Source organism: Streptomyces sp. NPDC054770 (genome assembly GCF_053611985.1).
The window spans coordinates 55,860-110,129 of sequence record NZ_JBSHBL010000039.1; the positions used below are offsets into that span (position 1 = coordinate 55,860).

47 protein-coding genes (1 of these 47 cut by a window edge) are annotated in these 54,270 nt (G+C 70.9%); 17 read left to right on the forward strand and 30 right to left on the reverse strand.

Annotated elements, in window-relative coordinates; genetic code table 11:
* A protein-coding gene (locus ACWGKQ_RS29715; RefSeq protein WP_453295066.1) for a zinc-binding alcohol dehydrogenase family protein crosses the window boundary here: on the reverse strand, nt 1-698 show its 5' portion. The gene continues 343 nt to the left of window position 1, outside the view; only the first 698 of its 1,041 coding nucleotides appear in the window; its start codon is at nt 696-698; its stop codon lies off the left edge, out of view.
* A gap of 198 nt (nt 699-896) precedes the next feature.
* On the opposite strand from ACWGKQ_RS29715, the gene ACWGKQ_RS29720 reads away from it, so the two are divergent.
* From ACWGKQ_RS29720 to ACWGKQ_RS29730, 3 genes are all read left to right on the forward strand, one after another.
* The gene (locus ACWGKQ_RS29720) at nt 897-1,259 is read left to right on the forward strand and encodes a winged helix-turn-helix transcriptional regulator (RefSeq protein WP_453295067.1); all 363 of its coding nucleotides are present in this window, start codon (nt 897-899) and stop codon (nt 1,257-1,259) included.
* A 569-nt stretch (nt 1,260-1,828) separates the two neighbouring features.
* A complete protein-coding gene (locus tag ACWGKQ_RS29725) occupies nt 1,829-2,431 on the forward strand; it encodes a hypothetical protein (RefSeq protein WP_453295068.1) in 603 nt (200 codons plus the stop codon).
* 159 nt (nt 2,432-2,590) lie between these two features.
* Nucleotides 2,591-3,574, forward strand: coding sequence for an aldo/keto reductase (locus ACWGKQ_RS29730; RefSeq protein ID WP_453295069.1), 984 nt, complete (start codon nt 2,591-2,593; stop codon nt 3,572-3,574).
* A gap of 77 nt (nt 3,575-3,651) precedes the next feature.
* Here the strand turns inward: ACWGKQ_RS29730 and ACWGKQ_RS29735 are convergent, their stop codons facing one another.
* The 6 genes from ACWGKQ_RS29735 to add all read right to left on the reverse strand — a co-directional run bounded on the left by ACWGKQ_RS29735 (nt 3,652) and on the right by add (nt 10,602).
* On the reverse strand, nt 3,652-4,416 hold the full coding sequence (locus ACWGKQ_RS29735) for an SDR family oxidoreductase (protein ID WP_453295070.1): 765 nt from the start codon (nt 4,414-4,416) through the stop codon (nt 3,652-3,654).
* Nucleotides 4,417-4,563: 147 nt separating this feature from the next.
* Entirely contained in the window at nt 4,564-5,505 is a 942-nt protein-coding gene (locus tag ACWGKQ_RS29740) for an ABC transporter permease (RefSeq protein WP_453295071.1), read from the reverse strand.
* Nucleotides 5,502-6,683, reverse strand: coding sequence for an ABC transporter permease (locus ACWGKQ_RS29745; protein WP_453295072.1), 1,182 nt, complete (start codon nt 6,681-6,683; stop codon nt 5,502-5,504). The genes ACWGKQ_RS29740 and ACWGKQ_RS29745 overlap by 4 nt, the downstream gene beginning before the upstream one ends.
* Entirely contained in the window at nt 6,680-8,320 is a 1,641-nt protein-coding gene (locus ACWGKQ_RS29750) for an ABC transporter ATP-binding protein (RefSeq protein ID WP_453295073.1), read from the reverse strand. The genes ACWGKQ_RS29745 and ACWGKQ_RS29750 overlap by 4 nt, the downstream gene beginning before the upstream one ends.
* A 5-nt stretch (nt 8,321-8,325) precedes the next feature.
* The gene (locus ACWGKQ_RS29755; protein ID WP_453295074.1) at nt 8,326-9,480 is read right to left on the reverse strand and encodes a BMP family ABC transporter substrate-binding protein; all 1,155 of its coding nucleotides are present in this window, start codon (nt 9,478-9,480) and stop codon (nt 8,326-8,328) included.
* A gap of 84 nt (nt 9,481-9,564) precedes the next feature.
* Nucleotides 9,565-10,602 (reverse strand): adenosine deaminase, encoded by a 1,038-nt coding sequence (gene add / locus ACWGKQ_RS29760; RefSeq protein WP_453295075.1) that lies wholly within the window; start codon nt 10,600-10,602, stop codon nt 9,565-9,567.
* A gap of 415 nt (nt 10,603-11,017) precedes the next feature.
* On the opposite strand from add, the gene ACWGKQ_RS29765 reads away from it, so the two are divergent.
* A complete protein-coding gene (locus ACWGKQ_RS29765) occupies nt 11,018-11,662 on the forward strand; it encodes a GntR family transcriptional regulator (RefSeq protein ID WP_453295076.1) in 645 nt (214 codons plus the stop codon).
* Between the two features lie 24 nt (nt 11,663-11,686).
* On the opposite strand, the gene ACWGKQ_RS29770 is transcribed toward ACWGKQ_RS29765, so the two are convergent.
* The 8 genes from ACWGKQ_RS29770 to ACWGKQ_RS29805 all read right to left on the reverse strand — a co-directional run bounded on the left by ACWGKQ_RS29770 (nt 11,687) and on the right by ACWGKQ_RS29805 (nt 20,939).
* Complete coding sequence (locus tag ACWGKQ_RS29770) at nt 11,687-12,973, reverse strand: aminotransferase family protein (RefSeq protein WP_453295077.1); 1,287 nt, start codon at nt 12,971-12,973, stop codon at nt 11,687-11,689.
* Between the two features lie 59 nt (nt 12,974-13,032).
* Nucleotides 13,033-14,472 carry an NAD-dependent succinate-semialdehyde dehydrogenase gene (locus ACWGKQ_RS29775; RefSeq protein ID WP_453295078.1) on the reverse strand — a complete coding sequence of 480 codons (1,440 nt, stop codon included), beginning with the start codon at nt 14,470-14,472 and terminating at the stop codon, nt 13,033-13,035.
* Nucleotides 14,469-15,680: a CaiB/BaiF CoA transferase family protein gene (locus ACWGKQ_RS29780; RefSeq protein ID WP_453295079.1), complete on the reverse strand. Its 1,212-nt coding sequence runs from the start codon at nt 15,678-15,680 to the stop codon at nt 14,469-14,471. The genes ACWGKQ_RS29775 and ACWGKQ_RS29780 overlap by 4 nt, the downstream gene beginning before the upstream one ends.
* Nucleotides 15,673-16,698 carry a hypothetical protein gene (locus ACWGKQ_RS29785; RefSeq protein ID WP_453295080.1) on the reverse strand — a complete coding sequence of 342 codons (1,026 nt, stop codon included), beginning with the start codon at nt 16,696-16,698 and terminating at the stop codon, nt 15,673-15,675. The genes ACWGKQ_RS29780 and ACWGKQ_RS29785 overlap by 8 nt, the downstream gene beginning before the upstream one ends.
* Nucleotides 16,695-17,519, reverse strand: coding sequence for an HpcH/HpaI aldolase/citrate lyase family protein (locus tag ACWGKQ_RS29790; RefSeq protein ID WP_453295081.1), 825 nt, complete (start codon nt 17,517-17,519; stop codon nt 16,695-16,697). The genes ACWGKQ_RS29785 and ACWGKQ_RS29790 overlap by 4 nt, the downstream gene beginning before the upstream one ends.
* Nucleotides 17,516-18,529, reverse strand: a complete 1,014-nt coding sequence (locus ACWGKQ_RS29795; protein WP_453295082.1) for a PDR/VanB family oxidoreductase — start codon at nt 18,527-18,529, stop codon at nt 17,516-17,518. Before ACWGKQ_RS29795 ends, ACWGKQ_RS29790 begins: the two co-directional genes overlap by 4 nt.
* A gap of 144 nt (nt 18,530-18,673) precedes the next feature.
* Complete coding sequence (locus ACWGKQ_RS29800; RefSeq protein ID WP_453295083.1) at nt 18,674-19,438, reverse strand: gamma-glutamyl-gamma-aminobutyrate hydrolase family protein; 765 nt, start codon at nt 19,436-19,438, stop codon at nt 18,674-18,676.
* A 31-nt stretch (nt 19,439-19,469) separates the two neighbouring features.
* On the reverse strand, nt 19,470-20,939 hold the full coding sequence (locus ACWGKQ_RS29805) for an APC family permease (protein ID WP_453295084.1): 1,470 nt from the start codon (nt 20,937-20,939) through the stop codon (nt 19,470-19,472).
* A gap of 311 nt (nt 20,940-21,250) precedes the next feature.
* Between ACWGKQ_RS29805 and ACWGKQ_RS29810 the strand changes: the two genes are divergently transcribed.
* The 3 genes from ACWGKQ_RS29810 to ACWGKQ_RS29820 are packed head-to-tail and all read left to right on the forward strand — an operon-like array spanning nt 21,251 to nt 25,282.
* Nucleotides 21,251-22,555, forward strand: coding sequence for a glutamine synthetase family protein (locus ACWGKQ_RS29810; RefSeq protein ID WP_453295085.1), 1,305 nt, complete (start codon nt 21,251-21,253; stop codon nt 22,553-22,555).
* On the forward strand, nt 22,555-23,814 hold the full coding sequence (locus ACWGKQ_RS29815) for a cytochrome P450 (RefSeq protein ID WP_453295086.1): 1,260 nt from the start codon (nt 22,555-22,557) through the stop codon (nt 23,812-23,814). Before ACWGKQ_RS29810 ends, ACWGKQ_RS29815 begins: the two co-directional genes overlap by 1 nt.
* Entirely contained in the window at nt 23,807-25,282 is a 1,476-nt protein-coding gene (locus ACWGKQ_RS29820; protein WP_453295087.1) for an aldehyde dehydrogenase family protein, read from the forward strand. Before ACWGKQ_RS29815 ends, ACWGKQ_RS29820 begins: the two co-directional genes overlap by 8 nt.
* Here the strand turns inward: ACWGKQ_RS29820 and ACWGKQ_RS29825 are convergent.
* The gene (locus tag ACWGKQ_RS29825) at nt 25,266-26,240 is read right to left on the reverse strand and encodes a LysR family transcriptional regulator (protein ID WP_453295088.1); all 975 of its coding nucleotides are present in this window, start codon (nt 26,238-26,240) and stop codon (nt 25,266-25,268) included. The two genes, ACWGKQ_RS29820 and ACWGKQ_RS29825, sit on opposite strands and share 17 nt — an antisense overlap.
* Nucleotides 26,241-26,365: 125 nt before the next feature.
* On the opposite strand from ACWGKQ_RS29825, the gene ACWGKQ_RS29830 reads away from it, so the two are divergent.
* A complete protein-coding gene (locus ACWGKQ_RS29830; RefSeq protein WP_453295089.1) occupies nt 26,366-27,532 on the forward strand; it encodes an acyl-CoA dehydrogenase family protein in 1,167 nt (388 codons plus the stop codon).
* Nucleotides 27,533-27,630: 98 nt separating this feature from the next.
* On the opposite strand, the gene ACWGKQ_RS29835 is transcribed toward ACWGKQ_RS29830, so the two are convergent.
* Together ACWGKQ_RS29835 and ACWGKQ_RS29840 are read right to left on the reverse strand one after the other, a co-directional pair.
* The gene (locus tag ACWGKQ_RS29835; RefSeq protein ID WP_453295090.1) at nt 27,631-28,050 is read right to left on the reverse strand and encodes a carboxymuconolactone decarboxylase family protein; all 420 of its coding nucleotides are present in this window, start codon (nt 28,048-28,050) and stop codon (nt 27,631-27,633) included.
* The gene (locus tag ACWGKQ_RS29840; RefSeq protein ID WP_453295091.1) at nt 28,047-28,745 is read right to left on the reverse strand and encodes a GntR family transcriptional regulator; all 699 of its coding nucleotides are present in this window, start codon (nt 28,743-28,745) and stop codon (nt 28,047-28,049) included. The genes ACWGKQ_RS29835 and ACWGKQ_RS29840 overlap by 4 nt, the downstream gene beginning before the upstream one ends.
* A 276-nt stretch (nt 28,746-29,021) precedes the next feature.
* Between ACWGKQ_RS29840 and ACWGKQ_RS29845 the strand changes: the two genes are divergently transcribed.
* Nucleotides 29,022-29,423, forward strand: coding sequence for a hypothetical protein (locus tag ACWGKQ_RS29845; RefSeq protein ID WP_453295092.1), 402 nt, complete (start codon nt 29,022-29,024; stop codon nt 29,421-29,423).
* Entirely contained in the window at nt 29,420-30,283 is an 864-nt protein-coding gene (locus ACWGKQ_RS29850) for an alpha/beta fold hydrolase (RefSeq protein WP_453295093.1), read from the forward strand. Before ACWGKQ_RS29845 ends, ACWGKQ_RS29850 begins: the two co-directional genes overlap by 4 nt.
* Before the next feature lie 26 nt (nt 30,284-30,309).
* On the opposite strand, the gene ACWGKQ_RS29855 is transcribed toward ACWGKQ_RS29850, so the two are convergent.
* From ACWGKQ_RS29855 to ACWGKQ_RS29865, 3 genes are all read right to left on the reverse strand, one after another.
* Nucleotides 30,310-31,290 carry a LacI family DNA-binding transcriptional regulator gene (locus tag ACWGKQ_RS29855; protein ID WP_453295094.1) on the reverse strand — a complete coding sequence of 327 codons (981 nt, stop codon included), beginning with the start codon at nt 31,288-31,290 and terminating at the stop codon, nt 30,310-30,312.
* A gap of 126 nt (nt 31,291-31,416) precedes the next feature.
* A complete protein-coding gene (locus ACWGKQ_RS29860) occupies nt 31,417-32,382 on the reverse strand; it encodes an ROK family protein (protein ID WP_453295095.1) in 966 nt (321 codons plus the stop codon).
* A gap of 183 nt (nt 32,383-32,565) precedes the next feature.
* A complete protein-coding gene (locus tag ACWGKQ_RS29865; protein ID WP_453295096.1) occupies nt 32,566-34,290 on the reverse strand; it encodes a class I mannose-6-phosphate isomerase in 1,725 nt (574 codons plus the stop codon).
* A 222-nt stretch (nt 34,291-34,512) separates the two neighbouring features.
* Between ACWGKQ_RS29865 and ACWGKQ_RS29870 the strand changes: the two genes are divergently transcribed.
* A complete protein-coding gene (locus ACWGKQ_RS29870) occupies nt 34,513-34,950 on the forward strand; it encodes a glutaredoxin domain-containing protein (protein WP_453295097.1) in 438 nt (145 codons plus the stop codon).
* Between the two features lie 29 nt (nt 34,951-34,979).
* Here ACWGKQ_RS29870 and ACWGKQ_RS29875 read toward each other — a convergent pair whose 3' ends face one another.
* On the reverse strand, nt 34,980-35,267 hold the full coding sequence (locus ACWGKQ_RS29875) for an Atu4866 domain-containing protein (protein ID WP_453295098.1): 288 nt from the start codon (nt 35,265-35,267) through the stop codon (nt 34,980-34,982).
* Between the two features lie 232 nt (nt 35,268-35,499).
* Here ACWGKQ_RS29875 and ACWGKQ_RS29880 point away from each other — a divergent pair, with 232 nt between their 5' ends.
* From ACWGKQ_RS29880 to ACWGKQ_RS29895, 4 genes are all read left to right on the forward strand, one after another.
* Nucleotides 35,500-36,255, forward strand: a complete 756-nt coding sequence (locus ACWGKQ_RS29880; protein WP_453295099.1) for an Atu4866 domain-containing protein — start codon at nt 35,500-35,502, stop codon at nt 36,253-36,255.
* A gap of 64 nt (nt 36,256-36,319) precedes the next feature.
* Complete coding sequence (locus ACWGKQ_RS29885; RefSeq protein WP_453295100.1) at nt 36,320-37,711, forward strand: amidohydrolase family protein; 1,392 nt, start codon at nt 36,320-36,322, stop codon at nt 37,709-37,711.
* Nucleotides 37,712-37,794: 83 nt separating this feature from the next.
* The gene (locus ACWGKQ_RS29890; protein WP_453295101.1) at nt 37,795-39,036 is read left to right on the forward strand and encodes an MFS transporter; all 1,242 of its coding nucleotides are present in this window, start codon (nt 37,795-37,797) and stop codon (nt 39,034-39,036) included.
* Between the two features lie 48 nt (nt 39,037-39,084).
* A complete protein-coding gene (locus ACWGKQ_RS29895; protein ID WP_453295102.1) occupies nt 39,085-40,689 on the forward strand; it encodes a Na+/H+ antiporter in 1,605 nt (534 codons plus the stop codon).
* Here ACWGKQ_RS29895 and ACWGKQ_RS29900 read toward each other — a convergent pair.
* Nucleotides 40,663-42,282: a glycoside hydrolase family 76 protein gene (locus ACWGKQ_RS29900; RefSeq protein WP_453295114.1), complete on the reverse strand. Its 1,620-nt coding sequence runs from the start codon at nt 42,280-42,282 to the stop codon at nt 40,663-40,665. The genes ACWGKQ_RS29895 and ACWGKQ_RS29900 overlap by 27 nt on opposite strands.
* A 594-nt stretch (nt 42,283-42,876) precedes the next feature.
* Here ACWGKQ_RS29900 and ACWGKQ_RS29905 point away from each other — a divergent pair.
* Entirely contained in the window at nt 42,877-45,777 is a 2,901-nt protein-coding gene (locus ACWGKQ_RS29905) for an alpha-L-rhamnosidase-related protein (protein WP_453295103.1), read from the forward strand.
* A 43-nt stretch (nt 45,778-45,820) separates the two neighbouring features.
* Here the strand turns inward: ACWGKQ_RS29905 and ACWGKQ_RS29910 are convergent, their stop codons facing one another.
* The 6 genes from ACWGKQ_RS29910 to ACWGKQ_RS29935 form a co-directional block, all read right to left on the reverse strand.
* The gene (locus tag ACWGKQ_RS29910; protein WP_453295104.1) at nt 45,821-46,156 is read right to left on the reverse strand and encodes a hypothetical protein; all 336 of its coding nucleotides are present in this window, start codon (nt 46,154-46,156) and stop codon (nt 45,821-45,823) included.
* Between the two features lie 66 nt (nt 46,157-46,222).
* Nucleotides 46,223-47,647: a cellulose binding domain-containing protein gene (locus tag ACWGKQ_RS29915; protein ID WP_453295105.1), complete on the reverse strand. Its 1,425-nt coding sequence runs from the start codon at nt 47,645-47,647 to the stop codon at nt 46,223-46,225.
* A gap of 58 nt (nt 47,648-47,705) precedes the next feature.
* Nucleotides 47,706-49,250 carry a beta-N-acetylhexosaminidase gene (locus ACWGKQ_RS29920; RefSeq protein WP_453295106.1) on the reverse strand — a complete coding sequence of 515 codons (1,545 nt, stop codon included), beginning with the start codon at nt 49,248-49,250 and terminating at the stop codon, nt 47,706-47,708.
* 43 nt (nt 49,251-49,293) lie between these two features.
* Complete coding sequence (locus ACWGKQ_RS29925; protein WP_453295107.1) at nt 49,294-50,133, reverse strand: carbohydrate ABC transporter permease; 840 nt, start codon at nt 50,131-50,133, stop codon at nt 49,294-49,296.
* Nucleotides 50,130-51,119, reverse strand: coding sequence for a carbohydrate ABC transporter permease (locus ACWGKQ_RS29930; protein WP_453295108.1), 990 nt, complete (start codon nt 51,117-51,119; stop codon nt 50,130-50,132). Before ACWGKQ_RS29930 ends, ACWGKQ_RS29925 begins: the two co-directional genes overlap by 4 nt.
* 32 nt (nt 51,120-51,151) lie before the next feature.
* Nucleotides 51,152-52,420 carry an extracellular solute-binding protein gene (locus ACWGKQ_RS29935; RefSeq protein ID WP_453295109.1) on the reverse strand — a complete coding sequence of 423 codons (1,269 nt, stop codon included), beginning with the start codon at nt 52,418-52,420 and terminating at the stop codon, nt 51,152-51,154.
* A 260-nt stretch (nt 52,421-52,680) separates the two neighbouring features.
* Between ACWGKQ_RS29935 and ACWGKQ_RS29940 the strand changes: the two genes are divergently transcribed.
* Nucleotides 52,681-53,520 (forward strand): GntR family transcriptional regulator, encoded by an 840-nt coding sequence (locus tag ACWGKQ_RS29940; protein ID WP_453295110.1) that lies wholly within the window; start codon nt 52,681-52,683, stop codon nt 53,518-53,520.
* Nucleotides 53,521-53,536: 16 nt separating this feature from the next.
* Here ACWGKQ_RS29940 and ACWGKQ_RS29945 read toward each other — a convergent pair whose 3' ends face one another.
* On the reverse strand, nt 53,537-54,085 hold the full coding sequence (locus ACWGKQ_RS29945) for a dinucleotide-binding protein (protein ID WP_453295111.1): 549 nt from the start codon (nt 54,083-54,085) through the stop codon (nt 53,537-53,539).
* Nucleotides 54,086-54,270 lie beyond the last annotated feature (185 nt).

The following is a 54,270-nucleotide window of genomic DNA, read 5'->3' on the forward strand; positions in this document are numbered from 1 at the left end:
GTGCTGAAGACGAAGTCGATGCCCTCCGGCGCGACTTCGGCCAGCTGCGGGCCCAGCGGCCTGCGGTGGTCGATGACGTGGTGGGCACCCATCCGGCGCGCGAAGTCGACGCTCTCGGGGCGCGACGCCGTACCGATGACGGTGAGACTGGTCAGGGCACGGGCCAGCTGCACGGTGATCGACCCCACGCCGCCGGCGGCCGCGGTGACCAGCAGCGCGCCGGTCTGATCCAGGGCACCCGAGCGCAGCCCCAGCCGCTCGAACAGCCCCTCCCACGCGGTGAGCGAGGTCAGCGGCAGCGCGGCGGCCTCGGCGAAGGAGACCGTCGTCGGCTTACGGGCGACGATCCGCTCGTCGACCACGTGGTAGCGGGAGTTGGCGCCGGGGCGGTCCAGCGCACCGGCGTAGTACACCTCGTCGCCCACCGAGAAGAGTTCCACCTCGCCGCCGACGGCGACGACGGTCCCGGCCGCGTCCCAGCCGAGCACCTTCACCTCACCGCCCGGGTCGACGTTCTGCCGGAGCTTGTAGTCCACCGGGTTGACGGCGATCGCCTCGACCCGCACCAGCACATCCCTGGGCCCGGGCTTCGGGGTGGGCAGCGTGACGTCGACCAGGCTCTCGGCATCGTCGACGGGCAGCGACTTGCGGTAGGCGACCGCGGGCATCGTCGCGGGGATGTCGTACGTGTCGTTCATGGTGGTCCGGCCTTTCCACGTGTGCGTGATCCGAGAGCTGCGGACGGTGCCGCTCCGCTTCGGATTCATCGAGAGAACGTGGCCGCGCCGACAGGACACGCGCGGGCGGTTCCGCGACTTCGACCACGTCGGCGACAGTACGAAATGGATAGTGGTTACCCGCAAGGGCCCATGGTTCCCATTGGGTACTATTACTGCATGACGACGACAGCACACCTGTGTGACGACCCGAAGAGCGTCTATCTCGCCGCCTGCCCCTGCCGGGACATGCTGGATCTGCTGGCCAACAAGTGGAGCGCCCTCGCCCTGGGCGCCCTGGAGGACGGGCCGGAGCGCTTCGGAGCACTGCGCGCACGGCTGCAGGGGGTGAGCCCCAAGGTCCTCACCCAGACGCTGCGCCGCCTGGAGGAGCACGGCCTGGTCCACCGCGAGATCTACCCGGAGATCCCGCCCCGCGTCGAATACAGCCTGACCCCGCTCGGCGAGGACGCCTGCCGCCCCCTGGCCCACCTGCGCACCTGGGTGGAGGAGAACATCGAACGCTTCCCGGCGTCCCAGTGACACAGCGGCTCCCCGGCGGTCCCGCGTCGCCGTGCCGACGAGAGCCGGCCCCGGTGAACCGCTCCGGCCGCCCGCCCGTATCACAAGCGGCTGGGACTCTCCCTCGTTCCCAGCCGCTCCGGACCCGGCCTGTCTTCCCCCGGCGCGCGTCGGGTCCGGACCTTCTGCCGCACGGCCACGCCGCACGGGGAAGCGGGGAAGCAGGGAGTCGGATGCTTGCTCCGTGGTCGAGCCGCACGGTGAGGCGGTGCGGATAAATCGAACTGCCTCATGCGCGCCCAAAAGGGCCCGTCCTGACCCGCCCGGCGCGCGACCGACCGGGCGGTCCGCCGTGACCAGGGTGTTCGGCTTCGTCATGAACCTTTGGGGCCCGGTCGTCGTAGAGCAAGCGAGTCGCCGGGGGAACGGAGACCATTCCAGGAGACCGCAGCGTGAAATGCGAGCAGGAGAAGTCACAACTGGCTGCCTATGCCATGGCAGCCCTTGATTCCGAGGAGTCCGAAGGCGTCAGCAGGCATCTGCGTGCATGCCCGGGTTGCGCTGCCGAGACGGACGACATCCTCGCGACCTTGTCCAGTCTCCGCGACCTGCCCGAGGAGGAACTGCTCGGTGACTGGTCCGGGAGGATCCCCGATCTCCGGGAGGCCGCGGTGCGGGCCGTGCTGGCGGAGGCTGTCGTGGTGCCTCCGCTCGACCCGGTGACGGTGCGGAGGTCTTCGAGGGCCCGCTGGAGCTGGGCGGTCGCCGCGGGCGCCGCCGGCGTCGTGCTGGGCTTCGGTGTTTCGCTTCTGGCCGCACCGGATCGGCCCCCCGGCAGCGCCCCCGCCCGCCCGGCGGGCCTGTCGGTCCTGCGGGCGACGGGAGCCGACGGCATCGCGGCCTCGATCGAACCCCAGCGCACGGGTTGGGGTACGCGCGTGCTGCTGGAACTGAGCGGGGTCAGCGGCCCGCAGAGCTGCTCGCTGGTCGCCGTGTCCCACGACGGCAAGGAGGAGACGGCGTTCACCTGGCAGGTACCCGAGGGAGGGTACGGTCTGCCCGGATCGGCCAAGGAGCGGCTGCTGGGAACCGGCGGTGTCGGCATTCCGCCCGGCGAGGTCACGTCGTACGTCATCCGCACCGCACAGGGCAAACAGCTGCTCAGCATCGCGAGTTCGGCCGCCACCGCCTGAGGGAAGCGGGCGAGGGGCGGTTCCCGGCGCTGCGTGGGCACCGGTGAACCACCCCTCTCGGCTGTCCGACGGATCTTGCGGCGCGAAACCCCCTTGGAGAGCTGGTGCGGGCCACGGCAGGATGATTGCGCGTCACCAGCCATGTGAGGGGAACGGTGGATGAGGCAGAACCGGCTCGGGAAGAGCAAGGTGCAGGTCACGGAGCTGGGCTTCGGGGGCGGTCCGCTCGGCGGGCTCTTCGAGCCGCTCGACGACGAGACCGCCGCGGAAGCTCTTGAGGCGGCCTGGGACAGCGGGATCCGCTACTTCGACACCTCTCCGCACTACGGCATCGGGCATTCCGAGCGCCGCATCGGTGACCTCCTGCGCGACAAGCCGCGCGAGGAGTGGACGCTGTCGACGAAGGTCGGCAGGCTGCTGGTTCCGCAGGACCCGGCGGGCCGGATGGACGAGCCTTTCGTGGTGCCCGCGACGCACCGTCGGGTGTGGGACTTCACACGAGACGGTGTTCGGCGCAGCGTGGAGGACTCGCTCGAGCGGATGGGCGTCGACCGTATCGACGTGCTGTTCCTGCACGACGCGGAGGAGCGTTTCGAGGACGCGTTGCGTGAGGGCTACCCGGCCCTCGCCGAACTGCGTGCCCAGGGGATGGTGGGCGCGATCGGCGCGGGGATGTACCACCCGGGCAAACTGACCCGGCTGGTAAAGGAGTCGGACGTCGATGCAGTGATGCTCTCCGGCCGTTACACGCTGCTGGACTCCAGCGCCCTCGACGAACTGCTGCCTGCCTGCACGGACCGGGGGGTCTCGGTGCTTGCGGCATCGATCTTCAATTCCGGCCTGCTCGCCACGGCCCGCCCCGCCGAGAGTGCCACCTTCGATTACGTGCCCGCCACCCCGCAGATACTTGAGCGCGCACATCGCATGGCTGATGTCTGCGAGGCACATGGTGTGACCCTGCCGGCCGTGGCGATGGCCTTCCCGCTCCGCCACCCGGCCGTGTCGGGCATCGTGGTCGGCATGCGCACCGCGGACGAAGTGCGGCGCAACGTCGCAGCGTACGGCGTGGAGATCCCCGCAACGCTCTGGGACGATCTGCGAGGCGAAGGGCTTCTGGACGAGCGGGCGCCGGTGCATGCCTGACGTCCCCCGAATCATGATCGGGCGGCCAGGACCTGAGGAGCGGTAGCAGGGGGCGCAACACCGTCGAGCGGGCGGTCCTAGGCGTTCTGTTCTCCGGGCCGGATTGCACCTACGTCGAGGAGAGCCTCGCCGCCGCCGTCCACCACGATGTCCGCCCCGTTGATCCACCCTGCCTGGTCCAGCAGGAAGATCACGACCTCGGCGATTTCGTCCGGGGTGCCGTGCCGGCCGATGCTCGTGTGGAAGCCGTCGAGGAGGTCCGGGTCCGCCGAGTCGTAGAAGGCCTGGAGGATCGGTGTGGTCACCGGTCCTGGGCTCACACTGTTGGCACGGATCCGTCGCGGCATCAGGTCGACGGCGAGTTGCTTGGTCCAGAGGGTCAACGCCTGCTTCGAGAGCCGGTAGGCCGTACTGCCGTCGAGTCGCCCTTCCCGCGCCCAGGCGACACCCTTGTCAAAGGAGGTCTGTTCGAGGACCTCGTCGACAGCGGGCCGGTTGGTCGCCCACCCCACGCCCAGGGTCGATGCCAGATTGACGACGGCGCTGCCCTCGGAGAGCCGGGGCAGCAGTTCCCGGGTGAGGTGACGGGGCGCGAACATGTTGACCGCCAGCACCTCGTGCGCTTCCTTCGTGCCCGGTAGTCCGGCGATGTTGCAGAGCCCCGCCACGGTGGTCGGCAGCGCGGCGACGGCGTCGTCGATGGAGGTGACATCGGTCAGGTCGCACCGGAGGTAGGGCACATCGGCGGTAGGGGCGACTCGGTCGAGGACGACGACATCGCGTCGGGCGCTGACCAGGCGCTCCACCACGGCGGCCCCCATACCGGAGGAACCCCCGGTCACGACGACCGGTCCCCGGTGTCGGCCGGGCACAGGTCCGTTGTGCACAGCAGGACTCTTCATTCGGCTCATTCTCCCGTGGTCTCTCTGTGTCAAATAAGTGGAAGGCGCCTTGAGGGCGAAACAGCGGTGGGCGCGGCCGGAGTCCGGTCAGCGCTGGCCGGGGGCGTATGTCTGGCCCAGGCCCGCGGGGGCCCTGGTGGCGCCGGGCCGACTGCGTTCCCGCCAGATGCGTACGACGAGCACCACTACCGTCAGCACGTACGGGACCATCCTGAGGAACTCCGAGGAGACCGGCCATTCCTGGGCCTGGCCGACGCTGCCCAGCACCAGCAGGACGCCGAAGGCATAGCTGGTCAGGAGCAGGCGTACCGGGGCCCAGCCGGCGACGGTCACCAGCGCGAGCGCGACGAAGCCGGTGCCCGCGGTCATCTCCGACCGCCAGGCCTGCACGATCACCACGCTCAGGACGGCGCCGCCGAGGCCCTGCAATATCCCCCCGATCGCGACGTAGGCCAGCCGCCACCGGACCACGTTCAGGCCTGCCGCGTAGGCGGCCTGCGGATCCTCGCCGACCGCGCGCAGGTTGAGGCCGTGGCGGGTGCGCCCGAGCATGAGCGCGGCGGCCAGGGCGAGGAGCACGCCGAGGTAGACGACCCAGTGCTGGTCGAAGAGGATCGGCCCGATGTAGGGGATGTCGTGCAGCAGCGGCACCGGTGTGGGACGGACATGGAACGGCAGCGAGGTCTCGGTGTAGGGGTTGCCGATCTGGGCGGACAGCCCCGCGCCGATGAACCACAGGGCGAAGCCGATGAGCAGCTGAGGCGCCCGGATCTTCAGGGCCGGGAGCCCGAAGAAGACGAGGCTGAAGAGTCCGCCGGCCGCGCATCCGGCCAGCAGGGCGGCCGGGAGAGAGCCCGTGCCGTGTGCGGTGACGAATCCGAAGACGGCACCGACGAGCATGACGCCCTCGATACCGACGTTGAGCACTCCGGAGCGCTCGGCGAGCAGGCCGCCGAGCCCGGCGAACACGAGGGGCGTGCCGGTGACGATCGCCAGCGCCAGGGAGGTCTGTAGGACATGCCACGTCATGGTGTCGCCTCTTCCTTGACGGGTCCGACGGGAGCGACGGGTGCGACGGGTCCGGTGCGCCGGAACCGGTACCGGGCGAGCGAGTCGCTGGACGCCGCCATGAGCAGCAGGATGCCCGTGAGCATGAGGGTCACCTCCGAGGAGACGCCGGCGATCTGCAGGGACACGCCGGCCGCCGCGACGAACGCCAGCACGAGCGCCACGGGTACGGAGAACGCCAGGGAACCGGCGGCGATCACCGCCACCGCGATCGCGATGTAGCCGGTGTTGTCGGAGAGTTGGGTGGAGAGTGAGTGCACCTGGTCCAGCTCGACCACGACTCCTGCCAGCCCGCCCACTCCGCCGGAGAGCACGAAGACGGCCGCGCGGACCCGGGCGGCGTTCGTTCCGGCGTATCTGGCGGTGCGTTCGTCCGCGCCCACCAGTGCCGTCACCGGTCCGACGGCCGTGTAGCGGAAGGCCGCCCAGAGCAGCAGGGCGATCAGCAGGGCGAGGGGGAAGCCCAGCCCGACGGTGACCGCGCCGAGGGAGAACTGCGGGAACCAGGCATCGGAGGCGACCGGCCGCGAGCTCACCTGGCCGACGGCGAGTGTCCTGGTGGGGGCCCAGGGGCCGGTCGCCCAGTACTGGAGCCACAGGGTGGCGACGAAGTTGAGCATGAGCGTCGTGACCGCCTCGCTGACTCCCAGGTAGGCGCGGGCCAGCGCGGGGCCCGTGGCCCAGAGCGCACCGCCGACGGCCCCGGCGGCGATCATGAGCGTGGCCAGCAGGCCGCCGGGCAGCCCCGGTGCCGCGTAGGCCACCGCGGTCGCCAGCCAGGCGCCCATGGCGAGCTGTCCCTCGACCCCGATGTTCCACAGGCCCGCGCGGGCCGCGACGGCGACCGCACAGCCGGCCAGGACCAGCGGCGTGGCCAGCTGGATCACCTGGCTGACGCCGAGGGAACTGCCGAAGGTCGAGGTCGAGACGACCGTCCACAGGTTCGCCCCGAGGCCGGTCTGCACGGCGAGGAACACCCCGCCGATCAGCAGGCCGAGCAGCATCACCAGCGCGCGCAGCCAGGCCGGGGCGAGCGCCTGGGCGTCGACCATGTCGAGGCGCGGAAGCCGGCCGGGCCGGGCGTGGCCGCGGGCCGGCGTGGCCGCCGGCGCGGACGGAAGTGCCGTGGGTTCTCTCATCGGGTCCGTCCTTGTGCGTCGCTCGGATCCGCCGGTTCGGTCACGCCGCCCATCAGCATGCCGATGCGCTCCCGGTCGAAGTCCGGCCGCTCGAAACCGCCGAGGATCCTGCCTTCGTAGGCCACGACGATCCGGTCGCTGAGCGCCATCACCTCGTCGAGGTCCTCGGACACCAGCAGGATGCCGACGCCCTCGTGCCGGATGGCCAGGAGGGCGCGGTGGACGGCGGCGGTCGCCGCGATGTCCAGGCCGCGGGTCGGGTGGGAGGCGACCAGCAGACGGCTGCTCGCCTCCAACTCCCGGTAGAAGATGAGGCGTTGTGCCTGTCCGCCGGAGAGTGTGGCGGCTCGGCGGCCGGGGTTGACGCCGCTCAGATCGGCGGTCTCCATGACCTCGGCCGCGTGGCGGCGCATCGCCGGGCGGCTCACCAGCGGGCCCCGGCGCACCGGTGCCCGGCGGATCCGCCGCATGCTCGCGCTGAGCGCGATGGGCGCGTTCAGGGCGAGGCCGCTGCCGATGTCCTCGGGGACGTGGCCCACGCCGGCGTCGAGAAACGCCCGGGGGTCGTGCCCCGTGAGGGAGACGTCGCCGATCGCGATGTCGCCGTCGGTGAGGCGGCGTGTCCCGGTGAGTACCTCGGCGAGTTCCCGCTGGCCGTTGCCGGCCACTCCGGCCACTCCGACGATCTCCCCCGCGTGTATGCGCAGGTCCACCGCGTGCAGGGCGGCGAGGCCGCGGTCGTCGACGGCGTGTGCGCCGGTGAGGGTGGCGACGGGCGGGCCGATCGGAGCCGGTTGCCGTTCGGGGGCCGGTACGGTGCGGCCGACCATCAGCCGGGCGAGCGAGCCGGTGGTGCAGTCGCCGGTCGGCAGGGTCGCCACGTTGCGGCCGCCGCGCAGGATCGAGATGCGGTCGGCGATCTCCAGCACTTCGGCCAGCTTGTGCGAGATGAACACGACGCTGTAGCCGCCCGCCGTCATCTCCCGTACGGCCGAGAAGAGTTGGTCGACCTCGTGCGGGGTCAGCGCTGCCGTGGGCTCGTCGAGTACGAGGGTGCGGGCACCGCGGACGAGGGTTCGCAGGATGGCCACCCGTTGCATCTCGCCGACCGACATCTGCCCGACCTGCGCGTCGGGGTCCACCGCGAGGCCGAACCGTTCGCCGAGTTCGGTCGCCCGGCGGCGCAGTCGGCGGTCGGATATCGCGAAGGAGGTGGCCTCCCAGCCGACGTGCAGGTTCTCCGCGACCGACATGTTCCGCACGAGCTGGTAGTTCTGGTGCACGATGCCGAGGCCGTGCCGGAGCGCGTCCCGTGGCGTGCGCGGGCGAAGGGCCGTGCCGTTCAGGGAGACGGTTCCGGTGTCGGGGCGGCAGACCCCGCTCGCCACGCTCATCAGCGTGGTCTTGCCGGCGCCGTTCTCGCCGAGCAGCGCGTGCACCTCGCCGGTCCGGACGTCGAAGTCGACGTCGGACAGCGCGTGCACCGGGCCGAATCGCTTGGAGATGCCCGTCAGGGCCAGGGCGGGGGCGGCGGGGACCGCGTGGAGTGTGCCGCTCGCCGGGGTGGCGGCGGGGTCGGCCGTCCCGCCGCGGGTGCCGGGCCGGCTGTTGTCCGCGTCGTTCTTCGGTACGGTCATCGTGATCATCCGCCGATGACGCCGGCGACGGGCCAGGACCAGTTGGCGTAGACGACGCCGTCCGGGTCGCGCGGGTCCAGCTCCTTGCCCGCGGGAACGCGGACCTTGCCCTTGGCGTCGCTGATCGGTCCGGTGAACGGGTTTGCTCCGCCCTTGATCTCGGCGTACCGCTTCTCGACCTTCGCACGCACCGACGCCGGCACGTTCTTCCCCCACGGACCGAGGGACAGGTCGACGGTGTGGGCGGCGGTGCCCCAGTTGAGCTGCCCGGACTTCCACTTGCCCGCGAGCAGGTTCGTCAGGTCCTGCTTGAAGACCTCGGTGAGCGCCGGCTGCCAGAGCTGCGAGGTGACATAGGTGCCGGGTGCCTCGCCGCGCTGGTCGGTGTACAGGCCGAAGCTCCAGGCCTTGAGGCTTGCCGCGGCCTTCGGGGTCGCGGGGTCGTCCATGTAGTGCGCGATGACGTCCGCGCCGCCGTTGACCAGCGTCTTGGTTGCGGACACCTCACCGGGCGGGTCCGAGAAGGAGTTGAGGTAAACGTTGTGGACCTTGCAGTCGGGCCGCACCGAACGGCAGCCCAGGGCGAAGCTGTTGACGAGCGCGGTCGAGCCGGGGAGCTTGATCGCGTTGACGAAACCGGTGTCGCCCGACTTGGTGAGCAGTCCGGCCGCGACGCCCTGGAGGTAGAACATCGGGTTGGAGTCGACCCAGTACCCGGCGGTGTTGGCCGGTAGTTGGCCGACCGGGTAGCCCTCCAGGCAGTGCTTCTTCGGGTACTTGGTGCAGGCGTCCGTGAACAGGGGCCCGGCGGTGGCGGCGTCGACGATCAGATCGGTGCCGGTCTGGAAGAGCTGTTCCGTCGTCTGCGTGAGTTGCTTGTCGAAGGGAAGGTCGTCGACGACCTTGAGGCTGAACCTGCTCGGCCCGACGGCGGCGATGGCCGCCTTGACGGCGTTGATCTGCACCTGGCCGTAGGGGGTCTCCTGCGGGCCGGAGTAGATCACGGCGATATTGATCTTGCCGTTTCCGGCGGCTGCCCCGTCCGTGCCCGTCGTTCCCGTCGTGCCGCAGCCGGTTGCCGCCACGACCGTTGTCAGCACGGTGCTGACGAGGAGTCTCTTGCCTGACTTTCCTGACTTGCCTGTGACGCGTGTACCCATGTGCATTCCTCGGTGCGTGGCATTGCCGTCGGATGAGGGAACTGCGCACCGCCACGGCATGGTCGCCGTGGGGCGTAACGGGCTTCACTCAGCGGGGAGTTCGGCCTGCAAGGTGTGGATCTCGGATGCGAACCGGCCGCGCAGGGCGCGGCGGTCACTGTCGTCGAGCCAGGTCGCGTCGACGCCGTTCATGACGCACTGGACGAGCGTCTGCCGGTCGAGGTTCTCGGTACTGGCGACGCCGTGGAACTCCTTGCCCAGGTCGGTGGGGATGACCGCCGGGTCGTCACTGTTGATCGACACCTTCAGACCCGCCTCGATCATGCGGCCCAGTACCGGCTGCCCCATCTGGATGAGGCTGACGGTCCAGCAGCCGGTGAACGGCAGTCCGCGGTCGACCGCCCGCTTGACGAGCTCGGTGTCGTTCAGGATGCCGTAGCCGTGGTCGATGCGGTCCACGCCCAACTCGTCGATGGTCACGGCGACTTCCTCGGCGGAGCCGCGCTCACCCGCGTGCGCGGTGCGCTTCAGCCCGTGCCGGCCGGCCATCCGGTACGCCTCGACGAACTTCGCCGGCGGACCGAGTGCTTCGTTGTTGTCCATGCCGATGCCGAGCACCTCGTCACGGCGGTGGGCCACCACCTGCTCCACCATCTCGACAGCGGCCGCCGCTGGCAGCGTCCTGTTGATGGAGGGGATCAGCCGGGCCACGATGCCGAGATCGCGCTCGGCGGCGCGGATGCCGTCGACGAGGCCGTCCACCTGGGTGGCGTACGGCACCGACGGATGGTCGGTCGGCGAGAAGAAGAGCTCCGCGTACCGCACATTGCCCGTCTTGACCTGCCGTTCCAGTGCCGCGTAGATGGCTCGCTCGAAATCGGCGCGGGTCCGCAGCGCGGCACAGATCATCCCGTAGAGCTCGAGGAAGTCCTCGAACGAGCTGAACGCATAGGGGTCCGTCCCGGCGGCCGAGCGGACCGGGACTCCGTTGGCGCGGCTGATGTCGAGGTAGGTCTGCACCGGGATCGCCCCCGGAAGGTGGCAGTGCATCTCCACTTTCGGCAGTCGGCGGGCGAACACGTCCAGGCCCGCCGAGCCGGCGCCTGATGCTGTCTCCGTCATCCTGGTCGCCTCCACTAAATTCCGTATACGGTATGTGGTGCGCATACGCTAGCCACGGGGTATGGCACTGTCAACACCCGGCACATCGATCGTCGCGATTGCCGTCACCAGGACTCTGAGCAGGCAAAACCAGCTCGGCCAGGCTGTCCGGTCACGTCTGCCAGGACGCCGGCCCGGGCGCCGGGCGTGCGGATCGGCCTCGCGAAAACGGGAGACGGAGCCGTCCCAGGCCGTCCGCCCGCGGCTTCGCGCGGCGGCCACGCGGGCGGGGGCTGGGTAGGCTGAGTGCGCGGGGCGGGCCGCACCCCGAAACGCATTTCGTATTCCGTATACTCGGTACTGTATTCAGGACAGGGCGCGCAAGGCCCCATAGAATGCCGGCTGCGACCTGTTGTCCGGTCCGAGAGGAGCAGTAATGCCACTGCGGGCTGTGGAGCCCCGAACAGAGCGGCTCGCCGACGTGGCCTACCACCGCATGTGCGAGGCGCTCGTCGACGGCACGCTGCGTCCGGGCGACCGCCTGGTGATGGACCGCCTCGCGGCGGAGCTCGGCATCAGCCGGACTCCGGTCCGTGAGGTCCTCCAGCGCCTGGAGCGGGAGCGGGTCATCCGTCCCACCGGCGGCAAGGGCTACGAGGTCTGCCTTCTCGACACGGAGGACCTGGACCAGATGTACCAGGCGCGCGAGGCGGTCGAGGGTTACGCGGCCGCGTATGTGGCGAAGGCCCCCGCGCAGGTGCGCCGGCAGGTGGCCGACGCCTTCGCCGCCGCCACCCAGATGCCGCTGACGTCTCCGCTGGAGGTCTACCGGGCCAACCGCGCCATCCACCGGTCGGTGGTCGAGGCGACGGGCAACCGGCATCTCGTCGAGATGTTCGACCTGGTGTGGAGCCGCGGCCTTCCTTCCCAGGTCTGGGCCGATCTGATCGAACACGGCATCTCCAGCAGCGACCTGACCAGTGAGCACGAGGATCTCTTCGCGGCGCTCCAGTCCGGATCCGCCACCAAGGCACGGAACGCGGCAGTCGCCCATATCCGCTCCGGCCGCCGGCTGCACTGACTCCTGCGACCGGTGGCGCCCCGCTCAGGCGGGCGCGGCCACCGGCCGCAGTCCGTCGAGCCCCTTGCGCACGCCCTCGGCCAGGATGCCGAGTTCGTCGTCGGTGATGCAGAGCGCGGGTGATATCTGCAGGGCCCCACAGGCGAAGGGACGGGTCAGCACGCCGGCTGCACGGATCGCGTGGACGGCGCGCGGGACGAGGGAGGGGTCCTGGGCCAGGAGTCGCGGGTCGATCTGGACACCGGCCATGGCGGCGGGACCGGTGCGCACATCGCTCACCACTCCCGTCCCCGCGAGGTCCCCGAGCAGCTCCGGCAGGCACGAGGCGATGCGTGTCGCCGCGGCCGGCAGATCGTGGTCGCGGAGGTAGTCCAGGTTCGCCAGCGCCGTGGCCGTCGCCGCGGCATGGCCGCTGTAGGTGTAGCCGTGCCGGAACACCTCGCCGCCGCCCTCCCAGAACGGTGCGGCCACCCGCTGATGGACCAGTACGGCGCCCAGGGGCAGATAGCCGCTGGTCAGTCCCTTGGCGCAGAGCACCAGGTCGGGTTCGAGGCCGAACGCCTCGCCGGCGAACCAGGTTCCGGTGCGTCCCAGCCCGGCGGTCACCTCGTCGCTGACGAAGAGAACGCCGTGGCGTCGGCAGATCTCGGCCACCTCGGTCAGATAGCCGGGCGGCGGGAAGTGGACGCCGCCGGCGCCGATGACCGGCTCGCAGACGAAGGCGGCGATCCGCTCGGCACCCAGTTCGTCGATCACGGCTTGCAGCGCGTGCGGATCGTCGCGGTCGATCAGACGGGTGTCCGGCAGCAGGGTGCCGTAGCCGACCCGGTTCGGGGCGATGCCGCTGATCTGGGTGGCTGCCGCGTGCATGCCGTGATACGCGTCGCGACGGCTGACGACCACCGTGCGATCGGGGCGTCCGAGGAGCTGCCAGTACCGCCGGACGTACTTGATGGCGGTCTCCACGGAGTCCGATCCGCCACTGGTGAAGAGGACCTTCCAGGCGCCGCCGGGAGCCAGTGCGGCCAGGCGTTCGGCGAGCTCGTCGGCCGCCTCGTTGGAGTACTCGCCGAAGGTCGAGTAGGCGTGCATGCGCAGCAGCTGCCGGTGCGCGGCGTCGGCGATCTCACGGCGTCCGTAGCCGGCGTGGCAGAACCAGAGGCCTGCCGTGGCATCGAGATGGCGGCTTCCGTCGGCGCCGGTCAGCCAGACGCCGTCGCCGTCGGTGAGGACGACCCGGTCGTGCGGTGCGGACATGTTCTGGAACGGACGCCAGTGGGCGGCGGTGGAGGTGGTCGGAGTACCGGGCATGGCGGGTGTCGCTCCCTTTCGCGATGGAGGGCAGGAGAACGGAAATCAAGCGGCGGGCGTCACCACTGGGTGGCGATGTACTTCGTCTCCAGGAACTCGTGGATGCCGTGCCGTCCGCCTTCACGGCCGATTCCGCTCTGCTTCACCCCGCCGAACGGTGCCGCGGGGTCGGAGAGCACACCGACGTTGAGGCCGACCATGCCGGATTCGAGCTGTTCGGCCAGCCCGAGGCCGCGCCGCAGGTCGCGGGTGTAGACATAGGCGCCGAGTCCCATCTCGGTCGCGTTGGCCATCGTGATCGCCTCGGCGTCCGTGTCGAAGGTGACGACCGGGGCGACCGGCCCGAACAGTTCGTGGTCGAGTACCGGCGCCGACGGCGGGACGGCGTCGATCAGTGTCGGGGGGAAGAAGTACCCGGGCCCTTGCAGCGGGCTGCCGCCGAGGACGACTCGGCCTCCCGAGCCGACGGCGGACTCGACCGCCTCGGCCAGCAAGTCGCGGGTCGCGGCGGAGGCCATCGGGCCGACCTGCGCGGACGGCCTGCTGCCCGGGCCGACCTCGAGTGCCGCCAGCCCCTTGCCGAGCCGGGCGACGAACTCCTCGTGCACGGAGGCGTGGACGTAGAACCGGTTGGCCGCCGTGCACGCCTCCGCGTTGTGGCGCATCTTGGCCACCAGCGCGCCGGCGACGGCGGCGTCGAGGTCGGCGTCGGAAAGGACGATGAAGGGGGCGTTGCCGCCGAGCTCCATCGAGGTCTTCAGCACGCGCTCGGCGGCCTGGCCCAGCAGGGCGCTGCCGACCCGGGTGGAACCCGTGAACGACAGGGCCCGTACGGGACTGTCGCTGACGAGGTCGGCGGTGACGGCGGTGTCCCGGGTCGTGGGCACGACGTTGACGACGCCGTCGGGTATCCCCGCCTCGGCGAAGAGCCGGGCCAGGAACAGCGCCGTCAGCGGTGTGTGGTGGGAGGGTTTCACGACGACGGTGCAGCCCGCGGCGAGGGCCGGGGCGACCTTGCGGGTGATCATCGCGGCGGGGAGGTTCCAGGGGGTGAGCAGCAGGGCCACTCCGACCGGCTGGGAGATCTCGATGATCCGCTTGTCGCCGCCGGGCGCGTGGCCGACATGGCCCGTGATCCGTACCGCTTCCTCGCTGTACCAGCGGAAGAACTCGGCGGCGTAGGCCGCCTCGCCCACCGCGTCGGTCCGGGTCTTGCCGTTCTCGGCGGTGATCAGGGTGGCGAGTTCGTCCTTGGCCCGGATGATGAGTTCGTACGTCCTGCGGAGGATCTCGGCGCGCTCGCGGGGCGGGCGGCTGCTCCAGGCCGGAAGGGCGGCGGCCGCCGCGGCCGCGGCCGCCCGGCCGTCCTCGACGGTGCCGTCGGCGACCGTGGCGATCACCTGCTGGGTGGCGGGGTCCTCGACGGGAAAGGTGCCGGCGTCCGAGGCCTTGCGCCAGGCACCGTCGACGAAGAGTTCGGTGGGCAGGTCAGGGATCATGAGGATGCCTTTCCGGAGTCGGAGGCGGAGTCGGAATCGGAGTGAGTGGCGCGGAACTCGTCGTTGTCGGCGCCGAGCCGGGGAACGGCGCCGGGCCGTGCGCCGTGGCCGTCGAACAGCAGGGGCAGCCGGGGCAGGCTGAGCGTGCTGCCGCCGGCGCGCCGGGCCCGCTGGTCGTCGATCGGGGCGAACAGGCCGCGGTGGGCGAGCTGTTCGCAGGCCCGGACGTCGGCGACGGTCTGGACGACTCCGGCCGGCTGTCCGGCCTCGCGCAGCGCGGCCGCCGTCTCCTGACTGCTCTTGCCCGCGGCCCACTCCTCCAGGAGCGGGACGACGCGGTCCGCCATGTGCTCGGCGCGCTTGAGGGTGGTGTCCAGTTCCGGGTCGGTCTCCAGGCCGGGTTTGCCGAGGGCCAGGCAGCAGCGACGCCACATCTCGTCGGTGGGGATGACGATGGACACCCATCCCCCGTCACCGGCCCGGAAGACGCCGACGGGGCTGAAGACGTCGGTGCCGCGGGTGGGGCTCTCGCCGGTGAACTCGTGCAGGGTGAGGGGGCGTTCGAGGAAGGCCGCGCCGATGTCGTACATCGCGGCGTCGACGTAGGTCCCCTGCCCGGTGGTGGAACGGCCGACCAGGGCGGTGAGGATGCCGAGGGTGGCGTAGACGCCGGCGAGCAGGTCCATGGTGCCCATCGGGGCCAGGCCCGGGGGGCCGTCCTGGTCGCCGATGAGGCTCGACAGCCCGCTCATGCCCTGGATCACCGAGTCGAAGGCCGGCCAGTCCGCATAGGGTCCGCCGGTCCTGCCGAACCCGGAGATCTCGCAGATCACCAACCGGGGGTACCGCTCCCGCAGGTGCGCGGGAGACAGCCCTTGGCGCTCCAGGGATCCGGGGCGCAGGTTGCTGACGAGGACGTCGGCCGACTCGAGGAGTTCGAGCAGCACCCGGCGGTCGCTCTCGGCGGAGAGGTCGATCTCCACCGACTTCTTGCCGCGGTTGTACGAGGCGAAGCCGCCGCTGATGTAGTCGTCGTCCGGGCCGGCTTTCGGGTCGTACCAGCGTCGGGGGTCGCCCGTGTGCGGGCGTTCGACCTTGATGATCTCGGCGCCGGCGTCGGCGAGCAGCTGTGTGCAGTAGGGCGCCGCGATGAACTGTTCCAGCGACACCACGCGGATGCCGGCCAGCAGGTGCAGTCCGTCAGCCATGGTCCTCTCCGATCGTTCCGGCAACCAGTGCCACAGGGCGGAAGTCGATGACGTCGACGGGTTCCGACGCCTCTCGGTGCGCCCGGCCTCGGACGCGGCAGCCGGCCAGCGCGCCGCCGGGTACGGGCAGCAGGTCCTCGCAGGTGACGGTGAAGGACAGCAGGTCGTCCTCGAAACAGGGGGCCAGATGGGAGCAGAGGCGCCAGCCGACCACCGCCGCCAGCCCCGGCACGAGCCGGGACAGGGAGGCCTGGGCGAGGGCGACGACATGACCGCCGTAGACGAGGCGGCGTCCCTGCTGGCCGCGGGACGGGTCCCGGTGGGCGGCGGCCTGGTTCTGGGTCAGCCGTACGAGGTCCAGGGCACCGCTGATGGAGTCGCGGAGCGGGTCGTCGGCCTGCCATCCCACCTCGGGCAGCGGCTGCCGTGACAGCTGGGTGAGGTCCCAGTCCTCCGGTACGGCGGGCAGCAGGGATCCCAGCGGCCGGACGGCTTCGGCGCCGCCGATGTCTCCGGCCTCCGCCGCGCGGCCCTGGTCCCGCAGGGGCAGCAGCGCGAGGCGTTCCATCGAGGCGACGAGCGTGCCGTCGTCGTCGCGGGTCTCGATGGCGAGCAGCACCTTCGCCCGTCGTCCCTTGCCGTTGTCCCGGGTGAGGGCGCGGGCGACGGGGGTGACGGTGGTGGTCAGCGTCGTGCCCAGGTGGATCTGCCGGTGCAATGTCACATCGCGGTAGAAGAGGTTGGCGATGACGATCCGGGTGGCGACGGTGGACTGCCCGATGGCGATCTGCAGGGCGAGCGCCGAGTTCACCACGCGGGTCTGCCGACCGGTGGTGGCGTACGACAGCGGTGTGCTGAGGGCGAGGCGGGCGGGATCGCCGCTGATCGCCTGGTAGACGGCGGCGACACCGTCGTCGACGGTGATGGCCGGTGCGGGCGGGAGCGGTTCCCCGATGGCGAGGTCGTCGCCGTAGGGACCGTCCTGGAAGGGGGAGGTGGTCGCTGCTGGATCGGTCACTGGTGGATCTCCGCGAGGATGTGGTGGGCTCGGTCGATGACGGGCTTGTCGACCATGGCACCGTCCACGGCGATCGCGCCGGAGGCGTCGCCTGTGGCGTCCAGGACGCGGCGGGCCCAGGCCACCATCCGGGGCGTGGGGGCGAACGCCTGGTGCACGGCGTCGAGTTGCCGGGGGTGGATACAGAGCTTGCCGGCGAAGCCGCGTGCCGCCTGGCGGCCGCATTCGGCCGTCAGCCGTTGCTCGTCGCCGATGTCGGCGGTGGGACCGGCGATGGCCGGCTTCCCGCTGCTCGCCGCGGCGTTCACGATCCGGGCCTGGGCCCAGGAGGTGTCCTCGGCGTGCAGCCCTCCGCTGCGGGCGAGTTCGGCGCGGTAGTCCAGTTCGCCGAACATCAGCGCGGTCACGGACGGGCGAGCGGCCGTTCGCCGGGCGTCCTCGACGCCGTCCGGGGTTTCGACGAGGGCCACGATCGGGAGGTCCGTCCGGTCCGCCAGGGCGTCGACGGCTTCGGGGGTGGCCTTGGGCAGCACGAGGGCGTCGAGCCGCACTCCGCGTATCGCGGCCAGGTCGGCGGCCAGGTGCGGCGAGGCGTGCGCGTTGACCCGTAGCCACAACTGCCGTGCGGGGTCGGCCAGTCCGGGTGCCCACTGCCGGACCAGTTCACGGGCCGCTGCCTTGTCGGGCTCGGCCACTCCGTCTTCGAGGTCCACCATCAGGGCCGATGCCGTGATGTCCTGGGCTCTGGCGAGGAATCGACCGGTGGCGGCGGGGACCGCCAGGACGGTTCGGAGGAAGGTCGTCGTCATCGGCGCGGTCACAGGTCGAGGGTGAGTTTTCCGGACAGGCTGCGGCCGACGCAGATCATCATCCTGGTGTTGGCCGCACGCTCGTCGGGGGTCAGTACCTGGTCCCGGTGGTCGGGGACGCCGCCCAGCACGCGGGTCTCGCACGAGCCGCAGTAGCCTTCCTCGCACGCGTAGGGAACATCGGGGACGACGTCCCGGACCACGTCGATCAGGCGCCGGTCGGCGGGAACCGCGAGGGTCTGCCCGGTGCGGGCCAGCTCGACGTCGAACGCGGTGTCGGTCGTCGCGGGCGCGTCGCCCGACGGCGGCTTGGCGGCGAACCGCTCCAGGTGGAGTGCTCCGGGCGGCAGCAGCTCGTCGCCGAGGGCTTCGACGGCCCGGAGCATGGCTTCGGGACCACACGCGTATACGGCGGTTCCCGCCGGCAGGTCCCTGAGGGCGGCGGCGAAGTCCGGATGCCCGTGTTCGTCCTGCGGAACCAGGTACACACTCCCGTGGGAGATCTCGGCGAGCTCGGTGAGTTCGTCGGTGTAGGCCATCGAGGCTCGGGTCCGCCCGCCGTAGACCAGGGTCCAGGGGGTTCCGGTCGGGGCCACCTCCCGGGCCATGGCCAGGATGGGGGTGATGCCGATGCCTCCGGCGAGAAAGAGATAGTGCCCGGCGTGGTCCAGCCGGAAATGGTTGCGTGGGCCGCGGATCGCGACCACCGTTCCCGCCGGCAGGCGGTCATGGACCTCCGCCGAGCCACCGCGGCCCGTGGTCTCCCTGAGTACGGCGATCGCGTATTCCCCGGAGTTCTGCGCGGGCCCGCACAGCGAGTACTGCCGCACCTGGCCCGAGGGCAGCACGACGTCGACGTGCGCGCCCGGCGCCCATGCGGCCAGCGGCTCTTCGGCGGGGTCGAGGCAGGTGAAGGTCACTTCCAGCACTCCCTCGGCCACGGTGCGGCGTCGGGCCACCCGGACCCGGCGCTCCGCGCCGAGGACCGCCGAGGAGGCGGTGGCGAGGTGGGGTGAGCTCATGGGATCGGCTCCAAACCCTAGATCGGATACCGTATCCGGTATCTGTGTACAAAAGATCCGCGCACAAACGCGCACAGAAGATCCGCGTACGAAAAGGTCGGCGCGCAAGAGGCCTGCGCGCAGAGGATCGTCACGGTGGACCGCTCACGGCGCCGTCAACGAGCGTGAGCGCCGGACGGCCGCGCCGACCAGCCAGTCGAAGAGCAGCTCGCCGCCCGCCATCTTCTCGGGGTGCCACTGGACCCCGACCGCGAGCGGCTCGCCGTTCCCCTCGGACTGCACGCCCTCGACGATCCCGTCGTCGGAGCGCGCGGTCACCGCGAGCCGGCGGGCGACGTCGAGAAGGCACTGGTGATGGATGCTGTTGACCGCGAACCGCGGGCCGTAGAGCGCGTGGAGCACCGAGCCGGGCACCGCGGAGACGGGGTGCCGGAAGCCGAGGACCTGCTCGGGACTCCCCCCTTCGACCATGTGCCGCGTCGGCGTCTGGTCGGCGACGTCCTCGCTGAGAGTCCCCCCGAGCGCCACATTGAGCACCTGCATGCCCCGGCAGATCGCCAGGACAGGGATGCGGCGGTGCAGGGCGACGCGGCACAGGGCCGTCTCGAACGCGTCGGCGGAGCTGGAGACGTCCTCGCTGCGCCCGTCGGGCGTCCGGCCGTAGGAGGCGGGATCGAGGTCCCGGCCTCCGGCGACCACCAACCCGTCCACGCCCTCCATGACGGGCACCACGCTGGCGGGGGCACCCTCCGGAAGGACGATCGCGGCGCCACCCGCCCGCTGGACGTGCCCCACGTAGTCCTCCCCGGCGGTCACCAGCGACTGGTGGCCGACCAGGGACGACTCGACGCCTCGAAGCCAGGAGGTGAGCGCGATCCGGGGCTTGGAGTCATGCGGAGAATCGAACATATCGGGTACCGTATACGGAATTCGATGCCTGTCAAGAGGGTGCCGGGACGGGCACTGCCTCATCCGTGGCGCATGCGGCGAAGTCGGCGTAGACCCGGGGTCGGGCCGTCCGCAGCCACCGGGCGTAGCCGCAGCCGAGCAGGCCGATCAGCAGGTAGCAGCCGGGCACCAGGACGCCGGCGAGACCCGTGTCCGTGCCGACCAGGAGATCGAAGTTCGCGCTGATGAGACAGAGCGTCAGGCCGAGCCCGGCGAAGCCGAGAAGCGGCGCCAGGAGCCGGTGCCAGAGCCGGGTCTCCCGTTTCGTCCGGCGGAAGAAGCCGTAGACCGCGAGGGAGCAGGTCGCCTGCAAGAGGATCATCCCGACCGCGGCTGCGGCGGAGCCCCAGGAGAACACCTGGAGGAACGGATCCGCGCCCCGGGCCGCGCAGGCGCCCAGGAAGGCGATCTGTATCGCGCCCGTGAGCAGGCAGGCGACGTACGGCGAGGACGAGCGGCTGTGGGTGCGGCTGAGGGCGGCCGGCAGGAGCCGCTCCCTGCCGAGGGCGAAGAGGTAGCGGGCGGTGGCGTTGTGGAAGGCGAGCACCGCGGCGAACGAGCTGGTCACGATCAGGGCGGCGACCAGTTCGTTCCAGCCCGCGCCGAGATAGGTGTCCGTCGCGACGGAGACGAACCCCGCCGGGTCGTGACGCGCGGCTCCGGCGACCCTGTCGTCTCCGTAGGCCTGTACCAGCGCCCAGGAGACGAACGAGTAGAAGAGGGCGATGGCGCCGAGCGCGAGATAGGTGGCACGGGACACGGAGCGGGCTCGGTCGCGGGCTTCCTCGGCGTAGATCGCCGTCTGTTCGAAGCCGATGTAGGAGGCGTAGGCGAAGGCGAAACTGACCCCGAGCCCACCGGTGAGGACGCCCGCCGGGCGCAGCGAGTCCGCGGTGATCCCGGAGGCACCGCCGTGCACCAGGATGGCCGTCCCGAGGACGAGCAGTACCGTCACTTCGAGCAGCATCAGGGCGCCCAGGACCTTCGCGCCGAGCGAGATCTCCCGCACGCTCATGACCGTGGTCAGCAGCAGGGTCAGCAGACTGCACAGGTACCAGGGCACGTGCCAGCCGAACCAGGTGGTCAGGGAGCCGGCGAGCGCGAACCCCGCGAAGGCGGCCAGCGCCGCCATGCCGACCAGGTAGGCGATGACCGACACGAGGGCGGCACCGACTCCGGCGGGCCTGCCGAGGCCTTGCGCGATGTAGGCGTAGAAGGCGCCGGGGCTCGATATGTGACGGCTCATGGCGACGTAGCCGACGGCGAAGACCGCCAGGACGGCTCCGGCGAGGAGATAGGTGAGGGGAACGCCCGCTCCGACGCCGTAGGCGAAGGACAGCGGGGTGATTCCGATGACGCAGGTCAGTGGGGCGGCGGCGGCCACGACGAAGAAGGCGATGCCGATCGCCCCCACGGAATTGCCTCGCAGGCCGGAGGCATCGGAGGGGTGGGGTGAGCTCATGAGGGTTCGCTCCGGATCGAGTGCGGCAGGTGCTGTGCGGCGAGGGAGTGAGAGGCAGAGCGGTGGGCCGGGACTTCCGCGGCGCTTGCGCGCGCTTCCCGTCCGACAATGGAGGCCGGCGCGGCTCGGAGCCGCGGGGCGTTGTGCCCGTCCAGGGCATCGGGTACCGTATACGAAATTCGAAAGCAGTCAAGGGGACCCGTCCGGCCCCGGGCTGTACGACTGCTGGGCCGAAGTGCCCGATGTCAGCATGGGCGGCGCGGCCCGGCGCCACAGCCGCATCCGCCGCCGAACCTGGAAGGGATTGATCGATGGCCTCCTTCGCGGATCTGCCGTCCGACGTCCACACGGTCGAGATCGTGTTCGCGGACAACCACGGCGTCCTGCGCGGCAAAAGGGTCCCAGCCACCCGCTGGAACCACGTCAAGGACGACGGCATCGCGGTGTCCATGGCCGCCCTGATCTGGGGCGTGCGATGCGAACTGCGCGACGACTGCCCCGTCGGCGGTATGGAGACCGGTTATCCGGACGTCACGATCCGCCCGCTCCCGCAGACCCTGCGGGTGCTCCCCTGGCGGCCGGGCACCGTCCAGGTGCTCGGCGAGGTCCTCGACCCCACCGGGACACCCTCGACGCTCGACCCGCGCGCGGCACTGCACTCGGTCCTCGACGAGTTCGCCGGGCTGGGCTACACCGTCAAGCTCGCCCTGGAGATGGAGTTCTACCTCCTCGACCCGGCGACCCGGAAGCCGCACGGCACCGAGGTCAACTGCTATGCCATCGACGACGGCGGGTTCGAGGAGGAGATCCTGTCCGTGCTGCGCAATCAGCTGCTCGAGTACGGCGTCCCCATCGAGGCGTCCAACATCGAGTACGCCCCCGGTCAGTTCGAGGTCAACCTGCACTACCAGGACGCCCGTGACGCCGTGGACAACGGTGTGCGCTTCCGCAGCGCGGTCAAGGAGATCGCCCGCCGGCACGGCTACCTCGCCACCTTCATGGGCAAGCCGTTCGACGACCTGTCCGGCAACGGCATGCATGTGCACCAGTCGCTGTGGCGGGACGACGTCAACGCCTTCCGGGACGACAGCGCCGACCACGGTCTCAGCGAGACGGCCCTGCAGTACCTGGCCGGCCTGCACGCCCATATCCGCGAGCTGAGTCTCCTCGGTTCCCCGACCGCGAACGACTTCAAGCGCCGCCAGGACAACACCTTCTGCCCGACCACGGTCACCTGGGGTGCCGACAACCGGACCGTGGCCATCCGTACGATCACCGCAGGCGGCGGAACCCGTATCGAGCAGCGCGACGCCGCCGCGGACTGCAACCCCTACCTGGCCGTGGCCGGGCAGCTCGCCGCCGGGCTCGCCGGGATCCGTGAGGGACTCACCCCGCCTCCGCCGTGCAAGGGCGACGCCTATGCCGAGCCGACCGCCGCGCGTCTGCCGGTCGGCGTGCCGGAAGCCTCCGAACTGCTGGAGCGGAGCGCGCTGGCCCGGCGCGCCTTCCCGAAGGACCTCCTCGAGGTCTATGTCGACACCTGCCGCTACGAGCACCGCACGGTCACCGCGCCGGTCACCGATGTCGAGCGCGACCGCTACCTGGGAGTGTTGTGATGACGACCGCCGCGTTCGAGGCAGACCTGCTGGATGCCCGGACTTTCGAAGTCGGAGTCCCCTTCGCCACCTTCGACATGCTGCGTGCCGAGGACCCCGTGCACTGGCACGAGCCCGTCGGTGCACAGGCCGGGTACTGGTCGGTGACCCGGCACCAGGACGTCGTCGCCGTCACCCGCGACGCCGGGACCTTCTCGTCGCAGGTCGGCGGGACCACTCTGGAGGACATCACCGACCCGGAGCACGTCGAGGCCCGGCGGACGCTGATCGACACCGACGGCGAGCTGCACACGCAGCTGCGGCGGACCATCAGTGCGCGCTTCGCGCCGGCCGCCGTCCAGGGCGACTGGACCACGTTCGTGGAGAAGCTGGTCGCCGGCACGCTGGACACGGCGCTGAAGAACACGGAGTTCGAGGCCGTGGAACAGCTCTGCTCGGTCGTCCCGATCACCGTGCTCGGCGAGCTGCTCGGCCTGCCGCCCCAGGACCGCGTCACGCTGATGAAGCTCGGGGACGAGATGATCGCCAGCAGCGATCCGGACCACGCCCCGCGCACCGCGGCGATCGGCGGCCCGGACGCCCGCTTCGCCGGTTACCCCTTCTCCAGTCCGGCCGGCAAGGACCTGTGGGAGTACGCGGACCTGCTGCGCGAACGCCGTCAGCACGCCCTCGGCCACGACGTGTTCTCCCTGCTGATGACCGGTCAGATCGACGGACGCGCCCTGACCGCCCGGGAGCTGGACAACTACTTCTCGCTGCTCGTCGTGGCCGGAAACGAGACCACCAGGATGGCCCTCTCGCACGCCCTGCTGGCCTTCGCCGAGCACCCCGAGGAGTTCCGGCGCCTGCGGCAGGACCCTTCGCTGCTGCCCACGGCCACCGAAGAGGTCCTGCGGTGGTCCACTCCCCTGCACTACTTCCGCCGTACCGTCACCCGCGACGTCGAACTGGGCGGCAGGCGGATCAGCGCCGGTGACAAGGTCGTCATGTGGTACGCCTCGGCCAACCGGGATCCCTCGGTGTTCCAGGATCCCTATCGCTTCGACGTGGGCCGGAATCCCAACCCGCACCTGGCCTTCGGCGGCGGCGGCAAGCACTTCTGCCTGGGCAACAGCCTGGCCAAGCTGGAGATCGCCACCACGTTGCGCCTGCTGGCCGAGCGGGTGACCGCCATAGAACTGGCCGGCCCGGTCGTGCGTACGCGCTCGAACCTGACCAACGGCATCAAGTCCCTCCCCGTGCGGGTGAGCCATGTCTGACTCCCGCCTCTCCCCCGCCACCACCGAATTCCTCGGCAGCGACCGCGGTTTCGTGCTGGGCGACCGTACGGACGTTCCCGCGCTGTCCGGTGCGACGCTGGACTGCGTCGACCCGAGCACCGGGCGCACCCTGCTCCGGTTCGCGGCAGGCGACGGCGCCGACGCCGAACGCGCGGTCGGCGTCGCCGCCGAGGCCTTCGAGGACGGGCGCTGGTCCGGCCTGGACCCGGCGCGGCGCGCCCATCTCCTCCACCGGCTCGCCGACCTCGTCGAGACCGACGCAAGGACGATGGCCGAGCTGGAAAGTCTCGACATGGGCAAGCCGATCACGGAGTCGGTGGACTCCGTACAGGGGGTCGTCACCGCACTGCGCTACTACGCGGGCTGGCCCACCAAGATCGAGGGAAGTGTGAACCCGGTGCGGGCCCCCTACTGGGCCTACACCGACCTGGAACCGATCGGCGTGTGTGCGGCGATCGTGCCGTGGAACTTCCCCCTGGTGATGGCCGCGCACAAGGTCGGACCGGCCCTGGCCGCGGGCAACACCCTGGTCCTCAAGCCCGCCGAGCAGAGCCCGCTGACCGCGCTCCGGCTGGGTGAACTGGCCCTCGAAGCGGGCATCCCGCCCGGCGTGCTGACCGTCCTGACCGGTCTCGGCGAGACCGCGGGCGCGGCACTGGTCCGCGATCCGCGGGTGGTCAAGATCGCGTTCACCGGTTCCGACGCGGTCGGCCGGTCCATCGCGGTCGAGGCCGCCCGCACCCTCAAGCGGGTCAGCCTGGAACTCGGCGGCAAGACACCCAACATCGTCTTCGCCGACGCGGACCTGGACGCCGCCGCGGCATCGGCCGCGGAGGGCATCTGGGAGAACGCCGGACAGGTCTGCATGGCGCCGAGCCGGCTGCTGATCCAGCGTTCCGTGCACGACGACGTGCTCAAGCGGGTGGTCGAAATCGGTGCCGCCCTGCGCATGGGGCCGGCGCTGGCGGACACCACCCAGATCGGCCCGCTGGTCTCTGCGGAGCAGCGAGCCCGGGTCCGGGACTACATCGACCTGGGCGTGGACGGCGGGGCGGAACTCGTCCTCGGCGACCGTGACGTGCCCGAGCACGGTTTCTTCGTCCCGCCGACCGTGTTCGCGGGCGTCGACAACCGGATGCGCATCGCACAGGAGGAGATCTTCGGTCCGGTCCTGGCCGTCATTCCGTTCGAGGACGAGGACGAGGCGATCCGGCTGGCAAACGACTCCTCCTACGATCTGTCGGCCGCGGTGTGGACCCGCGACGTCGGCCGGGCCCGCCGGGTGAGCAGGGCCGTCCGGGCGGGCACGGTGTGGGTCAACACCGTGGGCCGGCTGGATCCCGCGCTCGGCTTCGGCGGATACCGGCACTCCGGCAGCGGACGTGAACTGGGCCGGGCCAGTCTGGACGGCTATCTGCAGCCGAAGGGCGTCATGTTCGGGCCGTGACGGGGGGTGCCTGCTCGGCGGGGTCGGCGCTCTGCCGGAGTTCGGCGGAGGGCCAGCTCCCCCGGGACACGGCCGAGCCGATCTGACGGACCAGCTCCGCGGCGACGGCTTCCACGGCGGGCTGAGCGCGTACGAAGCCCGGTCTGCCGAGGACGATCGACCGCCACACCTCGGGCTCGGTCAGCGGGGCCGCGCTCACGACACCCCGCGCCACGTCCTCGGCGACGCCGAGGCCGGGCAGCACCGTCCAGCCGTGCCCCGCGAGAACCAGCTGCTTCTGCACCCGCATGGAGTTCGTCTCCACGGCGGTGTCGAGTCTGGTCCGCGCCCGGGCCGCCGCGGTGTCCAGCAGGGCGCGCAGGGCGTGCCCGGAGGAGGGCATGACGAACCGGTGTGCCGCCGCTTCCGCGAGGGCCACGGGGCGGTCCGCACGCAGGCCCGCGGACGGTGGTGCCACGGCCCACAGGCGCTCACGCACCAGGGGTAGCGCCGTGAGCGACGGGGTGCTGTCCAGGTCGTACAGCAGCGTGAGGTCGAGGTCGCCGTCGTCGAGCCACTGCTGCAGATGCCCGGAATAGGCGGTGACCAGGCGCAGTTCGATGCCGGGATGGTCCCGGGCGACGGCGCTCACCAGCGGCTCCGCCAGCAGGTCACTGGTGCTCTCCAGCAGCCCCACGGCAACGATGCCGGTCACCGCCCCGGGAGCGGGCCGGACCTCGGCGCGGGCACGCTCCAGCTCGTTCAGCGCGCGCCGGGCCCGGTCGACCATGATCGCCCCCGCCTCGGTGAGCCGCATGCCCTGCCCGGTGCGCTCGAAGAGGTCGACGCCCAGCTCCTCCTCAAGGGTGCGGATCTGCCGGGTCACCGCCGGCTGCACCAGGTGCAGCAGCTCCGCGGCGCGCGTGACGCTGCCGACGTCCGCGACCGTCACGATCGCTCTGAGCTGCTTGATGTCCATGATCGCGCCCCCCCTGCCGGCGCCATCCCGAAAAGACATGGGGCCATGACGAATTTCTATTTCACTTACACATCCATCATTCCTCATGATGGTGAACCCGACATCTTCCCGGGAGCAGCCCCAGCATGAGCACCTTCGACATCCTGTCCGAGGACGAGCAGTTCGTCGTCCGCACCGTCCGCGCGTTCGTCGACAAGGAAGTGAAGCCCGTAGTAAGGGAGTTGGAGCACTCCGACACCTACCCCGAGGCGCTGATCGAGCGGATGAAGCAGCTCGGCGTCTACGGGCTCGCGGTGCCCGAGGAGTACGGCGGCACCCCGGTCTCCGTCCCCTGCTACGTGCTGGTCACCGAGGAGCTGGCCCGCGGCTGGATGAGTCTGGCCGGCGCGATGGGCGGCCACACGGTCGTGGCCAAGCTGCTGGTGCGGTTCGGCACCCACGAGCAGAAGCGCCGCTACCTGCCGAAGCTGGCCACCGGCGAGATCCGGGCGACCATGGCCCTGACCGAGCCGGGCGGCGGCTCGGACCTCCAGGCCATGCGCACCGTCGCCCGCCGCGATGCCGACGGCTATGTGGTCGACGGAGCCAAGACGTGGATCACCAACTCCCGTCGCTCCGGCCTGATCGCCCTCCTGTGCAAGACGGACCCGGACGCCACACCCGCCCACCAGGGCATCTCGATCCTGCTCGTGGAGCACGGGCCCGGCCTGACGGTCTCCCGTGACCTGCCCAAGCTCGGCTACAAGGGCGTCGAGAGCTGCGAGCTGAGCTTCGACGGCCACCGGGCGCCGGCCGACGCCGTCCTCGGCGGAGTCGAGGGCAAGGGCTTCGCGCAGATGATGAAGGGCCTGGAGACCGGCCGCCTCCAGGTCGCCGCACGCGCCCTCGGCGTCGGCCGGGCCGCGCTGGAGGACTCGCTCGCCTATGCCCAGGAACGGGAGTCGTTCGGCAAGCCGATCTGGCAGCACCAGGCCATCGGGCACTACCTCGCCGACATGGCGACCTCGCTGACCGCCGCACGGCAACTGACCCTGTACGCGGCCAAGGAGGCGGAGGCCGGGCGCCGGGTGGACATGGAGGCCGGGATGGCGAAGCTCTTCGCCTCGGAGACGGCGATGCAGATCGCCCTGAACGCCGTCCGCATCCACGGGGGTTACGGCTACTCCACGGAGTTCGACGTCGAACGCTACTTCCGCGACGCCCCGCTGATGATCGTCGGCGAGGGCACGAACGAGATCCAACGGAACGTCATCGCGGCCCAGTTGGTCAAGCGCGGAGGGCTGGATGCGTGAGGCGGAGACCGGGATGCCGAAACCGGCTGCGCCGGAGTCGCCGGGCGAAGTGCACAGGCGGCGGCCCGGAGTTGTGCGGGGTCACCGTTCGGGTGGCTTCACTGCTCGTCGGAGGCGTCGTGCGCCGTGACGGTGGGCTCGATCCCCGTGGCTCCCACCACGTCGGCCCATACCGAGAACCCGTGCTGGAAGGCGACCACTCCCGCCTCGGGCAGGGTGATCTCGATGGCTTCGAGGATCTGCTGGGGGGTGACACCGAGGTCGAGAGCCACCCTGATATGGCCGGCGATGTGACCGGCGGACGCCCGCATCACGGTCAGGCTGGTGATGAAGATGAGTTCCTTGGTGGCCTTGTCGAGGCTGCGCTCCGCCGTGTAGGCAGCGGTCACCAGGTGGTTGGCGGCCTTGAGCACGTCGATGTCCGCCTTGGCCATGAGCTTGTGGTACGGGAGGACGTAGCCGCGAGCCCTGGCCATCTCGTTGACGTACTCGAGCGCTTCGTCGTTCAGGGTGGTCATTGTCCGCCTTCTTTCCTCTGCTCCTCCTGCGCGAAGATCCTCGGCAGGGCGGCGTAGCGGGCCTGCGCGACGTGATGGCCGCCGGCCCGGCGGGCGCCCTCGACGTCGCCGGCGACGATGGCCCGGCAGATGTCGGAGAGCTCCGCGAGCGAGCGTTCGTGCCGCCCAGGGGCGGACAGCGAGTACCGGCGCAGGATCCGGATACGTGCGTGCAGCAGCCGCAGGGATGTGGTCAGCTCGGGATTTCCGGCCCCCTCCAGCAGCGCGTCGTAGAAGCGGTCCTTGGCCTCCAGCACGGCGTCGAGCGTGCCGTCCTGCATCGCGCCCTCGGTCACCTGGAGCGTCTCGGACAGCTTGCGCTTGTGTGCGAGGTCCCCTCGGGCGGCGAAGAGTCCGCAGGCCAGTGACTCAAGAGCCTCCCGGACCTCGAAGAGCGCCTCCGCCTGGGTGTAGGACATCGTCGCGACGACGGCGCCGCGGTGCGGTTCCAGGGTGAGGAAGCCTTCCGCTTCGAGCTGGCGCAGTGTCTCCCGCACGGTCGTACGGGAGACGCCGTACGTCTCGCACAGCTCCCGCTCGTTGACGCGTTCGCCCGGCTGCAACGTCCCCTCGCTGATCGCCGCGCGGATGGCGGCGGCCAGGCGGAAGCGGGACGGTGCGGCCGTGGACGGGCCGGCCGACTGCTGCTCGGACACAGGGGGCTCCCATGGTCATACCGAGGCCCCTCTTCCAGACCTGCCTGGGCCTTCTGGACCAGAACCGTAAGACAATTTCCGGAGCTCCACAAGCGACCTGCGCGCTCCAGATGCAAGATAAATACGCTTTTTGTCCTTGATTATGACGCCGAGTTGGTGCTCTCGGCGGTGCACTGCGCTACCAGAGGGCAAGCATCCATTGACCCCCGACGAGAGATTGTCATACCGTCTCAGGACCGAAGTGGTGCGGCCCGGCCCAAGGAGAGCGGCATCAAGGTGAGACCTTTCGAACCGGCGCAGCAACGCCAATGGCTGGGACGAGTCGCCGACGACGTCGAATTCCGGCTGGTGAGCCGGTGGACCACCGTCTGCCTGACCGTGGAGTGCGAGGGCGAATCCCGCACGTACCGGATCGAGAACTCCCGGTTCGCCGAAGCAGCCGGGGACAGCCGGCTGCCCCATGTGGTCCTGGCCGGTTCCGCCGCGGCCTGGGCCGATTTCCTCAGCCCGCTGCCGCCCCGGCACAGTCATCACGTCCTGGCCATGGACCGCCGCCGGGACGACTTCGAGATCCGTGAGGGCCGCACCGACCTCATCCGGCATCTGCGCGCGATCGACGTCGTCCTCCAGCAGATGCGTCCGCCCGCCCCCGGCCACCGGCAAGGGGCGGCCGCATGACGTACGTCGAACCGGTCGTCGGCCGGTATCTGCACATGGACGTTCTCGGGGAGCCGCATCGCGTCTACTTCGAGGAGTCAGGCAGCGGGACGCCGGTGGTGTGCCTGCACACGGCCGGTGCCGACGCCCGCCAGTACCGGCACTTCCAGAACGACCCAGATGTCCTCGCCGACTTCCGGGTGCTCGCCTTCGACCTGCCCTGGCACGGCAAGTCCCTGCCGCCGGACGGCTGGTGGCAACGGGACTACCTGCTCACCGGCGAGCGCTACGCCGACACCGTGATGTCGTTCGTCCGGGCACTGGGCCTGCGGCGGCCCATCGTCGTCGGCTGCTCGATGGCCGGATCCCTGGTCCTGGAACTGGCCCGGCTGCACGCGTCCGAACTCGGCGGCGTCATCGGCTTCTCCGGAGCGTCCACCGTCGAAGGGCGCTTCCACGACTGGCCGCTCGCGCCGGACATCAACAGCAACCAGGCCGTGCCGTCCTGGACCTACGGCCTGATGGCCCCGCACAGTCCCCTCGCCGCCCGCAAGGAGGTCTGGTGGCTCTACAGCCAGGGCGGCCCCGGCGTCTACCGCGGCGACACCTACTTCTACAGCAACGGCCTCGACCTGCGCGGACACGAGCACGAGATCGACACCCAGGAGTGCCCGGTCCATCTGTACACCGGCGAGTACGACTACGCCTGCAGCGCCGAGGAGACCGAATCGACCCTGCGCGCCATCCCGGGCGCCCGAGGCGGTCGGATGCCGGGCATCGGCCACTTTCCCGTGTCGGAGAACTACCCGCTCTGCAAGGAGTACCTGCTGCCGGCGCTGCGGGAACTGCAACGCTCCCGCGGGCCTTCGGAGGGTAGGTAGCCAAACGGCAGCTCCGCCCGCGTGCGCTATGCCCCGTAGCGCACGACCGACGTCGGCACCACCGTGCGGCGGGGCGGGCCCGGAGGGGTGTCCGGTGGTTGCTCGATCCGGTCCAGGAGCAGCTGGGCGGCCTGGCGTCCGACCTCTTCCGCGTCGTAGGAGACGACGGTGACGGGCACGTCCAGCATGTCGGCCATCTCGAAGTCGTCGAAGCCGGCGAGTGCGGTGCCGGTGCCCAGGTGCCAGACGGCGCGGTAGGCGCCCAGGGTGATGCGGTTGTTGGTGCAGAACAGCGCGGTGGGCGGGTCGTCCCGGTCCAGGACCGCCAGGGCCGCCGCCTCCGCGGTCGGGATGTCGTGCGGTCCCCGGCGGATCCATTCCTCGCGGGGCGTGAGCCCGGCCTCTTCGTGGGCCGCCCAGTAGCCGCGGAAGCGCTCGGCGCCGGTGAACAGGGCGGGAGGGTTGCCCAGGAAGCCCACGGCCCGGTGCCCTTGGGCGAGCAGTTGCGCGGTGGCGTCGCGGGCGCCACCGAAGTCGTCGACGAGAACGGTGTCGGCTTCTGTCCCGGACGGCGGCCGGGAGGCGAAGACCACGGGGGTGCCGCCGAGCGAGGCGGGGCGGAGATGGCCGTGTGTGGCACCCGCCGGGACCACGATGATGCCGTCCACGCGGCGGGCGACCAGGTCCTCCACCAGATCGCGTTCACGTTGGACCTGCTCCGCGGTGTTGCCCAGCACCAGCCGGAGCCCGTGATCCTCGGCGACCTGTTCGGCGCCGAGTGCGAGCCGGGAGTAGAAGGGGTTGCCGAGGTTGGTGACGACGAGGCCGATCATGCCGCTGGGGCGGCGCAGGCGCAGATTGCGGGCCACCTCGTTACGGCGGTAGCCCAGTTCCCGTACGGCGGCGAGGACCCGCTGTCTGGTCTCGGGGCTGATCCGCTTGTCGTCCTTCAGCGCCCGCGACACGGTCATGGCGCTCACGCCGACTCGGGCGGCCACGTCTCGCATCGTGGGAGCGGCCGACCCGGACGGCTCGGGTACGCCGGAAGAGGGCACTGCGCTCGCTCTCTCTTGAAGACTGACCGACGCGGGCGCCTCAGCGGCGCGTCCGTGGCCTCTCATCCTACGTGGCGGTCAGTGCCCGACCACTGCTGCGGGCCGCGGTCGTGCCGCCCACGCCGCGGCGCCGAGCAGGGGCGCGTCGGAGGCCCGTTCGGCGGTGCGCAACAGCAGCCGGCCGGCAGGTCCGGTGTCGGGACCCGCGCAGGTCCCGGTCCTCAAGGGCCCTTCGATCAGGTCCCAGGAGGCGGCGATCGAGCCGCCGACGACGAGCACGGTCGCCTCGAACCGCGCCAGCCACGGCGCCAACGCGACTCCCAGGGCCCGGAAGCCATGCTCCAGCACCGCCCGTGCGTCCCGGTCGCCGCCACGAGCCAGCTCGGCGATGACGTGCACGTCGGGGACACCGGGGTCACCGGGGTCACCGGGGACGCGGCTCGGCTCGGCCGACACCGCGCGGGCGTACGCGGCACGGATTCCGCGCCGTGACACCGTCTCCTCCAGGGGCCGCCCGTCGTACGACAGCAGATGGGCGCTGCCGTCCGGCGGTACCAGCGGTCCGTCGTTGACAGGCTCGCCCCGGTGGAGGAACGCGGAGCCGACGCCGCTGCCCAGCGTGATGCAGACGGCCCGCTCATGGCCCGCGGCCGCGCCCGCGACGAACTCGCCGATGCCGAAGGCGTCCGCGTCGTTGAGGAAGCGCAGGATGCCGGGCGCCGGGCGCATCCGCCGGGACAGTTCGGCGCGCACGTCCACGCCGTACAGCGCGTCGAACTTGCCGACGTCCTCGAACAGCGCGACACCGGACGCGTAGTCGAACGGACCGGGCACCGCCACGCCCCAGGGTGCGCCCGCCGGGGTGTCGACCTCGGCGGCGGTGGCGGCGATGCCGTCGAGGATCTCCTCGGCGGTGCCCTGCGCGGGCAGGGGCCGGCGGACCACCTCGCCGACCGTCTTTCCGGCGCTCGGGTCCACGAGGGCGGCGGTGACGTGGGTACCGCCGACCTCCAGGACGGGTACGGACGCGGATGCGCTCAGCACGTGGTCTGCCCCTGCCGTGCGGCGTCGGCCAGGCCCAGGTGCTGCGGGGCCGGGGCGAACAGTGCGGTGGTGCGGCTCATGGGTCTGTCCTTCTGCGCACAGGCTGCCGAGTTATCGATAACGCAGTAGAGGAAGGCGGTGGGGACACCTCCGGGCTTTCCGCGTTCCGTGGCCGATCCGGTCTCAGCGGACCAGGGACTTGACCACGTGCACCGGCCGCTCGCCCAGCGGCCGGAGCCGGTAGGGACCGACCGCGGCGGGCACGGTCAGTGTCTCGGCGAAGACGAGTTCATGGTTGCGGCCGTCGGCGGTCTCGATGAGCACGCCGTCGCCGGAGGAGACGTTCAGGATGTGGAAGCGGCCCTCGGTGTCGTCCTCGGCGGGCCGGGCTCCGTCCGCCGCCGGGTCGATGACAAGGCGTCTGACCTCGTAGAACATCTCCGGCAGGGCGCCGATGACCTCCTCGCGCCAGCCCGGCCCCTCGCGCAGCGTGCGCGGCTCCTGGATCAGGTCGCGGACCACGTCCTCGCCCTGGCGGCCGGTGTCGAGGTTGGCGAAGCCGTGGTCGTAGGGCAGCGGACGGGAGTTGCCCTGCGCGTCCTTGCGCAGCCAGTCGTAGAACCGCAGCGAGTACAGGTACGGGGTGGCGCTGACCTCAAGGACGAGGTTGCCCGCGCCGGAGGCGTGCGGGGTGCCCGCCGGAATCATGTACAGCTGCCCCTCCCGGGACGGATGGCTCTGCACGAACCGGTCGACGTCCATCTCCTCGCCCCGCTCGATCGCCGCCTCGACCTGCTTGCGCATCAGGCCGGTGTCGACGTCCTGCCGGAGACCGAGGTGGACACGCGCGTCCTCACCGGCGTTGGCGGTGACGTAGTACGTCTCGTGCTGGGTGTAGGGCCAGCCGAAGCGGGTCCGCATGTACTCCGCGCGCGGATGCAGGTGCAGCGAGAGGTTGCCGCCCTCCACCGTGTCCAGGTAGTCGTAGCGGATCGGGAAGGACGTGCCGTACTCGGCGTGCACGGCCGCGCCCAGGAACTCCACCGGGTGCAGCACGCACAGCAGTTGGAACGGCAGCTCGACCTCCGCCTCGGGACCGTCGCCCACCAGCACGCCCGCCTCCGGCGCGATCAGCTCGTAACCGAGCGCGGTGTTGCCCTGCGACGGCTCGAAGCCCAGCTCACGGACGGCCCACTGGCCGCCCCACGGCGTGGAGTTGAAGTACGGGCGGGAGCGCACCGGGCTCTTGGCGAGCGCCGCGAGCGTGGCGCGCAGCGTCGCGCCGTCCACGGACGCGGGTGCCTCGGCGTGTTGCAGGTCGAGCCAGCGGTCGATGCGACCGGCGATCGCGTCGCGGTGCGCGTCGGCCATCGGCCAGTCCGCGTAGAAGAGACGGCGCAAGGAGCCCGGCTCGCGGTGGCGGCCGAGGTTCACGCCGAGCGGCAGCTCCCCGGCGGCCACCGCCGCCTCGGCGTAACGTTTCGGCAGGTCGGCGTACCAAAGGACGTCGTGCTCGACCAGTGCGGCACCGGGGCCGTAGACGACGAGCAGTCCCTGGGTGGGGCGTTCGGTCCGCGGCAGCTCGCGGTAGACGTCGGCGAGGGAGTTCCGCGCCAGCGGCAGGTAATACGGGTCCGCGGCGGGACCTGAGGTGTCGCCGGTGCGGGTGAGGACGGTGTCCCAGTCGGCTTCCTCGGCACGCAGGTCCAGCAGCCGTGCCGGCACCCCGCGATCGGCGAGGGCAGCGGCCAGGGCCGCGGCGGCATCGCCCCAGTCCAGGGCGGCGGGGCCGTCGAGGGCCAGAACGGCGGCGCCGGCCGGGAGGGTCTCGGCGGCGGCGCCCCAGCCGCGGACGACGGTCCCCCCGACAGCGGCGTAGCGGGGGTTGCGTTCATAGAGACGGGTCACGTCATGCTCCAAAGACCGGTGTGCGTCTTGCGAGGTGCGTTAACGATAACACTCGGTCTCTCGGCGCCTCGGCGCCTCGGCGTCAAGGGTCCGGCAGCCGCCGGGGGCATCCTGTCCGTCCACCGGCCCATCTCGATCCGAAAGGCCGCCCCAGCGTCCGGCGCACCCGGGTGATCGGCCTGGTTCGAGGAGCGTTTCGACTCATCGATAGCCTGCGTCACCATGATGCGTGCGTGGATCCTGCCGATGCTGCTCGTGCTCTGCGGCTCAGCCCTCGCGACCGGGCTGATCCTCAAGGGGAGTGCCGGCGCGGCATCGGCACTCCTGCTGATGTTCCTGGCGTTCGCCGGCATGAACTCGCCCCTGATCTTCCCGAGGTCGATCGGGGCGCGGGAGGCACAACGCCGCAGCGCGGTCGACGGCCGGCCCATCGTCTTCTGGCGGCCGGGCTGCACGTACTGCATGCGGCTGCGCATCCGGCTGGGCCGTAGCGCCCGCCGGATGCACTGGGTCGACATCTGGCGCGACCCGGCGGGAGCCGCCACGGTGCGGGCGGCCAACGACGGCAACGAGACCGTGCCGACGGTCGTCGTGGCGGGCCGACCGCACACCAACCCCGACCCCGAGTGGGTGCGCGAACAGCTCTCCTCCTCCGCGTGACCAGGGGGTCGACAGGCTGAGGGCGTCTGTCAGCGGTTGTCCCGCCGGACGCGCTCGTCGCCCTCACGGTAGAGCACCAGGTGCTCGTGGTAGAGAACGCCGTCGCGGATGTCTCCGGTGGCGGTGAAGCCGGTGTCGTCGACGTAGTCGAGGTGGTCGCCGGTGACGGTGTAGCTGCCGGTGTAGGCGCTCGGGCGGTTGCCGCGCGCTTCGTCGTAACGGCCGTTCGGCAGCAGCTCCTGACGGATGAATCCGTCGGCGGTCACCCACATGCCGACGTACGGGTGCGGGTCGCGGGGCGTGTCGTTGCTGGTCATGGCTCTACGATCGGCCCGGCGGCCGGTTGGCAGCCAGGCCGCCGTCTCCCCAGGTGAGGGCTTCCTGGGTGCCGGGCACCTAGGGACAGAGCGGCCTGGTTCCGGCTCCCTAACGCGACGAACCTGGTGGTCAGGCGGCTGCCGTAGCCGCCGGAAACTCGCCTCGGACCCGCGTCGACGCTCACTTCCGCAGCGGACACACCGATGAGGCGACTCCACCGAGGAGCACGCAATGACCATCACCGCCGCCGGCACCGTGAGCTGGAACCCCGAGGCCCTCGACGAGATCCTCTCGAACGACGAGGGGCGTCCCGTCCTGTTCACGAATGCCCGGATCCTGACGATGGACCCGCTGATCGGGGCCATGGTCGGTGCCGACATCCTGTTCGTCGGCTCGCTGATCGTGGGGGTCGGCCCCGGCATCGTCACCGCGGCCGGGGACGACAACGCCATCGTCGTCGACGGCACCGGCACGACCGTCGTCCCCGCCGTCATGGACGCCGTCGCACTGGCCGGCTGCCGCGGCCGGCGCTCCGAGTACGTCGCGACGCTGGCCCCCGGCAATACCTCCGACTTCCTGGTGGTGCCCGACGAACTCGCCGACGACGTGCCGACCGCGGTGGCCACGCTCCTGTCCCGGCCCGAGCAGGTCCGCGCGCTCGTCGCGGCCGGCCGTCCGGTGCTGTGGGCCGGTGCCCCCGTCCCCGGCCGGGCCACCACCCACGAGGCGGGCATCCCGGCCGCCGCGGACCTGACCGGCAGCCCGCGCGTCGGTGTCTGGATCGACCGGAACGACTTCCTGCACCAGGAGCTCACCGCCGACGGCCGCTACGACGAGACCCGCGGCGGCCGCCCGCACGCCTACCAGGGCCGCTACTGGATCGACGGCGACCGCATCGACTACCTGGACGACCTCGGCTTCTGGGCCTACGGCGAGTTCCGGGGCGACGAACTCCACCACGCGGGCTACGTCATGAAGCTCGGCTGACCGCCCCGCCCCCTTCCTTCTCTCCCCCGCTCATTCCCTCCGCCGTACCGAAAGAAGAGCCCTCATGAGCCTCAACGACACCACCAGCGCCGCCGTCCTCGAAGAGCTCCGGCGGCGGCCCGCCGACCGGCGGCGCATCCTGTTCACCGGCGCGACCGTCGTCACCATGGACCCCGGCCTCGGTGTCATCGACGGCGGCGACGTCCTCGTCGAGGGCGACACGATCACCGCCGTCGGCCCCCGCCTCGACGCGGCGGACGCCGTGGTCGTCGACGCCACCGGCACGATCCTCGCCCCCGGCTTCGTCGACACCCACCGGCACGCCTGGGAGGCCCAGCTGCGCCGGATCATGCCGGACGTCGACGACCTCGGCGGCTACGTGATGGCCACCCTCGCCGGCTACGCCACGGTCTACCGGCCCCAGGACATGTACATCGGCACCAGACTCGCCGCCCTGACCGCGATCGACAGCGGCATCACCACCATGCTCGACTTCTCGCACAACTCCCGTACCCGCGAGCACTCCGACGCCGCCGTCGAGGCGCTGCGCGACACCGGCATCCGTGGCGTGCACGCCTCCATGGGCCCGCACTTCGGTGACTGGGACCGGCAGTGGCCCGGCGACCTCTCCCGCCTCAAGGAGCGGTACTTCGGCAGCGACGACCAGCTGCTCACGCTGCGCCTGGCGACCCTGGCCACCGACGAGATCGCCGGACCCGCGCTCGCCTACGGCCCCGAACTCGCCCGAGTCGCCAAGGAACTGGGCATCGGGGTGAGCGTGGACGCCGTCTTCGGCGCCGCCTCCTCCGAGGCGGTCCTGCGCTGGGCCAAGGACGGCATCCTCGGCCCCGACGTCACCCTCATCCACTCCACCGGGCTGACCCCCGAGGCGTGGCAGGCGATGGGCGAGTCCGGCACCACCGTGGCCCTCGCGCCGACCTCCGACGCCCAGATCGGCCTGGAGACCGCGATCCCCGCCGTCGACGAGGCGCTCTCCGTCGGTATCCGCCCCGGACTGAGCATCGACGTCGAAGTCGCCCTGGCCAGCGACATGTTCACCCAGATGCGGGCTCTGCACGCCATCCAGCGGATGCGCGCGGTCAACTCGGTCTACGGCACCGGCCGGCAGCCCTCGCGCATCACCGCCCACGACGTCCTCGACTTCGCCACCCTCCAGGGCGCCCGCACCAACGGCCTGGCCGGCGTGACCGGTTCGCTGACCCCCGGCAAGAAGGCCGACCTCCTGGTCATCCGGGCCGAGGACCTCAACAACATGCCGCTCAACGACCCGATCGGCACGATCGTGCTGGGCTCCGACGCCCGCAACATCAGCGCCGTCCTCATCAACGGCGAGCCCCGCAAGTGGGACGGACAGGTCCTCGACGTCAACCTGGCCGCCCTGCGCGGCGAGGTACACGCCTCGCGCGAGTACGTACTGAACACCCCGGCTGTCTGAGAGCCGTCCCTCCCCGTTTCGTGGTCCCCCGGCCGCTCCGTCTGCCTCCATTCCCGACGGCCGGGGACCCGCTTGGAGTTCCCATGTCCCACCCCACTCCCACCACTACGCCCCGGGACACAGCGGCGGCACCCGACACCCCGGGCCGGCCGGCCTCCTGGGCTCCGGCCGCTCCGACCATCGCCCTGCTGACCGCGCTCGGCGTCCTGATGGTCGGTCAGATGTACACCGTCCTCGCCCTGTTGCATCCCATGGCCACCGCGCTCGGCACCACACCGGAGCAGGTCACCTGGACGGCGACGGCGTTCGGCTTCGCCTATGCCGCCGGTTTCCTCCTCTCCGGCCCGCTCTCGGACCGCTACGGTTCGCGTGCCGTGATCACCGCCGGGCTCGTGGCCGCCACGGTGGCCACCCTGGCGGTCGGCGCCGCCCCCGACCTCCCCACGGCCATCGCCCTGCGCGGCCTCCAAGGGCTCACGGCCGCGACCTTCGCACCGTCCGCGCTCTCCTACGTCGTCCACCACATCGCGCCCCAGCACCGCGGCACCGCCCTGACCTGTATCACCAGCGGAATGTTCGGTGCCGCCGTGCTGCTCCAGATCGGCGCCCAGGCCGTCGCGGCCGGGCTCGGCTGGCGTGCGGTCTTCTGGATCGGCGCGGCCCTGATGGCCCTGAGCGTGCTCCCGGTGCGCCGTGTCCTGCGGCCCGCCCGCCGCCACGGCACCGCAGGCGGGCTGGGCCAGGCGTTCGCGGCGATGCCACGGCTGCTGCGCAGGCCGCGCCTGGTCGCCCGCTACCTGTCGACCGTGGTGTTGATGTCGTCGTTCGTCGCCGTCTACACGGCGGTGGCCGTCGCCGGCCCGGCCGGGATCGCCGGGAACTCCGCCGCGATCCTCGCCCTGCGGGCCAGCGCGCTGCCCGCTCTCGTCGCCGTCCCCCTGCTCGCCCCCGTGCTCCAGCGGCTGGCCGCTCCCCTGCGCGCGGTCCTCGCCTTCGCGCTGGCCGCCCTGGCCGTCGCGGCCGGTTCCTTCCTCGGCCCGCACACCGTCCCGCTGGCGGTCGCCCTGCTGCTGTTCGTGGCGGCCGTCGCGGCAGCGGCACCGGCCGTCGTCGAGACCATCAACGCGAGCGCCCCGCACGCCCGCGGCGCGGCCGTCGCCCTCTACGGATGCAGCATGTTCATCGGCGCCAGCCTGGGCCCGCAGCTCACCGGCGTGCTGAGCGGCGGCCTGGGCTTCGGCGGCATCCTGCGGGCCGTCGCCGCCGCGCTCGTCCTGGGGGTCCTCCTCGCCCTGCCCGCGCTGCGCCACCACGGCACCGAGTAGCCCCCGCCCACCCGCACGACCGTCCTACGCACAGCAGAGGTGTCCGCCATGGCAAGCCTGGAACTCATCGCCGTCGTCGCCGTCGGCATCCTCCTGATGGGCTGGCTGTCGCGTCGTACCGGCCTGAGCGAACCGCTTCTGCTGCTCGGTGCGGGCTGCCTGGTGGGACTTGCACCGCCCTTCGCGTCGTTCGCGCTGTCCCCCGAGGTCGTCCTGTTCCTCTTTCTGCCCGCCCTGCTGTACTGGGAGGCGCTCACCTCCTCGGTGCGCGAGATCCGCGACAACTTCCGCAGCATCGCCCTGCAGTCCACCGGGCTGGTGCTGGCAACGGCCGTCGCCGTCGCGGCCGTCGCCCATGCGCTCGGCTACGGCTGGCCCGTCGCCTTCGTCCTCGGCGCCGTCCTGGCCCCGACCGACGCGGCGGCCGTCGCCGCGGTCGCCAGGGCCATGCCGCGCCGCATCCTGACCGTGCTGCGCACCGAGAGCCTGCTGAACGACGGCACCGCGCTGGTCCTGCTGGCCGTGGCCGTCGATGTCGTCACCGGCGAACGGCCCTTCTCCTGGTCGGGCACGGTCGTCGCCTTCGCCGCGTCCTACGCCGGCGGAATCCTGGCCGGCGGCGTGGTGGCCCTGCTCCTGGTCCCGGTCCGGCGCCGGCTGCCCGACCCGCTGCTGCACAGCGTGCTGAGCGTCGCCACCCCGTTCCTGGCCTATCTGCCCGCCGAACTCCTGCACGTGTCCGGCGTCCTCGCCGTCGTCACCTGCGGTCTGGTGACCACCCGGTTCGGCCCTCGTGTCATCGGTCCCGACGCCCGTATCCAGGCCGTCGCCTTCTGGGAGGTGGCCAGCTATCTGCTGAACAGCGCGCTGTTCGTCCTCGTCGGCATCCAACTTCCCTCGGCGGTGCGGGCCTTGACCTCCGTCTCCCTGGTCCGGGCGACGTTCGCCGCCCTCGCCGTGAGCGTCGCGGTGATCGGGACCCGGATCGCGTGGTTCTACTCGGTCCCCTATCTGGTCAGGCTCCTCGACCGGCGTCCCCGGCAGCGCGAGCGCCGTATCACCGGACGCCAGCGGCTGCCGCTGGCGTGGGCCGGGATGCGCGGCGCCATCTCGCTGGCCGCGGCGCTGACCGTGCCCGCCACGACCGCCGGAGGACATGTCGTCGGGCAGCGTGACGCCATCGTGTTCCTCACGACCGTCGTCATCGTGGTCACCCTCACGGTCCTCGGCCCCACGCTGCCGGCGGTGGTCCGCCGGGCCCGCTTCCCCGAGGACACCGACAAGGCGACGGAACTCACCCTCGTCCGCTGCCGGATGAGCAGCGCCGCGCTGCACGCGCTGCCGGAACTGGCCAGGAGGTTCGGGGTGGCCGAGCAGGACACCCGGCGCATGGTCCAGGACATCGAGGACCGTACGACCCCGGCGTCCGGCACCGCGCGCCGCCGGGAGGGCGTACGGCGACTCGAACTCGCCCTGCTCCAGGTCAAGCGGGACACCCTCACGGACCTGCGCGACGCCGGCCGTATCGACGACATCGTGCTGCGGACCGTCCAGCGCATGCTCGACGTGGAGGAGGTCCGGCTGAGGGGCAAGGCCGGTCCCCCGGCGGCCGGTTCCGACCCGACGTCATCCCGCGGCGGTGAGCGCTCCTAGGGCACTCGCCTGGGTCCGCCAGTCGGTCTGGTTCGGGCTGGTACCGGCCCAGCGCTCCCCGAGGGCGTTGAGGGAGGTCCGGTCCTGCGCCCACAGGGTGTCCGCCTGCTTCTGCACGTAACTCCGGTACGTGCCGGAGCCGGTGGCGGCCGCCAGGTCGGCGAGGTTCCGAATGAAGATGCCCTTGAACTGTTTCTGGTTGTCGTCGCAGGACGCCGATCCGGCGTCGCAGGACTCGGTGAGCACTCCGCCGACGGTCAGCGCCGAGTTGCCGATCGCAGCGTCGGCGAGGGTCCGTGCGGTGGCCAGCAGCGAGCTGTCCCCGGTGGACTTCCACAGTTCGGTGAAGCCGCCGATGGCCAGTCCCTGGTTGTAACTCCACACGGTGGAGCCGTTGTTGGTGCACGACGAGGTCAGGCCGTCGTTCACCAGACCCGAGGAGTCGATCATCCCGCTGGCCTTGTACCAGGCGGCGGACGTCGTCGCCCGCTGGAGCCACACGGTGTCGCCCGGGATGCGCTGGTGCAGTGCGGTGGTCAGCCAGAGGTACTGCCCGTTCGTCACCGCGTTCTTGTAGGTGCGCTCACGGTCCCACCACACGCCGCCGCCGCAGGTGCCGGTGTCCCAGTACTGCTGAACGTAGTCGGCGATGGTGACGGCCTCGTCGAGGTACCGGGAGTCGTGGGTGTAGTCGTACGCGTCGATCCAGGCGATGGCCCACCAGCCCGAGTCGTCGATGGACCGGCTGATGAAGTCGCCCTCGATCGCGTCCGAACTGCGCACCCCGGCGGCGAAGGTGCCCTTGTTCTGGTCGAAGGTGCGGGCGATGACCCAGTCGTAGTCGTGCGTGCCGGTGGTCCTCGCGAAGTCGACGAGGGCGGTGAGGGTGGCGGCCGAGTTCCACCAACTGCTGGGCCACCAGCCGTTGTAGGGGTCGTACGACGACATCAGGGCGTCCGCCGCCGCGCGCGCCCTGGTCGGTGCGGGTCTGACCCACGCGGTGCAGCTGCCCTCGTTGTGGCTCGCCTCCCGCCCGCAGGCGCGGACCGCACCGCCGTAGAGGAGTCCGCGCGGGTCGCGGGTGGCGTACATCGCGGTACGGGTGCCGGTGGCTCCGGACGGGGTGGCGGTACGGCCGAGAGAGGAACCGTCCGGCCAGGTCGAGCCGCCGTCCCAGGAGCGGTCGAGCCAGATCTCGTCACCGGCGCCACCGGTGTCGATGCTCGCCCAGGCCATGGAGTTCCGCTGGTCGACGTGCAGCCGGATGGTGCGGCCGTAGAGGGTGGTGGACGGGACCGGCTGGTCGTCGCCGGCCGCCTGGCCGGCGCTGGTGCCGTCGCAGAGGGTGTCGCAGACGGTGGGGTAGACCCAGTTCGTGCAGCCGACGCCCGCCGCGTCGCCGCAGGCCCGGACCAGCCCGCGGCGGTGGTCGCGGGGGTCGGTGATGTTGTACATCAGTGTCCTGGTGCCGGTCCAGGTGCCCGGGATGCTCGCCTTGCCGAGGAGTCCCTCCCAGGTGGCGCCGCCGTCCCAGGAGCGGTCCAGCCACACCGAGTCGCCGGTCACGCCGTCGTCGATGCTGGCCCACGCCATGTCGTCCGCGTCGGACACGTGCAGTTCCAGGCGGCGGCCGTTGAGGTCCTTGTCCGGTACCGGGAAGGTCTCCTGCCGGGCCTGCGAGGGGTCGAGCGTGTCGCAGGCCAGTACGCAGACCTGGGTGGCGGCGGACGCGGGTGTCGCGACCGGCACCAGGGCGGCGAACGCGAGCGCGGCCGCCAGCAGGAGGCCGAGAAGGCGTGGTGTGACAACGATGTCTGAGCTGCGTGAGGACACCGGGGAATCGCCTCGATTTCACGATGGGGGACGACGGTCGGCGCGCGTGACGGAGGCCGCGGGCTCTGGTCGAGCCGGGCCGGAATCGAGCACTGGTCCATACCTGTCTGCGAGGCAGTGAACCGGCTTGGCGAGGTCCTGTCAATGCCGCAAGGGCGCTCCGTCACAAGGGAGTTGAGAGGCGGCCGCGACGGGTTGACACCCGGTTTTCGGGCGCCCATCATCGGTGGAACTTCGGCGAGGCTCCTCGCGCATCCAGCTGCCACCACAGCCCCCGGGCCTCGCGCGGCACGAATTTGAATCGTTTCAGAACCTGCGTTCCCCTGGCACCCGCCCCCCACCCAGGAGGTTTCCATGCGCCGTCGCTCACCACTGAGCAGACCACCGGGCCGGCATCATCTGCTCGGCCTGGCCGTCGTCGCGGCCACCACGTTCGCCGCGGGCCCCGCTGCGTCCGCCGACTTCGCGCCGGCATCCGCCCCGGGAACCTCGACGGGCGTCCGGGCGGCGGCAGTCGACCCCCTGAACTACTCGCCGACCTCGCGCACCCTCGAGCCGACCGCCGTCTACCGCACGTCCGGCAGCGTCGCGAACCCGCAGAACGTGCTGAGCGGACAGTCGACCCGGATCTCCGGCTCGCAGTCGGCCATCACCCTCGACTTCGGCAAGGAGGTCGGCGGCACAACAACGTTGTCCTTCGGGAGTGCGAGCGACAGCGGTCAGCGGATCGGGCTGGCCTTCAGCGAGTCGTCCCTGTACGTGGGCAACAACAGCGACCGCAGCAGCGGCCGCGACGGCGAGGACGGGGCCCTCTACGCCACGGCCTCCGCCAACGGCACCTACACCGTGCCCACCGCCCAGCTCCGCGGCGGTTTCCGCTACTTGACGGTCTTCCTCGACACCTCGGGCTGGGTCGACCTCAAGGGCGTCAGCCTCGCCTTCACCGCGGCGCCCGGGAAGTCCGACCCGGCCGACTACCCCAACTACTTCCACTCCAGCGACGACCTGCTCAACCGCATCTGGTACGCCGGGGCCTACACGGTGCAGCTCGACACCATCGCCTCGGACCAGGGCCGCGCCTGGCCCCCGCCGGCCTCGACGTGGGACAACAGCGCGACCGTCGGCGTGGGCGACTCCGTCCTGGTCGACGGCGCCAAGCGCGACCGCACGGTGTGGCCAGGCGACATGGGCATCGCCGTACCCACGCAGTACGCATACTCGGGCGACCTCACCTCGACCCGCAACGCGCTCACGACGATGTACGACGCACAGTCGGCGGACGGTGAAATCCCCTGGTCGGGGCCGCCGTTCAACCTCACCGGCTCGGACACCTACCACACCTGGACGCTGCTGGGCACGTCGACGTACTACACGTACACCGCCGACCGGGCGTGGCTGGACTCGGAATGGGCGAACTACAAGCGCGGGATGGCCTTCATCACCAACAAGATCGACGGCAACAACCTGCTCGATGTGACCCGTACCCAGGACTGGGCCCGGGTCGGCCAGGGCGGGGAGAACATCTCCGCCAACGCCCTGCTGTACGCCGCGCTCAGGGGCGGCGCGACCCTGGCCACCGCCGAGGGCGACAGCGCGCTCGCCGCGAGCTGGACCGGCAAGGCGGACGCGATCAAGGCGGCGGCCAACTCCCGGCTGTGGGACGCCTCGAAGGGCATGTACAAGGACAACCCCACCAGCGGTCTTTACCCGCAGGACGGCAACTCCCTCGCGGTCTGGTACGGGTTGACCGATTCCGCGGCCAAGGCGCGGAGCGTCGTCACGGGGCTCGGGAAGAACTGGGGCGCGTACGGCCCCACCACCCCCGAATGGGGCGGCAACGTCTCGCCGTTCGCGGGCGGCATGGAGCTCAACGCCCGCTTCACGGCGAACGACGACTACACCGCCCTGGACCAGATCCGGCGCACCTGGGGTCACATGCTCGACAGCGACATCGGCACGAAGAGCACCTTCTGGGAGGGCGTCAAGGCCGACGGCGGGCTCGCCTACGGCGGTTCGTTCATGAGCCTGGCCCACGGCTGGTCGACCGCGCCCACCTCCACGCTCACCTTCGACGTACTCGGCACCGCACCGGAGTCGGCGACCGGCGGCTACCGCTTCGTCCCGCACCCCGGTGACCTGACCGGCGCCGAGGGCCGGATCACCCTGTCCCAGGGCGCAGTCGACGCCTCCTGGTCGCGCGACCCCGCCGCCGGCACCTACTCGGCACACCTGACCAGCCCGTCCGGCACCAGCGGCCGTATCGGCGTCCCGAAGTTCGGCGGCGGCAACGTCTCGGTCTCCGTGAACGGCACCGTCGTCTGGAGCAACGGCTCCTTCACCCCCGCCTCCGGCATCACCGGCGCGAGCCAGGACGACACCTACGTCTACCTCACCGGCGTCGCCCCGGGCAGCTACACCGTGACCGCCACCGGCCTCGGCAACCCGGCCGCATCCGCCGACCCCGCCACCACCGGCACGCTGCGCCCGGGCTACACGCGATGCGCGGGCGAGGGCGGCACCTGCTCCTTCAGCGGCACCCGCTCGGTGGCCTACGGCGCCGGGACGTACACGTACAAGACGGTGACGAGCAGCACCGCCTGCACCAGCGACTCCTTCGGCGGCGACCCGGCGCCGAATCTCGTGAAGTCCTGCTACGTCGCCGACGCGGGCGGTCCGCCCGGCTACACCGTCTGCGCGGCCGAGAACGCCACCTGCGCCGTACCCGGCTACAACCGGGACGTCGTCTACGGCGCCAACGGCAACTTCGTGCACCAGGTCGCCAACGGCTCCGTCACCTGCTCCAACGCACACTTCGGCGATCCCGTCGACGGCGTCGCCAAGTCCTGCTACCTGCCGTCCGCCGGGGCACCGGCCGGCGGCTGGACCAAGTGCGCGGACCAGAACGGCACCTGCCCGGCCGCCGCCGGACAGCCGGTGATGTACGGCGCGTTCGGGGCGTTCACCACGCTCACGGCCACCGGCGACACCCCGTGCACCGACGCGAAGTTCGGCGATCCGATCCCCGGCGAGTCGAAGGCCTGCTACACCGCCACCGGTGGCCCGGCCGGGTACGCCACGAACTGCTCGGACGAGACCGGGACCTGCGCCTTCAGCGGACAGCAGACCGTGGCCTACGGCGCCCGGGGCACCTTCGTCTACCGCACGTTCACCGGCGGAACCGCTTGCACGACCGCCGCATTCGGCGGCACGGACCCGCTGCCGGGCGTACGGAAGGGCTGTTACCTCGCTTCCTGAGGACTCCGGCAGCCCGCCCGGGTCCGTTGGGCGGGCTGCCGGTTCACTCGGGGTGCGCCACCGCCTCCCTCTGGAGCTGCACCGCCGCGAGCAGGCTCAGCGTCGGCTCCGCCTGGCGCAGTGCCTTCACCGCGGCGACCGAGCCGATGTCTCCGGCGAAGCCGACGGCGGCCAGCCGGGAGCGGACCCAGCGGGCGCGCAGCTGGGTGTCGGTGGCGGAGGCGGTGGACTCCACGAGTGCGGCGGCGCGCTCCAGGCCCGGGCGCTCCTCCGGCGAGGCCGTGGCCAGTGCCTGGCGCAGGTCCGCCGCGACCACGTGCGCGTCGCGGATGGCCAGCACGAAGGTGTTCTTCTTGCTCAGTCCCGTGATTCCTGTCATGAGGATCAGCCTGACGGCCGTGTTCCGTGCGTGCCAAGCGACTTGAGGAGTCTCAGAGGAGCGGTGTCAGCTGCTGGGCACGGTGTCCTCGAACGTGGTGCCCGCGCCGCGGTATGCCGCCACCTCGGCGGCGACCTGTGCCGGTGTGAGGACCTGGTCCTTGACGTGCAGGACGTAGTCGACCTGCTCGTCGTAGGCCCGCGCGGTGGAGCTGGTCAGGCCGCTGAAGTCGATCAGCCACTGGTTGAAGTTGATCGACATCGGCCGCTCCGGCAGGTACGCGGCGTCATGGGTGCCGAAGAGCTGTCCGTCGATGTAGTACTTGATGTTGTTGTTGTCGATGGTCAGCACCAGGTCGTGCCAGCCGTCGTAGCTCTGCCGGCCCTCGGTGTGCTGGTTGACCGCCACCCACGGGTCGGGCTGGTAGGTCTCCCAGGACGTCGTGTAGAGGATGTTCGACGACTCGCCCCAGCCGCCGTTGGGGAGGTACTCGAAGTCGTACTCGGAGTAGTCGTCCGCCATCGGCGCGGTGAGGTCGTTGATGGTGAAGAACGTCTGGACGAGGTGGTCGCCGTCCGGGCCGTACGTGGGCGCGTCGCTGAACTTGACCCGGGCCGCGTAGGTGCCGTTCTTGAACTTCCGTGCGTTGGTGACGACTTCGGTCTGCTTGGTGCTCTCGCCGGTGCCCGCGGTCGAGGTCTCCAGGTTCATGACGGAGTTGCCGCCGGTGGTGGCGAAGGTGACGTTCCCGGGCGCCCAGGTGGCCCCGGACACGCCGGGGCCGCCGGAGGTGGAGCGCACGCTCCAGCCGTGCGCCGAGATCTTCGGGTCGTTGTAGGAGCTGTAGTTGAAGTCGTCGAACAGCGTGGCGCCGGTGGCCGGAGGGTCGGTCGGCGGGTCGGTGGGCGGGTCCGTCGGGTCGTTCCCGGCGGGGGCCTGGCCCCACAGGGTGGTGCCGGACAGCTGCGCGGTGACCTTGGACCAGTCGCCGTAGGAGGTCTGGGAGGCGCCGAAGGAGTAGTCGTCGCTCTGGACCAGTGGCTGCCACGTGGACTGGTAGAAGCGCAGCTGCATGTCGCCGGTGTCGGCGCCCGGGGCGAGGGTGCCGGCGCCGGAGGCGAAGCCGATCTCCAGGTAGCGGTCGGCCGTGGCGGTCGGGTTGGTGAGCGTGCCGAAGGTGCCGGTGACGTTGGCGCAGCTCCTGACGGCCCAGGAACAGGCGAAGCGGTAGGTGGCGCTCGCCGAGTCGGCCTTGAAGTAGTAGCGGATCCTGACGTTCGCGAGTTGCACGGTCGTGGTGCCGGTGTTTTTCACCTTGAACCAGGGTTCGGCCTGGTCGGCGGTGGCTCCGGTGGCGCTCGTTCGGTACTGGACGCTCAGTCCGTCGCCGGCCGCGCTCGCGGTGGCCGGGAGTGCGGTGAGCGCTGCGGCGCCCATGGCCACCACGACGGCGGCGGATGCGGCGCGCAGCCGGTGCTTCGCGAATCTCATGGTTGTTCCTCTCCAGAAGGTGGGGTGATTCCGGAACGGGACAGGGCGTGGGGTTGGGTCAGGGGTGGTGTGCGGGGCGGTACCGGACGCCGAGCGCGTCGAGCCGGGCGGAGTGCCCGTCGAGGCGGGAGCGGAAGTCGGCCCAGTTGGTGGGGCCGCTCCAGGCGCGGTCGGCGAGGGCACACAACCGCGGGTAGGTGAGGTACTCGATGTGGGCGGGCGTCGTGACGAACTCGGTCCACAGCTGGGCCTGGGTGCCGAGCACCCGCCCGGCCACGTCCGGGTCCGCGTCCTCGGGCACGGGATCGTGGGCGTGCACGGCGCGCAGGTCGACGACACCGCCGAGCTGGGCCGGCGGCTCGTGCGGGTCGGCGGTCTGGGCGTAGTCGAGGTAGGTGGCCCGGTGGTACGCGCTGACGACGGGGTGGCCTCGGCGTGCCGCCGTCAGGGTGTGGGACGCGTCGCGCCAGGTCATCACGGTGAAGTCGAGGGGCAGTTCGGCACCGGTCTCGGCCCAGCCGACCGGGCGGCGGCCACGCCGGACGAGGAACTCGCCGATCTGCCCGAGGAACCAGCCGTGCAGGGCCTCGGGGTTCGGCAGGCCCTCCGCCGACGCCCGTTCGCGGGCGGCGGCGCTGTGCGTCCACTCGGTGGTGGGGCACTCCTCGCCGCCGATGTGGATGTACGGCGAGGGGAAGACGTCCATGACCTCGTCGAGGACATCGCGGCAGAAGTCGAGGACCTCGTCGTGGACGCCGAGGACGGTGTCGCACACTCCCCAGCGGGTCCAGACGTCAAGGCTGCGCTCCGGCTGGTTGCCCAGTCCGGGATAGGCGGCGAGGGCCGCGCGTACGTGTCCGGGCATCTCGATCTCCGGCATGACGGTGACGCCGCGAGCGGCCGCGTACCGGACCAGGCCGCTCAGTTCGGCCCGCGTGTACGACCCTCCGTGCGGGACGCCGTCGAACGTGCCGCTGCCGGCCTGGCCCTGCTGCGACTCGACACGATGACCGCCGATCTCGGTGAGCTTGGGACGGGCGGTGACCGGCATCCGCCAGCCCTGGTCGTCGGTGAGGTGAAGATGGAACACGCTGATCTTGTGCAGGGCCAGCAGGTCGACGTAGCGGCGCAGGTAGGAGACTGGCTGGAAGTGGCGGGCCACGTCCAGCATCGCGCCGCGCCAGGGGTGACGCGGGACGTCGGTGATCTCGGTGCAGGGCAGCAGCCACTGCGTGTCGGGCCGCGGGTTCTCCGACAGGACCTCAGGGGGGAGGAGCTGACGGATGGTCTGGATGCCGCGCAGGAGGCCGGTGAGGTGCGCGGCGCGCAGCAGCACGGTGTGCGGGGCGACGGTGAGCTCGTACCCTTCGTCGCCGAGACCGGTGAGCCCGGGGGCGAGTGCCAGGGTGAACTGTCCGTCCGGGGACGGTCGCAGGGGCAGCCCGGTGGCGGGGGCGAGCAGGGTGCGCAGCAGTTCGGCGGCCGGTTCGGCGCCCGCTCCGATGTGCAGCGCGGTGTCGGCGTCGAGCGTGAAGTGCCCGGGCCGGAGTACCGCTCTGGCGGGGCGTGGGACGAGGGAGAGCGCAGATCGGTGTGCGGGCATGGGTCGCCTCCGGGAGCGGGTCGCGTGGGGGGCCGGTGTGTGGTCAGCCCTTGACCGCGCCGGCCGCGAAGCCGGCGGTGACATGGCGCTGGAGCAGCAGGAACACCACGAGTGCCGGGGCAGCGAAGAGGGTCGAGGCAGCCATGGTGGCGCCCCAGTCGGTCCCGAAGACGTTCTGGAACGAGGACAGCCAGACGGGCAGGGTGCGATGGTCCTGCTGCTTGATGATCAGGAAGTTGGCGTACGCGAACTCGTTCCAGGCGGTGATGTAGCCGAACAGCGAGGTCGCCATCAGGCCCGGGGCAAGGAGCGGGAACGCTATATGCCGAAATGCGCCGAGCCGGGTGCAGCCGTCGACCTGGGCGGACTCCTCCAGCTCCGGCGGGATCGTGCCGATGAAGCCGCGCAGCACGATGACGGTGAAGGGCAGCGTCATCATGAAGTAGACGAGGGTCAGGGTCGGCAGCCGGTCGAGCATGTCGGTGTCCCGGGAGATGATGTACACCGGGATGATCAGTGACTCCCAGGGCGCCATCTGGGCGATGAAGACCATGAGCATGAACTGACGGCGCCCCTTCCATCGCATCCGGGCGACCGCGTACGCGGCGCCGAGCGCGACGACGAGGGCGAGCAGGACGGCGCTCAGCGTGACGAGGATGCTGTTGCGCCAGAACAGGCCGAAGCCGGCGGCGCCGACGGCGGTGCGGAAGTGGTCGAGCGTCCAGCTCTCCGGGACGATCCGGGGGTTGTCGGACTGGATGTCACGGGTCGGGGTGAACGCGGTGGCGACCATCCAGTAGACCGGGAACAGACAGACCACGACCGTGAGGACGGCGGCGGCGTTCAGGGGCAGGCGGCGGATGCGGGGCCGGGTGGTGCTCATGCGAGCTCGTCCTCCTGGCGGAACATCTGGCGGAAGTAGAGGACCAGCACGCCCGACATCAGTACGACGGTGACCATGGAGGCCGCCGAGCCGAGGTCGTAGCGCTGGCTCGACAGGGCGGTCTGCACCGCGTACACGGGCAGGATCGTGGTCGCGTCGCCGGGCCCGCCGTTGGTCATCACCCAGATCTGGACGAAGGCCTTGAACGTCCAGATTACTTCGAGCGAGAGCACCAGCAGGAAGATCGGCCGGACGATCGGGAGGGTGATGGAGCGGAAGATCCGCGGCCCCGACGCCCCGTCGAGCCGCGCCGACTCGTACAGCTCGGCGGGGACGGTGGTGAGGGCCGAGTACAGGGTGATCGCGGCGAACGGCACGGACTGCCACACGACGAGGACGACCACGATGGCGAATGCGGCCGGGCCGTGCGCGAACCAGGGGTAGCGGTGGAAGGACTCGAACCCCAGGTCGGTCAGGACCGCGTTGACGATGCCGAACTCCGAGTGGAACAGCCACTGGAAGACGGTGGTCGCCGCGATGACGGGCATCGCCCAGGTCAGTACGAGTGCGCTGAGGACTGCGGTCCGGCCGAAGCGGCCGAGGCGTTCGACCATGAGCGCGACCAGCGTGGACAGCACCATGATCAGTACGACGTTGACCGCCATGAAGAGGAAGGTGCGGCGCACCACCTCCCAGAAGCGGTCGTCGCCCAGCAGCGTCTCGTAGTTCCTGAATCCGACGAACCGCGCGTCGCCCAGGATGAGCTGGCGCAGGCCGAAGTCCTGGAGCGAGATCGCCACGGCGCGGACCAGGGGATAGACGAGCAGGTAGAGCGTGCCGAGGACAGCGGGCGCGATCAGGAGGTAGGGCCAGATCCCGCGGCCGGCGGCCGTCGACGGGCGGCCCCTGCCCGCGGTGGTGGACCGCCGGGCCGGCCGGGTGGTGAGTGGGGGGCGGGACGCGGTCTGGTCTCGGACTGCCGGCACGGCACTCCTCCTTCCCGTGCGTCGATGACGGTTCAGGAGCCGGAGTTCATCGCCGCGGTGATGGCGTCGGACGCCGTGGTGGCCGCCTTCCGCACATCGCCTCCGGTGAGCACGGCGGTCATGTAGTCCTTGATCGGGTTCTTGGCCTCGACGGCCGCCCAGCCGGGTGTGTTGGGCGTGGCGTGGCCCTCGGCGGCGCCGACCGCCATGGCCGCGGCGCCCGGGTCGGAGGCGACCGCGGGGGCCAGGGTGGTCTTGTTCGGGACGTAGCTCATGGCGAGGGCGAGCTTCTTCTGCCAGGTGTCGCCGGTGAGCTCCTTGATGAAGGTGAAGGCCGCGTCCTGCTTGGTGGAGGCCGTGGGGATGACGAGGTCGGAGCCGCCGGTGAAGACCGCGCCTGGTGTGCCGGCGGTCTTGCCCGGGATCGGGAAGAAGCCGAGCTTGCCCTTGAGCGCGGGGTTGTTCTGGATGACGACGTTGGCGCCGCCGGGTGTCGCGACGACCTGGGCGACCTTGCCCTTGGCCATGACGTCCGCCTGCGGGGGGTTGGCCTCGTCGGCGTCCTTGGGACCTCTGCCGAGGGCCTGGAGCTTCTTGTAGAACTCCATGCCCCGGATCGCCTCGGGGGTGTCCAGGCTGCCCTTCCACTTGCCGCCGGACTCGGTGGCGAGGTCGCCGCCCTCGTCCCAGACGAAGCCCGCGAAGGTGTACCAGTTCTGGCCGGGCAGGTAGATGCCCTGCGTGCCACCGGTGTTGAGCTTCTCGGTGGCGGCGATCCACTGGTCGCGGGTCTTGATGGCGGTGGCATCGATGTCCGCCTTCCTGAAGAGGTCGGTGCGGTAGATGACGACGCGGTTGGCGGCGTAGTAGGGGATGCCGTACTGCTTGCCCTCGTAGGAGCCCGGCTCGGCGAGGCCCTTGAGCCAGTTCTGCCCGCCGAGTTCGCCGACCTTGGCGCTGAGGTCGAGCAGCCCGCCGCTCTGCGCGAACTGGGCGACCTGGGTGTTGCCGGTCTCGATGACGTCGGGTGCGTCGTTGCTGGCGAGGGCCGCCGTGACCTTCTCGCCGATCCCGTCCCACTCCTGGATCTGCACCTTGACCCTGATGTCGGGGTGAGCGGCCTCGAAGCCCTTGACGAACTCGCTCTGGAACCGTGCCGAGACGCTGTCGCGCATCAGCCACACGTCGATGGTGGTGCCTTTGCCGGAGCTGTCGCCGGAGGAATCGGAGGAGCTACTGCACGCGCTGAGCCCGGCCGTCATGAGGAGCGCGGACACACCGGCAAACAAGCGGAGCTTCACGGTTCACCTCTGGAGGACATGACCTGACCACCTGACCAGTGAAGTCCACTGGACAGCTCACCTCTTGATGTGGGGATGAAGGTGGCATAGACCAATTGAGGCGTCAACCCCCCGCGCGTCAACCGGCTTTGGTGCGCAGGCCAGCAGATATCCGGATGGCCATCGCACGGTGGCCGTTACACTTCCCAGACCAAGAGGGCGGTTGCAGGCGACCACTGGTCAACTGGTCAACTGAGATTCCGGGCAAGAGGGAGTGCGACATGCCGGTCGACGAACCAGGTGCGGTACTCAAACGGGAGCGAGTGCGCGACTTCCTCCTCGACCTGGTCGAGTCACAGCGCCCGGGAGACGCGATCCCCTCCGAGCGCGCTCTCTGCGCCCGCCTGGGTGTGTCCCGTCCGACCCTGCGCGCGGCGGCCGACGAACTGGTCGCCGCGGGGCTGCTGGTACGGGAACACGGGCGCGGTATGTTCGTAGCACCCGAGAAGATCACCCAGGAACTCGTCTCCGGGCAGCAGGCCATGACCGTGCCCCGGGCCGCCGGAACCTGGTCGAGCCGGCTGCTGGAGTTCACCACCATCCCGGCGGGCGCGCGCGTGGGCCGCAAGCTGCGCATCTCCCCCGCCGCCGAGATCGTCTACGTGGCACGGCTGCGCCTGGTCGACGGTGCCCCGATGGCCATCGAGCACCTGCACATCAAGGCCGACCTGGTCCCCGCCCTGTCCGCCGGCGAACTGGAGGCCGGCGACCTGTACGAGCACCTGCGCGAACAGCACGACGTGCACGTCCGGGAAGCCGTACAGGCGATCGAGCCGACTGTCGTCACCCGGGCCGAGGCCGAACTGCTCGACGTGCCCGAACTGTCCCCGGCACTGCTCTTCGAACGGCTCACCTCGGACACCGCGGGTCAGCCCATCGAGTACGTCCACTCGGTCTACCGCGGAGACCGCTACCGCATCGTCTCCCGGCTCACCCTAGGCCCCTCGACCACGGTGCCGTCGGCCGGCGTCGGACACCACCCCGGCATCCCGCCGGGCGACTTCGCGCACGGCGACACCGTCACGTCCTCCACGCGCGGCGACATCCAGTCGGCACCGTGAGCCACGGCGGGCAGGCCTACAGTTCTCCCGGCCGGCCGTAGCGGTAGAAGAACGGGCCGATCTGGCCGGCCAGCGCGCGGATGAGACCGGAGCCGTCCTCCAGCAGCCGCGCTCCCGGATCGAGGTCGCCGACATACACGGGGTCGAAGCCGGCGTCGGCGATGAGCCGGGCGGTGACGTCCTTCGCGTCCGGTTCGGCCGCGTACAGGTTGCTCGGTGTCACGCGCTGCTCGCCGATCAGCTCGTACGCGGACGCGAAGACCGTGTTGAACGCCTTCGCCGTCGGGCCGCCGACGACGGACTTCACCTGATGTGCGAGCGACGGGAAAGCGTCGTCGCGCTCGGCATAGAGGTTGGTCACGTCGACGGTCACCTGGCCGTGCAGCCCGGTGACACCGTGCAGCGCCGCGCCGATGAGGTGGTCGGGGACGGCCACGACGACGATGTCCGCGGCCGCGGCATCGCCTCCGTCCCGGCCCAGGGTCCTGACCTCGTGGCCGGCCGTCGCCCACAGCCGGGCCAGGCCGCCGCCGACCCGCCCTCGTCCGATCACCGTGATGTTCATGTCGGGTCCTCTCAAGTCCGCAAGTCCGCAAGTCCGCAGGACGGATGGAGGCGTGGCGGGGGGAGAACGGCACCGGCCGCGCTCGCCCCCCGAGCCCGCCCGGGGGTGAGATTGGCGGGGGGGGGGGGGGGTGTGGGGTGGGGGGCCGCTTTGGGGGGGGGGGCCGCCCGGGGACGGGCGACCCC

Bases quoted from the DNA above. Each gene is read 5' to 3' on its own strand.
- ACWGKQ_RS29720 (WP_453295067.1), top strand. From the start codon at position 897: ATGACGACGACAGCACACCTGTGTGACGACCCGAAGAGCGTCTATCTC.
- ACWGKQ_RS29730 (WP_453295069.1), top strand. From the start codon at position 2,591: ATGAGGCAGAACCGGCTCGGGAAGAGCAAGGTGCAGGTCACGGAGCTG.
- ACWGKQ_RS29740 (WP_453295071.1), bottom strand. From the start codon at position 5,505: ATGACGTGGCATGTCCTACAGACCTCCCTGGCGCTGGCGATCGTCACC.
- ACWGKQ_RS29745 (WP_453295072.1), bottom strand. From the start codon at position 6,683: ATGAGAGAACCCACGGCACTTCCGTCCGCGCCGGCGGCCACGCCGGCC.
- ACWGKQ_RS29750 (WP_453295073.1), bottom strand. From the start codon at position 8,320: ATGACCGTACCGAAGAACGACGCGGACAACAGCCGGCCCGGCACCCGC.
- ACWGKQ_RS29755 (WP_453295074.1), bottom strand. From the start codon at position 9,480: ATGGGTACACGCGTCACAGGCAAGTCAGGAAAGTCAGGCAAGAGACTC.
- add (WP_453295075.1), bottom strand. From the start codon at position 10,602: ATGACGGAGACAGCATCAGGCGCCGGCTCGGCGGGCCTGGACGTGTTC.
- ACWGKQ_RS29765 (WP_453295076.1), top strand. From the start codon at position 11,018: ATGCCACTGCGGGCTGTGGAGCCCCGAACAGAGCGGCTCGCCGACGTG.
- ACWGKQ_RS29770 (WP_453295077.1), bottom strand. From the start codon at position 12,973: ATGCCCGGTACTCCGACCACCTCCACCGCCGCCCACTGGCGTCCGTTC.
- ACWGKQ_RS29775 (WP_453295078.1), bottom strand. From the start codon at position 14,472: ATGATCCCTGACCTGCCCACCGAACTCTTCGTCGACGGTGCCTGGCGC.
- ACWGKQ_RS29780 (WP_453295079.1), bottom strand. From the start codon at position 15,680: ATGGCTGACGGACTGCACCTGCTGGCCGGCATCCGCGTGGTGTCGCTG.
- ACWGKQ_RS29795 (WP_453295082.1), bottom strand. From the start codon at position 18,529: ATGAGCTCACCCCACCTCGCCACCGCCTCCTCGGCGGTCCTCGGCGCG.
- ACWGKQ_RS29800 (WP_453295083.1), bottom strand. From the start codon at position 19,438: ATGTTCGATTCTCCGCATGACTCCAAGCCCCGGATCGCGCTCACCTCC.
- ACWGKQ_RS29805 (WP_453295084.1), bottom strand. From the start codon at position 20,939: ATGAGCTCACCCCACCCCTCCGATGCCTCCGGCCTGCGAGGCAATTCC.
- ACWGKQ_RS29810 (WP_453295085.1), top strand. From the start codon at position 21,251: ATGGCCTCCTTCGCGGATCTGCCGTCCGACGTCCACACGGTCGAGATC.
- ACWGKQ_RS29815 (WP_453295086.1), top strand. From the start codon at position 22,555: ATGACGACCGCCGCGTTCGAGGCAGACCTGCTGGATGCCCGGACTTTC.
- ACWGKQ_RS29820 (WP_453295087.1), top strand. From the start codon at position 23,807: ATGTCTGACTCCCGCCTCTCCCCCGCCACCACCGAATTCCTCGGCAGC.
- ACWGKQ_RS29825 (WP_453295088.1), bottom strand. From the start codon at position 26,240: ATGGACATCAAGCAGCTCAGAGCGATCGTGACGGTCGCGGACGTCGGC.
- ACWGKQ_RS29830 (WP_453295089.1), top strand. From the start codon at position 26,366: ATGAGCACCTTCGACATCCTGTCCGAGGACGAGCAGTTCGTCGTCCGC.
- ACWGKQ_RS29835 (WP_453295090.1), bottom strand. From the start codon at position 28,050: ATGACCACCCTGAACGACGAAGCGCTCGAGTACGTCAACGAGATGGCC.
- ACWGKQ_RS29850 (WP_453295093.1), top strand. From the start codon at position 29,420: ATGACGTACGTCGAACCGGTCGTCGGCCGGTATCTGCACATGGACGTT.
- ACWGKQ_RS29855 (WP_453295094.1), bottom strand. From the start codon at position 31,290: ATGCGAGACGTGGCCGCCCGAGTCGGCGTGAGCGCCATGACCGTGTCG.
- ACWGKQ_RS29870 (WP_453295097.1), top strand. From the start codon at position 34,513: ATGATGCGTGCGTGGATCCTGCCGATGCTGCTCGTGCTCTGCGGCTCA.
- ACWGKQ_RS29875 (WP_453295098.1), bottom strand. From the start codon at position 35,267: ATGACCAGCAACGACACGCCCCGCGACCCGCACCCGTACGTCGGCATG.
- ACWGKQ_RS29880 (WP_453295099.1), top strand. From the start codon at position 35,500: ATGACCATCACCGCCGCCGGCACCGTGAGCTGGAACCCCGAGGCCCTC.
- ACWGKQ_RS29885 (WP_453295100.1), top strand. From the start codon at position 36,320: ATGAGCCTCAACGACACCACCAGCGCCGCCGTCCTCGAAGAGCTCCGG.
- ACWGKQ_RS29890 (WP_453295101.1), top strand. From the start codon at position 37,795: ATGTCCCACCCCACTCCCACCACTACGCCCCGGGACACAGCGGCGGCA.
- ACWGKQ_RS29895 (WP_453295102.1), top strand. From the start codon at position 39,085: ATGGCAAGCCTGGAACTCATCGCCGTCGTCGCCGTCGGCATCCTCCTG.
- ACWGKQ_RS29900 (WP_453295114.1), bottom strand. From the start codon at position 42,282: ATGGCGTGGGCCAGCATCGACGACGGCGTGACCGGCGACTCGGTGTGG.
- ACWGKQ_RS29905 (WP_453295103.1), top strand. From the start codon at position 42,877: ATGCGCCGTCGCTCACCACTGAGCAGACCACCGGGCCGGCATCATCTG.
- ACWGKQ_RS29910 (WP_453295104.1), bottom strand. From the start codon at position 46,156: ATGACAGGAATCACGGGACTGAGCAAGAAGAACACCTTCGTGCTGGCC.
- ACWGKQ_RS29915 (WP_453295105.1), bottom strand. From the start codon at position 47,647: ATGAGATTCGCGAAGCACCGGCTGCGCGCCGCATCCGCCGCCGTCGTG.
- ACWGKQ_RS29920 (WP_453295106.1), bottom strand. From the start codon at position 49,250: ATGCCCGCACACCGATCTGCGCTCTCCCTCGTCCCACGCCCCGCCAGA.
- ACWGKQ_RS29925 (WP_453295107.1), bottom strand. From the start codon at position 50,133: ATGAGCACCACCCGGCCCCGCATCCGCCGCCTGCCCCTGAACGCCGCC.
- ACWGKQ_RS29940 (WP_453295110.1), top strand. From the start codon at position 52,681: ATGCCGGTCGACGAACCAGGTGCGGTACTCAAACGGGAGCGAGTGCGC.
- ACWGKQ_RS29945 (WP_453295111.1), bottom strand. From the start codon at position 54,085: ATGAACATCACGGTGATCGGACGAGGGCGGGTCGGCGGCGGCCTGGCC.